Consider the following 57,671-nt stretch of genomic DNA (forward strand, 5'->3'; position numbering starts at 1 on the left):
CATTCTAACCGATGGACTTCAAGAACAACGGACAAAAGGTACTCCGCAGGGAAGTCCTCTAAGCCCATTACTCTCCAACATTGTTTTAGATGAACTGGACCAAGAATTAAGCCGCAGAGGTTTGAATTTTGTCCGCTATGCCGATGATGTACAAATACTTGTAAGCAGTCAGAAGAGTGCCGAAAGAGTACAGGCAAGCGTCATGGAATTTATAGAAAACAAGATGAAACTAAGGGTAAACCGAGAAAAGAGTGGCATAAAACCGTGCTATAAGGTGAACTTCTTAGGACATAGTTTATTGCACGGAGGTAAATTGGGTCTGAGTAAATCAAGTGAACAACGTCTGAAAGACAAACTCAAAACGATAACCCACCGAAAACGAGGTGTCAGTTTTGAGCAGATCTTGAAAGAACTAACGGTTGTTGCACAAGGATGGTTGCAGTATTTTCACTTGGCACAAATGAAAAGTAAACTCATAGCAATCGAAGGATGGCTACGAAGACGGCTCAAATGTTTTAGATTAAAACAATGTAAGCGGGCCATTGGAGCAGTCAGATTCTTGCAAAAGCTAAAAGTAGCAAAGACTCTGTGTTGGCGACTGGCATTAAGCGGAAAAGGGTGGTGGCGATTGTCAAACAGCCCAGCTTCAAATATAGGAATGAATAATAACTGGTTTGTAGAACAAGGCTTTTACAGCCTCACATCCAATTATCAGAAGTTATTTTGTAACCCACTTTAAGGAAACCGCCGTACACGTAAGTACATACGGTGGTGTGAGAGGACGACAAAGTCAAGGTTTAAACTTAACTTTGTCTCCTACTTTAATGAACGATTTTAAAATCAACCTCCTGTAAGAGAATTTGAGATTTAGTTTTGCTTATTGGTAAAAAGTTGTTGGTGGAAAACACCAACAATGTCCAGTGGAAAACACCAACAACGGCCAAAATTTTTTTAAATGATTAAAACCTGTTTCTTATCTTATCGTCTTCATAATGAATGGGTCACGTCGCCATGGGGCCTCTCGGACAATTGATTTAACTTTTTATACTTTTTTAAAGCAACCTTTTGAAGTTTCTTGCATCTTATAAATGAACTTAAAAAAAAAACTACAGTAAAAATGAAAAAATTAAATGTACTCACGAAATCTTTAATGGTAATGACCACTCTTTTTCTGGTCAGTTGTAACACTGACGATGGTATAGAGTGTCCTGTCGCGTTAACAGGAGAATTGACAGCCACAGAAACGGCATTTTCTGGATCTTGGGAATTTAGCGGTCTGGTTGCAGAAGATGCATTGGACATTACTGCTGACAATACCGAAAATCCTATTAAAGATCTTTATGCGCAGTACCCTGAGTGTGACCGTGATTTAGTGTATGAATTTATGGATACTAGAGCTTATGTATATAAACAAGGCTATTTTGCTGAGGATTGCCAGAACAAACAGAGTATAACCGGAACTTGGAGTCTTACTGGTACAGTATTAACTTTTGTATCGAGTTGTGCATCTCAAAAAATTGATATTGAACTCAAAGAGGAGGGCAATTCATTCTCTTATGATGCGACTGTAAATGTGCGTGAGGTGAGCGGTAACGTCAAAACTACCAAAGTAACATTTACATTTGAAAAAACAGATAGTGCAGAGCAAGTGTAATCCAATCATGATTACAAATTATAGAAAACGCAAATCTTTAGATTCGCGTTTTCTGTTTTTAATACCGCCTAAAATTGTATTATGCAGAAGGATTTGGAATCACTTTATGTACTTCCTCAATAGCATCCAAAACCTCTTGGCTAAGAGTCAAATTAATACTTTCAATATTTTCTTTTAGTTGTGTCATGTTGGTGGCTCCAATAATATTACTGGTTACGAAGGGTTGTTGGGTTACAAAAGCCAGCGCCATTTGGGACAATTTTAAATTATGGGCCTCAGCTATCGCAAGATACTGTTTGGTAGCTTCTGTGCATGATGCACTGCTGTATCGTGCAAATCGTGTAAACAGGTTCAATCTTGAATTTTTTGAGTCTTCGCCCTTGATATATTTTCCTGATAACACCCCGCATCCCATTGGAGAATAGGCTAACAGCCCCATGTTTTCTCGCATCGCAATTTCTGCCATATCCCCTTCAAATAACCTGTTCAATAAAGAGTAGGCATTTTGTACGGTTAACATTCTTGGCAAATCATGTTGCTTAGATTCCTCTAAGTAACGCATCGTTCCCCACGCCTTTTCGTTAGAAACGCCGATATGCCTTACTTTACCTGATTTGATAATACCGTCAAACGTGTGGAGAATTTCATTAAAATTGTCCTGCCATTGGTCTTCCTCATGTTTATAATCACGTATGCCCAAAGTGTTGGTGTTACGCTCTGGCCAATGCAGTTGATAAAGATCTATATAATCTGTTTTTAAGCGTTTCAAACTATTATTGACGGCGTCCTTTAAAGCCTCCGGACTGAAGCCTGTCGTTCTAATATGTGCGGTATAGTCGCCAGGGCCTGCAATTTTAGAGGCCAATACGACTTGATCTCTATGGCCTGATTTTTCAAACCAATTGCCAATAATACGTTCTGTATCAGCATAGGTTCTGGCTTCTGAAGGAACTGGATAGAGTTCTGCCGTATCAAAAAAGTTAATGCCATGGTCTAAAGCATAACTCATTTGTTCAAAACCTTCAGCTTGGGTGTTTTGACGTCCCCACGTCATGGTGCCTAGGCATAATTTGCTGACTTTAAGATTAGTGTGTGGTAGTGTGGTGTATGTCATATCTATTTTTTGAGCGGGTAAGAATCTTTTAAAATGAATCGTTTACGAGTTCAAAGATAAAAAAAACCTTTCAGCTCTGAGAGAACGGAAAGGTTTCATATTGATAAGTGGTGTTTTTGAGTACGGTGATTCTTTACTGAAAAGGGTTTCGACTGCGCTCAACCTGACATTGATGAAAGGGTTTCGACTATGCTCAACCTGCCACTGGATTTATTCCTCGTTTAACAATTTTGAAATCTCATCCAATTTTGGTGTTAAAATCACCTCAATACGTCGGTTTTTAGCTTTGCCGTCATTGGTATCGTTGGGCGCGATTGGCGCATATTCACCCCGACCTGCTGCGGTTAAATTTTCTGGATTAATTGCTGGATTCTCTTTTAATATTTTAACGATGGCTGTGGCGCGTTTTGTGGATAAATCCCAGTTACTATCTATAACTCCAGTGCCATTATAAGGGTCATTGTCGGTATGGCCTTCAATTAAAATGGCAATTTCAGGGTTTTCTGCTAAAACAGAACCCAACTGATTAACGGCCTGTTTCCCATTGGAACCCACTGCCCAACTTCCAGATTGGAACAACAACTTGTTTTCCATCGATACATAGACCTTCCCATCGCGTTGTTCAACCGTTAAGCCTTTGCCTTCAAAGTTTGTCAGCGCTTTAGAAATGGCATTTTTAAGTTTGTTCATGGCGGCATCTTTAGAAGCGATCATACTTTCAAGTTCCGCAATCCGTTGTGAACGCGCTTCCATATCCTCTTTTAATTTTTGTAAACGGCCATTTTCAGTGGCTAATGCTTGTTCTTTAGCTTCTAATTGGGCTAATAATTCCCTGTTCTTTTTAGCATTTTCAGCAATGGCCGAAGAACTGTTCTGTTCTAAAGCTTCATAGGATTTCTGTAAATTGTCGAGACTCGTTTTAGCGGCATCATAGTCTCTTTGAAGTTGATTGCGCTTGGCCGTAGTATCGTCATAATCTCTTTGAAGCTGCATCAGTTTATTTTGAGAAACTAATAAATCTTTTTTAAGATCTGCATTTTCATCAGTAATCTCACGGTTTTCTTTCTTCAAATCAACATATTTACTCTCTAAATCTGTATAGATTTTTTTAGATACACAAGACGTTGTCAATACAAGCGTCAATACAATAAGTGACAATTTTTTAAACATGATTATCGTTTTTTTGTTGTTAGGTCTATATGTTGTAATTATTTTCGTAAATCGTAAATCGTAAATCGTAAATCGTAAATCGTGAATCCTCAATCCTCAATCCTCAATCTCAAGCAATATCGGACAATGGTCACTATGCACCGCGTCTGATAAGATAACGCTGCGTTTCAGTTTTTCTTGTAAAGGGGCGTTCACTAGGGCATAATCTAAGCGCCAACCCTTGTTTCTGGCTCTCGAATTGGCTCTGTAGCTCCACCAGGTATAATGGTCCGGTTCTTTATTAAAATGTCTAAAAGAATCTATAAAACCACGCTTCATAAAACTCCCAATCCATTGGCGTTCTACAGGAAGAAACCCAGAAACATTTGAAAGTCCTTTCGGATTATGAATGTCTATAGCTTCATGACAAATGTTATAATCGCCCAACACAATAAGGTTTGGAATGCTTGCTTTAAGCTCATCTATATAGGTTTGAAACATATCCATATAATCAAACTTGTGCTGTAATCGCGCATCATTGGTGCCTGAAGGCAGGTACAAACTCATCACTGATACCCCTTCTCCGTCTGATGATTGGGCAGGGAAATCAACACGAATATTCCGTCCTTCAAAGTCCATGGACGGAATCCCTGTACCATATTCTACATGATCTGGCTTAATTTTACTCAGTATGGCAACACCACTATAGCCTTTCTTTTGTGCACTAAACCAATAGTGGTACTTATACCCCGCATCTTCAAAAAGTCGTACATCCACTTGCTCTTTCATGGCTTTGATTTCTTGCAGGCAAATGACATCCGGATTGGCGCTTTTTAACCACTCAATAAAACCTTTGTTGAGTGCGGCACGAATACCGTTAACATTATAAGAGATAATTTTCATATGTATTTCCCATGAAAATGGGAATCTTTTAGTTAAACCTTAATATATCGGCTAAATTAAATAATACTGTACTTTTATACGATAATTTTAAAGGCATTTTAACGATTGCAATGTTGCTGCCTTTAGAAGTTAAACCATCCAATGAAAATTGCTGTTGCACTTGTTTTCTTTTTGTCCTGTTGTGGGGTGTATGCCCAGCAACCCACGTCCAATTATCGGACGAAGAAAGCAGCAGTTAAAGCCGCAATTCAAATAGACTCGGTAAGTATCAATTCGAGTCAGTTTACTTTAAAAACCAAAGATGGAATAGCCATAGACAGTTCTTATTATACCATTGATTTCTCAAAAGCGCTATTGACCTTTAAAAGACCAATTGCCACGGATTCTGTAATCATCAATTATTTGAGGTATCCAGATTTTATCACCCGTAAATATTTTCAGCTGGACGATAAGATTATTGTTGATAATACAGATAATATCCAGCAATTGTACCGGTTGCAACAATCCACCTTGACCAGAAATTTTACACCCTTTGATGGGTTGACCTCCTCAGGAAGTATTTCAAGAGGCGTGACTATTGGAAGCAATCAGAATTCCGTTTTAAACAGCGAACTGGATCTTCAAATTTCAGGAAAGTTGAGTGATAAAGTTTCTTTGCGAGCTTCCATTCAGGATGCCAATATCCCCTTGCAAGAGAGTGGCTATTCTCAGCGATTGGACGAGTTTGATCAGGTTTTTATTGAATTGTTTAGTGACGATTGGCGTATTAGGGCAGGAGATATTGATTTGATCAATACCAATTCCTATTTTACGAGTTTCAGTAAACGTGTTCAAGGATTGTTTGTAGAAGTTGATTTAGACCATGACGCCTCCAAAACTAATCTTTTTGCTGCAGGAGCTTTAGTGCGGGGCCAATTTACCACCAGTCAATTTACGGCGCAAGAAGGCAACCAGGGGCCTTATAAATTACGTGGCCCAAATAATGAATTGTATGTGTTGGTGATTTCTGGGAGCGAAACGGTTTACGTGAACGGAACACCTATAAAACGTGGAGAAAATCAAGATTACACCATCGATTATAACGCAGGGGAGATTATTTTCAATCCCACCTTTCCGATAACTTCCGAAATGCGGATCACGGTAGATTACCAGTTTAGTGAACGTAATTTCTCTAGATTTACAGTGTTTGGAGGCGGTGGTTATGAAACTGAGAAATTCAAGATTGGCGCTTCAGTCTATTCCGAAGTCGATTCTAAAAATCAACCCCTACAACAAAACCTTTCACCAGATCAGGTTCATATTTTAGCCAATGCTGGCGATGAATCTTCCTTAATGGTAGCACCTTCTGGTGTGCCTGAAGTATATAACGAAAACCGGATTTTATACCGAAAGGAGGTTGTTGGCGGGGCGGAAGTGTACGTGTTTTCAAGCAATCCTGAAGACGAATTGTACAGTGTAAAATTTCGTCTGGTGGGTGAAAATCAAGGTGATTATGTATTAGTAAATAGCAATGCGGTTTCCAATATCTATGAATATCTAGCGCCAGAATCTGGGGTTTCTCAAGGTAATTATGCGCCTATTGTGAAATTGATTGCGCCTACAAAATTGCAAGTCGCCGTGGTAAACGGCACCTATCAACCTACAGAACGTACGGAAATTTATTTTGAAGCCGCAGGAAGTAAAAATGATTTAAATCTCTTTTCTGATCTGGACGATGCCAATAATGATGGTTTTGCCGGAAAGCTACGTGTGAGACAGGATATTATCAAAACAGACAGCTTATGGAATCTTTCCGCTATTCTTGATGCAGATGTCATTCAAGACGATTTCAAAACAATCCAACGTTTATATGACGCTGAATTTAGTAGAGATTGGAACTTGGAGATGCCACTAGGGAATCAAAATTTGTTGACTGTCGGTCTAGAACTTTTCAATCCAAACCATGGATTTGCATCCTATAAATTTGAGCACCTTACCTATTCTGAAAATTTTAATGGCAACCGCCACAGCGCATTTGCCAGCTTGAAATTCGGAAAATGGCAATTGTTTACCAACACTAGTGTTTTGAAGAGTAAAAGCAATCGCTCTGAATCCACATTTTTAAGAACATTTAATAGCGTCACCTACAATTTTGGAAAGCAGTGGGTCGGCACCAAACTGGCAGCGGAAGACAATGAGCAACACGACATTGTAACCGATCAATTAGCCGTATTGAGTCAGCGTTTTAAATCGGCTGAAGTATTTTACGGCATTGGTGATAGTACCACTGTATTTGCAGAAGTGGGCTATAAACATCGGGTCAATGATAGTTTAAGAAGCAATAGCCTAGAAAAAGTAAGCAGCTCAAATACCTATTATTTTAAGTCTAAACTTATCCAAAACACGACTACTGATTTGGGGGTGTTTATCAATTATCGGACATTAAAATCTGTGGATAGGTCTATTCAGGATGAACAATCCTTAAATTCTCGGATGACGTTTAACAAGCAATTGTTTGATCAAATCGTGCAATGGAACACCGTTTTTGAAACCAATGCGGGGAGTCTGCCACAACAGGATTTTACCTATGTTAGAGTTGAGCCCGGGCAAGGAGCCTACACTTGGATAGACTATAATGACAACGGTGTACAAGAGCTCAATGAGTTTGAAACCGCACAATTTCAAGATCAAGGAGAATATATCCGGGTGTTACTGCCTAATCAAGTGTTTGTAAAAACGCATCAAAATAGGCTGAGTCAAACGCTTACCATCAATCCGCAGCAGTGGGGTGTAAATGAAGATGGGGTTAAAAAATTCTGGTCTCATTTTTATAACCAAACCTCGTATTTGGTAGATCGGAAAATAAACAGAGAGGAGAACACTTTTGATCTCAACCCATTTGCAAAAGCTGATGACCGGCAATTGGCATTAAACAAAAGCGTCAGGAATGTCCTGTTTTTTAACCGAGGGAAACAACACTACACCACATCCTATACTTTTTTAAGCAATACAGCAAGAAACTTGCTTTCTATAGGGTTTCAAGAAAGTAAGCTGAAAAGTCATCAACTTAATTTCAATCATAAGTTTGCCGAGAGTTGGCTTTTAAATGTAAAGGGCAGTTCAGAAGAAAATGAGAGTTTGAGTGAAAATTTTGTATCCCGAAATTATCAAATTGAAGAGGCACGTGTAAAGCCAAAACTGTCCTATCTTCTCAACGAAAATGTACGTTTTGACGTGTTTTATCAATATACTTCCAAAGATAATACTATAGGCCATATGGAACGTTTGCTCCAAAACAATTTCGGAATGTCATTCACCTATAATAACGCTCAAAAACTAGGGCTTACTGGGGAAGTCAATTTTTTTGACAACACTTTTACAGGGAACGCGAACACGCCAGTGTCGTATCAAATATTGGAAGGATTACAAGCCGGGAAAAATTTCACATGGACCTTGTTGGCACAGAAAAAATTGACCGCATTTTTAGATTTAAATTTTAATTATTTCGGACGTAAAACGGAAACTTCCAAAACAATTCATACAGGCACCGTTCAGTTAAAAGCATATTTTTAGTAATGTCAAAATGCAATTACTGTGTATACGTGTTTAAAGGCATTTCGTTCTCTAACTTCACTTCTAAGCATTGTGGTCAACGTGTTAAATTCAGTACCTTTGAAAAATAAAAAAATAGTTATGGATGGTACCTATATGCTGCTCAATGAAGCAGATGGTGGCGGACATTCCCATTAAAATTTATCTATGGCAGAGCATTCTAAGGACAACCATGATCATTCACATGATCACGATGGTGTTTTCGGTAAACGGACAGAATTATATTTCTCAATACTATGTGGCGTCTTTCTATTAATAGGCTTTTTAATCCAAACGCTCGGATCTGAAGCCCAATCCATGTGGTTGTATCTCACGCCTTTTATCATTTCTTATGCTTTTGGTGGCTATTATATTACCATTGAAGCCTACGATAAAATCAAGCAAGGAGGCTTCGAAATTGACTTTCTAATGATTGCGGCGGCTATAGGAGCGGCCTATATTGGAAGTTGGGCAGAAGGTGCATTACTGTTGTTTTTATTCAGTTTGGGGCATGCCTTGGAAAGTTACGCCATGAATAAGGCTAAAAAATCTATTGAAGCTTTAGGAGATTTAAGTCCGAAGACGGCATTGCGGAAGCGCGATGGGAAAATTGAAGAAGTTCCCGTTGAAGAATTGAAGATTAATGACATTATTGTAGTCAAGCCTAATTCTAAAATTTCGGCAGATGGTGTGATTATTAAAGGGAGCAGCGCCATTAATCAGGCGTCTATTACTGGAGAAAGTATGCCCATTGATAAAACCGAAATTGCATCTATTGATAATCTGCCTCAATTCACAGATATCGATGCCTCAAATGTTGTTTTTACAGGAACCATCAATGGCGACGGCAGTATTGAAGTGCTTGTGCTTAAATTAAGCCATGATTCTACCGTGGCACGCCTTATTAAAATGGTGAGTGAGGTAGAAACCCAAAAGTCGCCTACCCAACGCATGACCAAAAAGTTTGAAAAGTGGTATGTGCCTATTGTCATTTTGGTTGTGATGCTACTGTGTTTTGCCTACTTAGTGGTTGACGAACCTTTTGGAGACAGTTTGTATCGCGCTATTACAGTGTTGGTGGCGGGAAGCCCTTGTGCCTTGGCCATATCAACACCGAGTGCCGTGTTAAGTGGTATTGCAAGAGCAGCGCAAAAAGGCGTGTTAATTAAAGGCGGGAAAGCGTTGGAAGATCTGGGTTCTATTACCACCATTGCATTTGATAAAACCGGAACACTGACAGAAGGCAAACCTAAACTTACAAACCTAGTGCCTTATAAGTATACCGAAACCGGTCTAGCGCGCCTAGTGTTTGAAGTGGAGAGTTTGAGTAACCATCCGCTGGCAAAGGCTATTGCTAAAGATTTGAAGTTACTCTATGTCTTGGATCATGAAAACATGGCATCTAACATCAATGCTATTCAAGGTAAGGGGATTAGTGCTACATTTAAGGAAAAGACAGTATATATAGGGAATGAAAAATTAATGACCGATGAGGGTATGACCATTGCTCCTGAATTGCGTTCAGAAATGAAAGGCATGCTACAAGGCGGGCATACTGCTATGTTAGTGGCGTATAATAATGAAGTTGTCGGGCTAATTAGTGTGATGGATGTGCCAAGAAAGACTGCTGTTGCCACTTTAAAAAGGTTAAAAGAAATCGGCATCAAACGGATGGTGATGCTTACAGGAGATCATCAAAATGTTGGAGATGCCATAGCCCAACAAATTGGGTTGACTGAAGCCAAAGGTAACTTGCTTCCAGAAGACAAAGTTGACGCTATTAAAGGTTTGATGAAACGTGATGGAAAAATTGCCATGGTAGGCGATGGTGTGAATGATGCGCCTGCCATGGCTTACAGTACTGTAAGTGTGGCCATGGGTGCGGCAGGAAGTGATGTGGCCTTAGAAACTGCAGACGTAGCGCTAATGTCTGATAAAATTGAAATGTTACCCTTTGTAATTGGTTTGAGTAGAGCGTCCAAACGGATTATTACCCAAAACATTTGGATCAGCATGGGCGTTGTCGCCTTATTGGTGCCTACTACTATTTTAGATTTGACCAACATTGGGCTGGCAGTCGCTTTTCATGAAGGGTCTACCTTAGTGGTTGTTATTAATGCGCTGCGCTTATTGGCGTATTCTGAAAAATAAGTGGACACTATTTTTTATTCGTACAACAAAAAAACTTTTTTGGACGTAATTTTTCATATATATTGCATTTCTAAAATATGCACCCTTAAAGATTTTAAAACGCTTTCTTATGAAAAATTATGTTGTTGTATTCCTGATGCTTTTTGCAGTTGTGGGTGCTCAAGCTCAAAATGATAGTATCAAGAAAAATAATTTTGGTAAAAACGAACTTAAATTAAACGCTGTGTTTCTTTTATTTGGATCTTTTGAGCCAAGTTATGAATATAATCTAACAGAGCAGTCCTCTATTGGGGTTTCAGCCTTTCTTCCATTTGATGAAACGAATTTTGAGATGGATATTAACTATTATATCTCCCCTTATTACCGCATTTTTTTTGGCAGAAAATATGCCGCAGGTTTTTTTCTTGAAGGTTTTGGAATGTTAAATTCCATTGAACAAAAATTATATATAACCTCCACTGAAGGTAATTATAATTATAGGGATGAAGACGTTACCGATTTTGCTTTGGGTTTTGGCGTGGGTGGAAAATGGGTTACTACTGGAGGATTTGTATTTGAGGTCAATGGGGGAATCGGCAGGAATTTTTTTAACACCAATAGTTCAGAATACTACGATTACTCTCCTATAGTAGGGAAATTCGGATTTAATTTAGGCTACCGCTTTTAAAGACTTCCTAAAACATAAAAATCCAAACTCCAATAGCTCAGTATTGGAATTTGGATTTTAGGTATTAAAATTACTGTGTAAGCAGGACTGTTACATTTTCTTTAACCACGTTTTTACATCAACTTCTTGATGGATTATCTCGCGTAGGTCTTCAATTTTAACGCGTGTTTGTTCCATCGTGTCTCTATGACGAATGGTTACCGTTTGGTCTTCTAAAGTGTCATGATCTACAGTAATACAAAACGGTGTCCCGTTGGCATCTTGGCGTCTATAACGTCTGCCCACAGCATCTTTTTCATCATACGTCACATTGAAATCCCACTTCAAATCGTCCATAATTTGGCGTGCAATCTCTGGTAAACCATCTTTCTTTACCAATGGTAAAATTGCAGCTTTAACGGGTGCTAAAACGGATGGTAACTTTAATACTGTTCTTGTGGTATTGTTTTCCAACTCTTCTTCAACCAAAGCATTTGAAAACACTGCTAAAAACATTCGATCCAAACCAATCGACGTTTCTAGTACATAAGGTGTGTAACTTTCATTCGTTTCGTGATCAAAATACTGAAGTTTTTTGCCTGAAAATTCTTCGTGCTGTTTTAAATCGAAATCGGTTCTAGAATGGATACCTTCCAATTCCTTAAACCCGAATGGGAATTTAAATTCAATGTCCGTAGCCGCATCAGCATAATGTGCCAATTTCTCATGGTCATGGAAACGGTAATTCTCGGTGCCCATCCCTAAAGATAAATGCCACTTCATGCGCGCTTCTTTCCAGTGCTCAAACCATTCTTTTTGGGTGCCTGGTTTAATGAAGAACTGCATTTCCATTTGTTCAAACTCACGCATTCTAAAAATAAACTGTCTTGCCACAATCTCATTTCTGAACGCTTTGCCTGTTTGTGCAATTCCAAAAGGAATCTTCATACGTCCAGATTTTTGAACGTTTAGGAAGTTAACAAAAATACCTTGGGCGGTTTCTGGACGGAGGTATAAATCCATCGCACTTTCTGCTGAAGCTCCTAATTTGGTGCCAAACATCAAGTTGAACTGTTTTACTTCAGTCCAATTTCTACTCCCCGTTAACGGATCAGCTATTTCTAATTCCTCAATAAGCGCTTTTACGTCGGCTAAATCTTCAGATTCTAAAGATTTTGCCATACGCGACAGGATGGTTTTTATTTTATCGTAATAGCCAACAACTCTAGGGTTGGTGGTTATGAATTCTTCTTTATTGAAAGCCTCTCCAAAACGTTTGGCAGCTTTATCAACTTCCTTGTCAATTTTACCTTCAATTTTAGCGCAATAGTCTTCAATTAAAACATCTGCACGGTAACGTTTTTTAGAATCTTTATTGTCTATTAAAGGGTCGTTAAATGCATCAACGTGTCCTGACGCTTTCCAAGTGGTTGGATGCATAAAAATTGAGGCGTCAATGCCTACAATGTTATCATGCATTTGTACCATGGCTTTCCACCAGTAGTCACGTATGTTTTTCTTTAATTCAGCCCCATTTTGTGCGTAGTCATAAACTGCACTTAGGCCGTCGTATATTTCACTACTCTGAAATACATATCCGTATTCCTTGGCATGAGATACAACTTTTTTAAATTGGTCGTCCTGATTTGTCATAACTGCAAAAATAGAAAACCGTACCAATTAAAGGAACGGATTCTATAAATATATTTTTTGGATTTAGTCTAAAACAACTTGGGTGCTGCCAAGTTTGCGGTCTTTGTGGAACACCGAGACATAATACACGCCTTTTATAAAAGGTTTATCATTGTGTCGTGCCTCTATATTGGTGCAAACATCAATGACCTTGTTATTGTAATTGATGTGCTGCTTGTTACTATAAAAAAGCAGGAACTCACCAAATTGAGCGGTGCCTTTATCGGCAATGACATTGTTTAGCGGATTCAAGATTTGAATGTAAAGTTCTTTTGCTCCTTTTTCAGTCAGTGTGTTTTCCGCCAATGTAAAGCAAACTTCGAAGCGGTTGGCCTGTGATGCTTTTGTGGTTTCTTTAGTCTCAGATTTGAACGCTTTTGCATGGAAAGAATTTGCGGTTAATAACGCGCCCTTTTTAATGGTCTTTTTCAGAGATGCATTAAGTGTTGAAAGCGATTTATTTGCATTTTTTTGTTGGTCTAGCTTATCATCACTCAATATTTTATCTCGTTTTAAACGGTCGTTTAAAACCGTTAGGGAATCGACGGTTTTAAAAAGGAAATTATTTCTGGATTTAAGTTCATAAAATTCAGTTTTGAAGCGTGCAAAGACGGAGAAGTCACTCTTAAGGAGTCTTAATTTCTCTAGAGCAGATGTGGTGTGTTTTTTAGCGACAAGAAGTTGCTGGGAAAGTATGACACTACTTTCTGTTATCTCATCGTAGTTTTCCAGCATTTGAGACAACTCGCCTTCCACCAGTTTTTTCTCTTGTTCCAAAAATTGTTGCTGTGTTTTTTCGGTTTCGTAAGTGGTAAAACCAAATACGCTTAAACTGACTACTGCAACAATCAATGAACCAATAATGAGTTTGTAGTTAAATAATTGAGGGTTAACTATCATTATTATGTATTAAGGGAAATAAGATTAATTAATTTTATGAATTTATATATTAATTTTGTTTCAGCTAATTTTAATCGACTAAATGGTAAAAAATTTGTTAAACTTGTTTTTTCCGAAGATTTGTCTGTCATGTGAGTGCCAGTTGGAGGATAATGAACTACACATATGTACAGTATGTAGGCATGAATTGCCTCTGACTGATTTTGAAAATATTCAAGAAAATGAAGTCACCAAAATTCTGTACGGACGGGTGCAGCTAAGCTATGCCTCATCCTTATTATGGTTTTCAAAAAAAGGCATTGTACAAAGGCTGCTCCATAACTTAAAATACAAGGGGCATGAAGAGGTTGGTGAGTTTTTGGGCCAATGGCTGGGAGAAGAGCTGTACCATCACCCGGGTTTTAAATTGGTTGATGTTGTCATACCTGTGCCCTTGCACTCCAAACGTCTGCGACAACGCGGGTATAATCAAGTCCATAAATTTGGAAAGGAAATTGCTCAGGCTTTAAACTGCGATTTTAATACCAGCGTTTTACAAAAGACGAAAGCCACCAAGACACAAGTTTTTAAAGATCGATTAAGACGTTGGAACGCTGATGATAGCGTGTTTTCTGTAACTGAATACGAGAGTTTAAAAGGAAAACATATTTTATTGGTGGACGATATTATTACTACCGGTGCAACTCTCGAGACTTGTGCTAATGTGTTGTTGAAAATTGAAGGTGTTACATTAAGTGTGGCCACAATGGCAATTGCCGAGTAATTTTTTCGTTTCAACTAAATATGTCGTTAATTTGCTAAAATTTTTATTTGCTGATGTTTAAGAGCTATTATAAACTATTTCTATTTTTCGGAATTCTTGTAACCCTTGTCAATTGCGCCAATAGAGGGACACCTTCCGGAGGCGAAAAAGACACACAAGCTCCAAGAATAGTTAGATCATCACCAGAGAATTACACGACAAATTTTAAGGGTACGGAAATAAAGATCTATTTTGACGAATATATCAAGATCAAGAACGTCCAAAAACAGCTGATCATTTCTCCTCCAATGGATCCACAACCAGATGTTTTTCCTCTTGGAAGTGCAAGCAAATTCATTACCATAAAAATTAACGACACTTTACAGGCCAATACAACCTATGCTTTTAATTTTGGACAAAGCATCGTGGACAACAATGAAGAAAATCCGTATTCTTATTACAAATACGTGTTGTCTACGGGCAATTACATAGATTCACTCTCTGTAAAAGGTGCCATTATTGATGCTGAAAAACGCGAGCCAGAAAAGTTTGTGACGGTCATGCTCTACGAGGTCGATTCGACCTACTCAGATTCTACAATTTATAAGAAGCAGCCTAAATACGTGACCAATACGTTAGATAGTGTGAGCACTTTTAGTATTGATAATATCAAGGCAGGCAAATACCGTTTGGTCGCTTTAAAAGATGAGAACGGAAATTATACCTATCAACAGAAGTCGGATAAAATCGGGTTTTACGATAAGGAGATTACGGTACCAACTGATTCGTTTTATGAAATAAAGTTATTTAAGGAAATTCCTGAGTTCAAGGTAGAACGTCCATTGCAAGTAGCGAAACAAAAAATTGAATTTGGATTTCGAGGCGATTATAAAAATACAAGCATAGAAATGATGGGCGAAAAACCATCGGGTTTTGAACATCGCATTCTTAAAGATTCACAAAAGGACACGCTCTACTATTGGTACAAACCAAATGTGGAGATGGACACCACTTATTTTGTGGTAAAGAACAATTCCTACACGGATACCTTAAAACATCGTTTTAGAGATTTAAAAGTAGATTCTCTAAATATAAAACCTACGGTTACAGGTGCTGTCAATTTTGATGATGATTTCTCCATTGAAGCCAATGTTCCTCTTGAGCTGCTAGATGAAAGCAAAGTGACAATAATCGATAAAGATTCCGTTAGTATAGCATTTAGAACAGAATTTGATACCCTTAAAAATAGGTTTCACTTTAAGTTTGATAAAACAGAAGCCAATGCTTACAAAATAGAGATGTTGCCAACAGCCATCACGGATTTCTTCGGAACTGTAAATGACACCTTAAGGTATGAGTTTAAGACGAAGAAGTTTTCTGAACTCTCTGATGTTCGCGTGACTTTGATAGATGCTGTGTATCCTGTCATTGTACAGCTGACAGATGATAAAGGTGTGGTGAAGTATGAACAGTATGCAGAAGCACCCCGATTGTTTGATTTTAGGCACATCAATCCGTCAAATTATTATTTGCGGGTGGTGTATGACAGCAATGGGAATCGAAAATGGGATACGGGAGGTTATCTAAAGAAAGTCCAACCTGAGCGTATCAGTTATTATACTGAGCAAGTAGAGGCCAGAGCTGGATGGGATACCGTGTATACATTTACTTTATTAAAAACTGATCCTGATCCGATAGAAAACTAAGCTTGTTTCTATAGGTCGCGATAGCTTTCTTTCTTAATTCTACAACTTCAATAGCTTCTTCATTCACAGGAATGCTGTCTAATTTGTTGCCTAACACATCATAGGCTGCAGAATGGCCTGAATAATCGTGATTGTTATGGTCTGTACCCACTCTGTTTACGCCCACACAGTAGCTCATGTTTTCAATGGCACGCGCTTTTAATAAGGTATCCCAAGCCGTCATACGCAAGGTTGGCCAATTGGCTATATAAATAAGAAGATCGTAATGTTCCACGTTTCTAGACCACACCGGGAATCTCAGGTCATAACAAACTAACGGACAGATTTTCCAGCCTTTATAGTCTACAATGAGCTTTTTACTGCCAGATGTATAGATTTTATCTTCTCCTGCAAGTGTGAAGGTATGACGCTTATCATAATGTTCTAATGTACCATTGGGATGCACAAAAACCATCCGATTATAGAAGTTGCCGTTCTCTTCAATGACTAAACTTCCGGTAATGGCAATTTGATTTTTGCTAGCTAAATATTTTAGCCAGGTAATGGATTTCCCTTCCATGGTTTCTGCAATATGGGAAGGGTTCATGGTAAAGCCAGAAGTAAACATTTCAGGCAATACCACCAAATCTACGGCATCATCTAGCGCATCTATTTTTTTTGAAAAATCAGCTCTGTTCTGCGCCGGATTTTCCCACACTAACTGAGATTGTATAAGGGCAATATTTAAAACCTCAGACACTATGAGCGTCTAAGGTTTTTTGTTGCCTTGTCTAAATCTTTTTTATAGCGTTCTAAATTCCTAAGCCATTTTGCTTCATCGTTGGGAGACAGTTTTCCTCTCATCTTGAGTTTCTCATATTTCTCCTGATTTTGCTCAAGTCTTTTTGCGGCTTTCTCAAATTTACTCTGTGCTATTTGTTTCCTTTTTAAGTCTTTTACAGCTTTTTTTTGTGCCTTATCAGATTTTTTAGCGGCATTTTCCAATTTCTTTCTAACATTCTCAGCGTCTTTAATCTCTTTGGCTTGATTTCTTAAGGTTTTGAAAATGGCATCCTTTTCTGCTGGAGCGAGAGTAGCTGTAATGTCTATCCCATCCTTAAACACAGCTTTTCCCTTAACTTCATAAGCTTTTCCGTTACTAATTACTTCTTGAGCATTCACGAAAGTTCCTAAGCTTAAAAACAGTACTAGTATCCAAATTTTCATAATACACTTTTTAGGTTTTTTCTATACCGCATAGCTGCTTAAAACAGAGTCATATACCTGCGGTTAGAACCTTGTAAAAGTAGTGAATTTATGGGTCAATATCGAATTTTTAAGAGGTCAATATTTTCAATTAAATGGGGTGTAAATCTTTTGAAACAAGTTGAAAGTGCAATGATAAAAGTGATCATGGCATATTCGAAAAGTCATTTTTAATTTGGTAACCATCAAATGATATTCAAAATATCAGCGGCTTGTTTTAGGGTGTCATCCGTTTTGGCCAAACAGAATCGGAGAACTTTATGGTCCAAATTATGTGTGTTGAAAATGGATAATGGAATGGACGCAATTTTATGTTCTATGGTCAATCGTTTTGCGAAATCGACATCATTTTCCGTAGTAATGGCTGAGTAGCCCAACACTTGAAAATAGGTACCTTGCGCAGGGGTGAATTTAAAACGAGAATTGGCAATGAGACTTAAGAATAAATCGCGTTTTCGTTGGTAAAAAGTAGAGAGCTCGAGATAATGATGAGGTTCCTGTAGATAGTCGGCCAGAGCTTTTTGTATGGGATGGGTGGCGCAAAAGACATTAAATTGATGCACTTTTTGAAATTCGGCCATCAACTCTTTTGGAGCACAGCAATAGCCCATTTTCCAACCCGTATTATGAAATGTTTTCCCAAAAGATGCTACAATAAAACTTCTCGATTTGAGATCTGGATATAAACAGGCACTTTGATGTTGTTCACCATCAAAAATAATATGTTCGTAAACTTCATCGCTCAATAGAATAATATCTGTTCCCCTGAGTAAATCTTGTAGTTTTGTCATATCCTCTTTAGAAAAGATGGTGCCACTCGGATTTTGTGGTGTGTTAATGATGACCATTTTCGTTTTGAACGTGATGATTCTTTTAACCTCCTCCCAATTCACTTTATATTCTGGTGCCTGCAACTGCACTGAGATAACTTTGCCGCCATTAAGTTCAATAGCCGGTTCATAACAATCATAAGCGGGCCGGAAAATAATCACCTCATCATCTTGCTTGATAAAAGCCGAAATAATTGTAAAAATGGCTTGTGTGGCGCCAGCGGTAATGGTTATTTCTGAATCCGGATTGTAGGAGGAATTGTAAATATTTTCAAATTTATTGGCAATGGCCAGTCGCAACTCCATGGTTCCAGCCATGGGCGCATATTGGTTGTATCCAGAATTCATGGCGTTGCTCACCAAATCAATTAACTTTTGATCGCTCTTAAAGTTTGGAAATCCTTGAGACAAATTCAATGCCTGGTTGTCTTGGGCCAAGCTACTCATTACAGAAAATATTGTGGTGCCCACATTTGGGAGCTTTGAGCGGTGTTGCATTTTGTACCAGTTTTGAAATTTGGAGATAATATAAACAAAATAATTTGCAATGTTGCAGATGGTCCCTTGCTAGATAGCTATTGGTTAAAGCTGCAATTCGTTGGTAAATAGTTTAATTTTAGTGACGGCTTGCTTATATTTGACATCTTTTAAAAACCATTGTGAGATATGAAACTTATTAAAATTTTAGTCCTTTTTGTTACCCTTCAGGTTTCTGCCCAACAGGGTGGCATGTGGATTCCGTCCTTACTTCAGGGAATGAATGAAAGCGAAATGCAAAGCCTTGGCAGCAAATTGTCTGCAAAAGACATTTATGATGTCAATAACTCAAGTTTAAAAGATGCCATTGGACATTTTAATGGGGGGTGTACAAGTGAGGTGATTTCACCAAAAGGTTTGATTTTAACCAATCATCACTGTGGATTTAGTCAAATCCAATCCCATTCATCTTTAGAAAACGATTATTTAAAAAATGGATTTTGGGCCAAAACACTTAGTGAAGAATTACCAAATGAAGGTTTATACGTAGAGTTTATCGTCAGAATAGAAGATGTTACAAATCAGGTTTTAGAAGGTGTTACTGCTGAGATGACAGACAGGGAGCAGCAATCTAAAAGAGGAAGCAATAGCACTGCAATTGAAAAAGCAGCTAAGAAAGAAGATTGGCAAGACACTAAAATAAAAGCATTTTATAAAGGCAATCAATATTTTCTTTTCGTCACTGAACGCTATGAAGATGTCAGGTTGGTAGGAACGCCACCTTCTAGTATTGGTAAATTTGGTAGTGATACTGATAATTGGGTGTGGCCACGTCATACCGGCGATTTCTCAATGTTTAGAATTTACGCCGATAGGAATAACCGTCCTGCAAAGTATTCAAAGGATAATGTGCCGTTTACTCCAAAACACTTTTTGCCAGTATCTTTAGACGGTATTAGCGAAGATGATTTTACCATGGTTTTCGGATTTCCAGGAACGACGGACGAATATTTACCCGCCGTTGCCGTAGCGCAAATTGTAGAAAAAATTAACCCTAAAACTATTGCCATCAGAGAAGCTGCTTTAAAGGTGATTGATGCCAACATGAAAGCGGATGATCAAATTAGAATTCAATATGCTTCCAAACAAGCGCGTATTGCGAATGCTTGGAAAAAATGGATTGGTGAAAATTTAGGAATTGAAAAGAGTGGTGCCATCGCCATTAAAGAAGCACAGGAAGCTGAGTTTACAAAACAATTGAAAGCGAAAGGTCTCGAAGATAAATACGGAATGGTTTTGCCGGAACTTGAGCGTCTATATAACGAGATTGAAGCGGTAAATGTAAAACGTCGTAGTTTTATTGAAGTCTTTTTAAGAACCAATGAGCTTACACCTGTGCTGTTTAATCTTGCACAACTTGAAGGTGCGGCGGCTAATGGAGAAGAGACGTTTGAAAAACAAAGAGATGCGAATGTTGGACGATTGAAAGGCATTTACAAAGATTATAATGCTACAGTAGATAGAGGGGTTTTTGAAGCGGTCATGCCATTATATACAGATACTGTTGATGCCACTATATATGATAAAACGGCGTTTACCAATTTGGAAAGTGCGTTGAAAGTGTTAGAAGGCAATTCTACGGAAGTTTTGGAAAAATTAAATAATGATGCGGCGTATCAATATTTGAAACCTTTTATCATTGAATTTTATACGGTTATAGAGCCACAATTCCAAGAGCTTAATCCGCAGATAAATGCGCTTGAGCAACAATATATGACGGCTTTAATGGAAGTATTGCCAGAGCAACGTTATTTCCCAGATGCTAACGGAACTTTGCGTGTTACTTATGGTAAGGTTAAAGGCTACGAGCCTAGAGATGCCGTATATTATGAGCCAGTGACCTATTTGGATGGGGTTATGGAGAAATATGTGCCTGGCGATTATGAATTTGACGTACCTGAAAAATTACAGCAATTATATGCAGATAAAGATTTCGGTCAGTACGCAGATGCTTCAGGGAAAGTACCGGTGAATTTTATCGGCACAAACCACACCACAGGAGGAAACTCGGGGAGTCCTGCCATTGATGCCCATGGAAATTTGGTCGGTTTGAATTTTGACCGTGTTTGGGAAGGTACCATGAGTGATATTTATTACGACCCGGAAATTTGTAGAAACATCATGGTCGATTTACGCTATGTGTTATTTATCGTTGATAAATATGCTGGTGCGATACACCTCATTGACGAAATGACTTTGGTGCATCCAAAGACCAATCAAAAGGCTATCAAAATTAAAAAAGCCAAGAAGAGCAAATAATTTGTGTTTTTATATAGAATAAGCCTTTTTACTATGTTGAAAGGGCTTTTTTTTATATAAAAAACCCGTTAGGTGTTTTTACCTGTGGCTATAAATACAAGAATGTCATTAAGACATTTGTCCAAATCGGTTGAGATTTCCTTTGACCAAAACCGAAACACGGTATAGCCCATTTCAAAAAGTTCTTGATTGACTTGTCGGTCACGTTGCATATTGCGTTCAATTTTGGGAATCCAAAATTTTCTATTGCTTTTGATGCTGTCTTTTCGCTCATCCCAATTGTAGCCGTGCCAAAACTCACCATCAATAAAAATAGCGAGGTTATATTTTTTTATGGAGATATCAGGTTTTCCAGGTAATTTTTTACTGTCTATACGATAGCGAATGTTTTTTGACCATAACGCTCTCCTAAATAAAAGTTCAGGTTTGGTGTTCTTCCCACGGATACGACTCATGATTTTTGAGCGTTTTTTGGTGGTATAAAAACCAGATTCTTCATTGAATCTTGGGACGATTATTTTGGGTTCATCGTAGGGCATAACATAATGTAAGTTATGAATTATTTGAATGAATTGAAAATTTAGTACGCTTCTCAATAACTATAATATATAAAGTTTGACAGTTCGAGTGTCCGGAAAGCTCCCACGAGTATTTTAAGAATCGATAATAATTTAAGCTTTCGGGATGTATCGAGAACCGAGTGTCCTGAAAGCTTCGGGAATGATTTGATAAACGAAGATTATGTTAAAGCTTTCAGGATGTATCGAGAACCTTAGGTTATTAAATTTTAAGTTTTAGTACGCTTCTCGATACTATTTCCAATCCCTGCCGGGCTTGCAAATCACTCGAAGTGACAGTGTGTAACGTTTGTCAGTTCGAGTGTCCCGGAAGCTTCTGGGGTGTTTTAAAAATCAATAAATTTATTTTAAGCTTTCGGGATGTATCGAGAACCTTTCTAGCTTATCATTAATCCGTTTTACCAAACCTCTTAAATAGCATGAGTTTACTTGAACTTCTTCTTTGCCCGATTAGGTAACTTCTCAAATTCATTATTGATCAAGGCTTCTTTTTTTGCTTTTGACCATTTTTTGATCTGTTTTTCAATCATGATAGCTTGATTTGGATCCACAAACTCTTGGTAGAACACAAGGATTAAAGGTCGTCTATTATGTGTATAGCTTTCTCTATATTTGCCAGATTGATGTTCCACAAACCGTTGTTCAAGGTTTGATGTAAACCCAGTATAATAGGTTTCATCCGAGCATTCTAGAATATAGACGTAGTATGATTTCATGTTTAAAGATACGCTTCTCGATACTATTTCCAATCACTATCGTGCTTGCAAATCACTCGAAGTGACAATGTGTATCGGTTGTCAGTTCGAGTGTCCCGAAAAGCTTCGGGAATGTTTTGAGAATTGTTAATTACATTAAGCTTTCGGGATGTATCGAGAACCGAGTGTCCCAATAGGTTTCGGGAATGTTTTGAGAATTGTTAATTACATTAAGCTTTCAGGATGTATCGAGAACTTTACGCTATTAAATTTCATGTATAAATATACGCTTCTCGATACTATTTTCAATCACTGTCGTGCTTGAAAATCACTCGAAGTGACAAATGTGTGTATCGGTTGTCAGTTCGAGTGTCCCGAAAAGCTTCGGGAATGTTTTGAGAATTGTTAATTACATTAAGCTTTCGGGATGTATCGAGAACCGAGTGTCCCAAAAGCTCCAAGAATGTTTTGAGAATTGTTAATTACATTAAGCTTTCGGGATGTATCGAGAACCTTACGTTTTTAAATTTTAAATTTTAGTGCGCTTCTCGATACTATTTCCAATCACTATCGTGCTTGAAAATCACTCGAAGTGACAATGTGTGTCGGTTGTCAGTTCGAGTGTCCTGAAAGCTCCCACGAGTATTTTAAGAATCGATAATAATTTAAACTTTCTGGATGTATCGAGAACCTTACGTTGTTAAATTTTAGGTTTCAATACGCTTCTCGATACTATTTCCAATCACTACCGTTCTTGAAAATCACTCGAAGTGACAATGGCAAGAATTAAGAATAATGAAAAACAAAAAATCCCAAACATTAACTGCTTGGGATTTTGAATTTATTTATTTGGATTTTAGTAACGATAGTATTCTGGTTTGTAAGGACCGTCTACAGCAACACCAATATATTCAGCTTGCTCATCACGCAACTCAGTCAATTCTACACCAATTTTTTCTAAGTGCAATTTGGCTACTTTTTCATCCAAATGCTTTGGCAACATATAGACTTTGTTTTCGTAAGCATCTCTGTTGGTCCACAGTTCTAATTGAGCCAAAGTCTGGTTAGTAAACGAGTTACTCATTACAAAACTTGGATGGCCAGTAGCGCAGCCTAAATTCACCAATCGTCCTTCAGCCAAAATGATGATGTCTTTTCCGTTTACGGTATATTTATCAACCTGTGGTTTGATTTCTACCTTCGTGTCACCATAATTTTTGTTCAACCACAACATTTCAATTTCATTGTCAAAGTGACCAATGTTGCAAACTACCGTTTTGTCTTTCATCATTTCAAAGTGCTTCCCTTGAACGATGTCTTTGTTTCCTGTAGTTGTGATCACGATATCAGCATTAGCGACAACGGTTTCAAGTTTTTTAACTTCAAAACCATCCATAGCTGCTTGCAATGCGCAAATTGGATCTATTTCAGTCACCGTTACAATACTTCCCGCTCCCTTAAAAGACGCTGCTGTACCTTTACCAACATCACCATAACCACAAACAACAACGCGTTTTCCTGCCAACATTAAATCTGTTGCACGGCGTACAGCATCAACCGCACTCTCACGACAGCCGTATTTGTTGTCAAATTTAGATTTGGTTACAGAGTCATTCACGTTGATTGCAGGCATCGATAAGGTACCGTTTTTCATACGCTCGTAAAGTCTGTGAACGCCCGTAGTTGTTTCTTCGGAAAGTCCATTGATACCTTCCATCAACTCAGGATATTTATCAAACACCATGTTGGTTAAATCACCACCATCATCTAAAATCATGTTTAATGGTTGTCTGTCTTCACCAAAGAATAAGGTTTGCTCAATACACCAGTTAAACTCTTCCTCAGTCATACCTTTCCAAGCATATACGGGTATGCCAGCATCAGCCATTGCCGCCGCTGCTTGGTCTTGAGTAGAGAAAATATTACAAGAGCTCCAAGTTACTTCTGCTCCAAGAGCTGTTAAGGTTTCAATCAACACAGCCGTTTGAATGGTCATATGCAAACATCCTGCAATGCGCGCACCTTTAAGTGGCTGAGAATCGCCATACTCTTCACGTAGGCTCATCAACCCCGGCATTTCAGCTTCAGCCAGTTCAATTTCTTTTCTTCCCCAAGCCGCAAGTGACATGTCTTTGACTTTATAAGGTACATAAGGCACTGTTTTCGTATTCATCTGTAATATTTTTTTGGATTCAATAAACGCAATTCTGTAATTCTAATATTTCTGAACAAGCGTGGTTGTTTAAAGAATTACATAATTGTATATTTGTTTCTATTATTCGTTTTGCGACTGCAAAGATAATTAATAACTTCGAGAAACTTAAATGCCTTTATATAAAACCCTTAGTCCAAATTCACAAACTACTGTTAAAATCTGGAACATCACTGAAAGCTATGAGGCACTCCTGCAGCCCGTTAAACTCAGAGACGAGAGCATGGCACGTGTGTTGGGCATGAAAAGTGAGCTTCACCAACGCGGCTTTTTAAGTGTGCGACACCTTTTAGCAGAATTTGGTTATACAGATGCCGATTTGTATTATGACGAAAACGGCAAACCCCATTTAAAAGATGGGAAATACATTTCTATCACGCATTCATTTACTTTTTCAGGAGTTATTGTAAGCGATACTGAAGTTGGTATCGATATCGAAAAACAACGTCAAAAAATTGGTGTCATCGCTCATAAGTTTATTGGCTATGAGTTTGATTATTTACTAAACACTGCTGAAGATTATATCAATAAACTCACAATTATCTGGTGCATTAAAGAGTCGCTTTATAAATTGTTTGCCACACCGGGCATGTTGTTCAGGGAGCATTTTTTAGTGATTCCTTTTATGGTGAAGGACGAAGAGACCATTGCGTGGATTGATTATAATGATAGAAAATACAGATATGAAACCCGTTTCCTTGAATTTGATGGGTTTACCTGTGCTTATGTGTGTTGATTAGAGTAGAATTGATTCAAAAATTTAAAAATCTGTAATTGCTCGTAATCAGCTATTGTAGAGCATAAAACTTGTCTGAGTCGTGATTAAGAACAAAGCCATACATCAAGATATACTAAGTGCCATAAATAAAGGCGAACAGCTTTTAGCCGTTTTAATTGATCCTGAAAAAATGGAACTTGAAAAATTGCCATCATTTGCGGACAAAATAAATGCTTCAAGAGCGACCCATATTTTTATAGGTGGAAGCACTGTTGAAGCTTTTAAAACGGATGATTTAGTCCAGTGCTTGAAAGGATTGACAAACTTACCCATCGTGATTTTTCCTGGAGATGTATCACAATTATCTTCACATGCAGATGCTTTGCTGTTTTTGTCCTTAGTGTCCGGAAGAAATCCTGACTATTTGATTGGAAAGCAAATTGAAGCCGTTTCAGTGTTGAGAACGATGCAACTTGAAATCATTCCCACAGGCTATTTGCTCATAGAAAACGGGAAGGAGACCGCTGTAGAACGCGTCACCCAAACCCAGCCTTTACCCCGAAATAACATTCAGCATATTGTAGATACCGCTATAGCGTCTCAACTTTTAGGGATGAAATGCATCTATCTCGAAGCAGGAAGCAGTGCGATAGAACCCATAAATTCAAAAATTATTCAATCCGTAAAAAAAGAATTGACCATTCCGTTAATTATTGGTGGAGGCATCACTTCTAAAAAACAACTCGACAATGCTTATGATGCTGGAGCAGATTTAGTAGTGATTGGAACAGCATTTGAAGAGAATGCATCATTTTTTGAAGAATTAAACAAATAACTTTGTACTAAATTTGAGTCTTATGAAAATATCAGTGGAATTGACCTTAACGCCTTTACATGATGACTATGAGCCAAGCATCATTCAGTTTATAAAAAAATTGAGAGATTCAGGACTTATTGTTTTGGAAAATCCTTTAAGTACTCAGGTTTATGGTGATTATGATGAAGTCATGCAGCTCTTGACAACAGAAATAAAGGAGGCATTTACGCTTATTGAACGGGGCTTGCTTTATATGAAAATCGTTAAATCTGACCGACACGACTATGAGCCTCATTTTTGATTTCCTATTTGGGCAATATTCAGGGTATGATACCATTGATATTGTTTTAGAAATAGTGGCGGTCATATTTGGGTTTCTTTCGGTGTGGTATTCCAAACAAAACAATATTTTGGTATTTCCCACTGGGATGATCAGTACCAGTATTTTTGTATACTTGCTTTTAAAATGGGAACTTCTTGGAGATATGATGATCAATGCTTATTATTTCATAATGAGCGTTTATGGTTGGTATATATGGACTAGAAAAGTGGATGCAGATCATGTTACTCCAATTTCAAAAACGACTGCCTGGGAAAACAAAATGAGCTTTATCATTTTTATAGCGACACTTGGTTTTGTCTTTATAGTTTATAAGACTTTTGATAAGTGGACAAGTTGGGTGGCGTATGTGGACACCTTTACAACCGCGATCTTTTTTGTAGGCATGTGGCTCATGGCACGACGTAAAGTTGAAAACTGGATTTATTGGATTATTGGGGACCTCATATCAATCCCTCTCTATTTTTACAAAGGATTTACATTTACGAGTATACAGTATTTCGGATTTACGATTATTGCAGTTTATGGATATTTAGCATGGAAGAAAAGCTTAGACAAGACCCCTCAGATTGCCTAAAAGTAGTTTTGTTTGGTCCTGAATCAACAGGGAAAAGCACTTTGGCCAAGCAGTTGGCAGACTATTATAATACGGTTTTTGTGCCTGAGTATTCCCGAATTCATGCCGAAGCACAATTATTGCGTAATAAAACATTAACCAAACAGGATGTGATGCCTATTGCTGAAGGGCAGATGCGACTTGAAAATGAAATGACGCCTAAGGCAAATAAATTGCTGATATGCGACACTGATCTGTTAGAAACCAAAGTGTATTCTGAAGCCTATTACAATGGGTATTGTGATCCTGTTTTGGAGAAATATGCCCTAGAAAACACCTATGATCTCTATTTTTTGACTTATATTGATATCCCTTGGGAAGCGGATGATTTGAGAGATAAGCCAAATGAACGAGAGATGATGTTTGAAGCCTTTGAAAGTGCTTTAAAAAGCTATAAAAAGACCTATATAATGTTAAAAGGATCTATGGAGGAACGTTTTAAAATAGCCATAGACCATATTGATGAACTTTTAAAACTAAAATCGTGAAATTTACAGACCAAGATATCTTACAAATTGAAAGTAAAGGCTTGACCCTGGCTAAGGTTCAATCTCAAGTGGAGTTATTTGAAACCGGTATGCCATTTGCAGATCTTACTGCCGCGGCAACTATTGGTAATGGGATAATACGCTGTTCTGAAAGTGAACAGAAGCATTATATCAATTTCTTCGAGAATCAGAGAAATAACATTTCATTAGCAAAATTTGTCCCTGCATCTGGGGCAGCAACGCGCATGTTCAAATCATTGTTCCGGTTTATTGAAGAGTATATTCCTGAAAATGAAACCATCAATTCTTTTATCAACAGAACTAAAGACACTGATTTGACGTTGTTTCTTGTAGGCTTAGAAAAACTTCCTTTTTATCATCGGGTATTAGAGCAATTAAAAGGATTTTATCCAAATTATAATTCCATGACCAGTGATAAACAAAAATTATTATTTGTCAAAACCATGTTAGATGAGGATAAAATGAATTACGGATTCTATCCAAAAGGATTACTGCCATTTCATAAATATAAAGACCATCTGGCCACCGCTTTTATAGAACATTTCTTTGAGGCGGCACTTTATGCATCCACCAATAATACCGCAAAGTTGCATTTTACCATCTCTGAGCGCCACGACACTATTTTTGACCAGGAGTTTAAGAAAGTTAAAAGTATTGTTGAATCTAAAACAAACACCACATTTAAAATTTCTTTTTCCTATCAAAAAGAATCTACAGATACTATAGCGGTCACTCCAAAGAACGAACCATTTAGAGAAGATAATGGCGAATTAACGTTCAGGCCTTCAGGTCACGGCGCACTTTTGGAGAACTTGAATCAGTTGGATGCCGATGTTATTTTTATAAAAAATATAGACAACGTGGTGGTTTATAAGTATGAAGATGAGGTTGCTGAATATAAAAAGATGTTGGCTGGAATGTTATTGGAGAAGCAGCATCAGGTCTTTAAGTATTTGAAGATTTTGGAAAACGGTGAACTTTCTGAACAAGATTTAATTGAGATTGCTGAGTTTTTAGCGAATCATTTAAACGTTATGATCAGTACGGAATTTGAAAAGTATTCCAAAAAATACCAAATAGAATATCTCTTTGATAAATTGAACCGACCAATTCGTGTTTGTGGGATGGTGAAAAATGAAGGAGAACCAGGAGGTGGCCCGTTTTGGGTAAAGAGCGAAAGTGGTCAAATCTCTCTTCAAATAATAGAATCTGCGCAAATTGATAACGACAATAAGGCGCAAAAGAAAATACTTCAAAACGCCACCCATTTTAATCCTGTAGATTTGGTGTGTGGTATCAAGAATTTTAGAGGCGATGTTTTTGATTTGCAAAAATTTGTAGACCCTAAAACTGCTTTTATAACCATGAAAACCAACGCAGGAAAAGATTTGAAAGCCTTGGAGCTTCCTGGACTATGGAACGGAAGTATGGCCTATTGGAATACGATTTTTGTTGAGGTGCCACTTATGACGTTCAATCCTGTAAAAACAGTTACAGATTTATTGAAGCCTACGCATCAGATAACATAACAACATGAATAAAGACCTGCTACAATCAGAACTGGAATTTAAAGCCGTTAGAAGCTCGGGCGCTGGTGGTCAAAATGTAAATAAGGTAGCCTCAAAAGTGGAGCTTAGTTTTGATTTGGAGAACTCTTCAGGGTTAACAGAAGATGAGAAAACCTTGTTAACCAGAACCATTGCTAACCGTCTTACAAAAGAGAATGTGCTGTTGTTGCAGTGCGAAGAAAGCAGAAGTCAGCATACCAATAAAGAGCTTATCATCCAGCGTTTTTTTGAGTTGCTCAAAGAAGGATTAATTGTCCCTAAAAAACGGATTCCTACCAGAACTCCGAGAGCAGCTGTTAAAAAACGATTGAAAACAAAACGCAAAGTTTCCGATAAAAAGACCAATAGAAAACCGCCCGAAATTGAATAAGGTTTGTTAAATTATTGTGCGCGGTGCTGATAAAGTTAAGAGGGCTTCATTCAAATATATAAAAAAAACAAATATTTGTTTTTGTCCGCGTAAATCTGTGAGATCTGCGGGATGATTTTCCCATACGCTTATTTTTCTTCCGCTGATTATGGAGATGTTGGCAGTTTTTTTTTGCTAGTATGACAAAAAGTGGATATACAAAAAAAATTCTTCAATTTTAATTTTTAATTGTTATTTCATTTCTATCTTTGCAGCGTTCTCACAAAAGGGGTGCCTATAAACGGCTGAGATCATACCCAATGAACCTAGAACAGGTAATGCTGTTTAGGGAACCTGCCTAACATCAGGCAGGGGCGATAATCGCCGATTAGTTTTATGGAGTAGTTTTCGATTTCCGGAAGCATTTAATAAAATTAAAAGAAACATTTACTAACAAGAATAATGACCTCTTTTTATTCGATTATAACGTAATCGTATGAAAAATTTATTCAATTTCCGAAAAGTCCTATTCAGGCAAAAATTTCAAATTGTATGTGTATTGGCTCTTGGTATTTCAGGACATGCACAAGAAAAACGGCAAGATTCCACCGTTGTTGAAAAACTAGATGAAGTTCTCGTTAAAGCGGTGCGTGTGGAAGCCACTTCGCCAATTACCCATTCCAACATCTCCAAAGTAGAGCTTGCCAAACGTAATTTAGGACAGGATATTCCTGTGCTCTTGGGCTACTTACCATCTGTGGTAGCTACCACTGATGCCGGAGCTGGCGTCGGGTACACCTACATCAGGGTGCGAGGTATCAATGCGCAATCAACCAACGTTACCATCAACGGGATTCCCTATAATGATGCCGAATCTCTCGGGACATTCTGGGTCAATCTAAATGATTTCGCATCATCTGTAGAAAGTCTGCAATTGCAACGCGGGGTGGGAACCTCTTCTAACGGTTCAGGTGCCTTTGGTGCCAGTATCAATGTGCTTACCGATGCTGTTTCTGACCAAGCAAATGGAGAAATCTCTAATAGTTTTGGAAGTTTTAACACCAGAAAACATACCGTAAAATTCAGCACGGGCAGATTAAATGATCATTTTGAAATTGCAGGACGACTGTCCAATATAAAATCTGACGGTTATATTGATCGTGCGTCTTCTGATTTAAAATCGTATTTCTTGCAAGGCGCTTATGTTGATGACAATACCTTACTAAAAGCAATCACTTTTGGTGGCAAAGAGGTGACGTACCAATCTTGGAATGGCTTGGAAGATCTAGAGCTATTAGAAAATGACCGAACCTTCAATACGGCAGGCATGTATACCGATCAAAATGGCGTCACTCAATTTTATGATAATGAAGTAGACAACTACCGCCAGGATCATTATCAGTTGCATTGGAATGAACGGTTCTCTAACCAATGGTCTACCAATATCGCCCTGAATTACACGAAGGGTAGTGGCTATTTTGAGCAATATAAGGACGATCAAGATTTTGAAGATTATGATCTTGAGCCAATAACCGTTGATGGAGAAGCCATCTCATCTACAGATTTAATCAGACGCCGTTGGTTGGACAATGATTTTTATGTCCTGAATGCGAACGCTAACTATAAGAATGACGCTATCAATATGACCTTTGGAGGGTCCTACAGCACCTATGATGGCGACCATTTTGGAGAAATTATCTGGGCTCAGTATCCAAGCAATAGCAGTATTAGAGATCGTTATTATGATGGCAACGGTAAGAAGAACGACCTCAGTATGTTTTCTAAAGCGACTTATAGATTGAATAATACTGTTAGCATTTATGGCGATTTGCAACTGCGCTTAGTGGATTATAAAACAACAGGTTTAAATTCAGATAGATTACCGTTTAATATTGATGAACACTACACTTTCTTCAATCCTAAGGCGGGCATTACCTATAAAATGAACAACGCCAATAACCTGTATTTTTCTTATGCAAGAGCCAATAGAGAGCCAAACAGAGACGATTTTGAAAATAATGATATTGTAAAACCAGAACAACTTAACGACTTTGAATTGGGGTGGAGACATACAGATAAAGCGTTGCGGTTTAATATAAACGCGTATTATATGTTGTACAATGAGCAATTGGTATTGACTGGAAATATTGATAAATCAGGAAACCCAATTCGAACCAATAGTGGTGATAGTTACCGTTTAGGTTTGGAAATAGAAGCTGCCATTATGTTGAGTAAACAATTTTCACTCCAACCTAATTTGACCCTAAGTTCTAATAAGAACAAGGAAACCGTAACTTCAATTGATGGAGAACTGGTCAGTCTTGGTAAAACAAACATCTCATTTGCTCCAGAAATTGTAGCGGCCAATGCCTTTGTTTTTCAACCAAATGATAATCTACAGATGTCTTTGTTGAGCAAATACGTAGGCGATCAATATATGGGCAATACCGATTCTGAAGGCTCTAAATTGAAAAGTTATTTCGTCAATGATTTTAATGTCACCTACGAAATTCCAATGACAAGCGTTTTTAAAAGCATCGTCTTATCCGGTTTGGTGAACAATATCTTTAATAAAAAGTATGTTTCCAACGGGTATTACTATGCCTATGATGATGATTTTTCGGTACCAGGAGACATAACAACTATAGAAGGTGCGGGCTATTATCCACAAGCAACCACAAATTTTTTGGTTGGAGCCACTTTAAAGTTTTAATTCGTAATAATAAGGGTGTTTCCAGAAACGTTTACGCGATATTCCTTAAGTCCGCAGGGTAGTTGCTTGCCCACGGAACCTCCGGTGAACAAACTATAAGTATTGGCGTCATCGCAACCACACACCGCGTTGGCGCCAGTAATTGTAAGTAGGGAGCAGGTGCTTTGTTCATGATTGGGGTCTGCAGCATCCCAAGCACGGAAATTACCGCCTACATTGGTAACAATCACGCCTTTATTGCCCTGATTGGCCAAATACACAGAATTGCTCGTAAATTGTAATTGACTGTATTGTGGTAAATTCATATTAACCGAAGCATTTACTTGGGCGTTGACCAAAAATTTACAATTATCATTGCTAGTGTTGCTGCTGCAGGCGGTTAATAAAATCAAGCTTATAAATAAAAAAAAGTGTTTCATCTGATAAAAATTGTGACGCAATTTACAACAATCCCAAAGTTGAAGTAAATATTTTGTATATTTGTTTAATGTCTCGTGTCAACGGGATTTTTTTTATGCTGTTTCCCACAACGGGGTTTCAGCATATTTTATATACAGTAAAACGGAGGAATTATGAGTAAAGTATCTTATTACACCCCAGAAGGTTTAAAGAAATTGAGGGATGAACTCAGTCATTTAAAAGACGTGGAGCGCCCAAAAGCTTCTCAAGCAATTGGTGAAGCAAGGGATAAGGGAGATTTAAGTGAAAATGCCGAGTATGATGCTGCCAAAGAAGCACAAGGCATGTTGGAGATGAAAATATCTAAATTAGAGGAAAGATTATCAAATGCACGAATAATTGATGAATCGCAATTAGACAGTTCTAAAGCTTTGGTGCTTTCTAAAGTAAAAATAAGAAACCAAACTAACGGGATGGAAATGACCTATACTTTGGTGGCTGATGGTGAAGCGGATTTGGCTTCAGGTAAAATTTCAGTAAATTCTCCTATTGGCAAAGGCCTTTTGGGTAAATCAGTAGGCGAGGTGGCAGATATTCAGGTGCCTAACGGCATTATTAAATTTGATGTCTTGGAAATTTCGAGATAAATAGAGCGCAGCATCCGGATTTTGGGTCGCTACAAAATTTAGGGATACCTTCAGAAGGACCTTAAACTATATAAATAAACATTCCTGTTAAGAGGTCATCTAACAGGAATTTTCTTTTTATATTTATGGAGAATAGAGAATAGAGAATAGAGAATAGAGAATAGAGAATAGAGGAGAGAGGAGAGAGGAGAGAAAATCTCGATTATCGAACAACGAATCCCGATTTACAAATCCCGATTCACGAATCCCAAAAGTTGAATAGTGCAGTAGGGAGACAGTGGTTGACCATTATTTTGTTTGCTTTATTTTAAAATTTAACTACCCTCTTAAATTCACCTCCTCGTAAAGGAGGAGTGGATTCTGCCTCCGAAGAGAGGCAGAAGACGAGGTGATTTTTAACTTGATTATGAGTAGGATTGAATAGAGAATAGAGAATAGAGAATAGAGAAGTTCAGAGAGAGAAATCTCGAATATCGAATCCCGAATCCCGATTCATAAATACCAAAAGTTGAATAGTACAGTAGGGTGACATTGACCATTATTTTGTTTGCTTTATTATTTTATTATTTAACTACCCTCTTAAATTCTCCTCCTGGTAAAGGAGGAGTGGATTCTGCTTCCGAAGAGAGGTAGAAGACGAGGTGGTTTTTAACTTGATTATAAGCAGGATTGAATAACGAATAAAGAAATAACGAATAACGATGGCATCTATATTTACAAAAATAGTCAATGGTGAAATTCCATGTTATAAAGTGGCCGAAACTAAAGACTTCTTGGCATTTTTAGACGTCAATCCCAATACGAAAGGGCATACGCTTTGTATCCCCAAAATTGAAGTAGATCAATTGTTTGATTTGGATGAGCCTACGTATGTTGGGTTGATGGAGTTTTCACGACGTGTAGGCATTGCTCTAAAAAAGGCGGTACCCTGCAAGCGTGTGGGCATGTCCGTTATTGGCTTAGAAGTGCCTCATGTACACGTGCATTTAATTCCGCTGCATACTATGGAAGATGCTCGCTTTACCAGTAAAGTGCATTTGGAAAAAGAAGCGTTTGAGACTATTGCCAAGCAAATTGCGGACCGTTTATAAAATCTGGTCTTCAAAAATTCCTAAAAAGAAAAGCGTTGTAATTATGAGGAGGGCGGTTAGCACCAGAATTAAAATCCAAGAGAAGGTCTTTAATTTGAACGACGTTGGCTTGGGCGATGAAGCGCGTTGTTGGTACTCAAAAACCCTATCAATATCATCGGTCCATCGTGCAGGAAAGATGGTAGTTTCGCACACCTTGCAAAATAAAGAGTGAGCGGTTTCTTTGGAAATGGCTTTGTAAAAAGAATTTTCAATAAAACGTTGCTTAAAAGTCAATTGCAATCCGTCTCTAGAATAACATTCGGGACAATTGTTGTTTAATTCGACCTCCCTCAACGTGAAAAACTTTTCTTCCATGGGCCAAATTTACGGAATTAATTTTAATGAAATTTCCATGGTTGTGCCTTTATTGATTTCTGAATGCAGCACCTTTATCCTGCCGTCGTGGTAATCTTCAACAATACGTTTGGCCAAGGACAGACCCAAGCCCCAACCTCGTTTTTTACTCGTAAAACCAGGCTCAAAAATTTTAGAATACAAATTTTTAGGGAGTCCCTTACCCGCGTCTGTTACCGTGATTTTAACGTGTTTGTCGTGCTCAATTACCGACACTCTCAAATTGCCTTTTCCTCTCATGGCGTCAATGGCATTTTTTACTAAATTTTCTATGGTCCAACTATACAATTGCTGATTAAGAGCTACATAAATAGGGTGTTCTGGAGCCGTAATTTCAAAATTGATCAAGGTGCTGGAGCGTGCTTTTAAATATTCGTAAGAATCGACAGTTTCTTGAACAATATCTACGCGTTTAAGCGTAGGAACAGATCCTATTTTACTGAAGCGTTCTGTAATGGTTTGTAGGCGTGTGATGTCTTTTTCAATTTCTAAAAGATAGGACGGATTAACATCTTCAGATCGTAATATTTCAGTCCAACCCACTAAAGACGATAAAGGTGTGCCAATTTGATGTGCCGTTTCCTTTGCCATTCCGGTCCAGAGCTTGTTTTGTTCAGCAATTTTTGAACTGCGATAGAAAAAATAAACCACGGCAGCAAACAAAACAATAATCAATAATAAGGCTAACGGGTAGTATTTAAGTTTGTTGATTAATGGCGAGTTTCCGTAATAAATAGTGTAGTAAATCTCTTTATCAAAATACACATCGATGGGTTTGTTTTCGCTCTCAAATTCTTCAATGAGGTTTTTTACGGAGAGGGTGTCACTTACTTTCTTTTTATCAATATTTTTGAAGGTTCCTAAGCTGCCGTCCCTGTTAATAGCCAGCATTGGTGTGGTATGGTTGCTTTCTAATATCTTTAGGGTCAGTTCTACGTTTTCGTTAGTGTCAGATTTTAAGAGTTCAGATTGTGCAAAAGACCAATTTTGCATTTTAATGCGCTCTTCCGCTTTAAAATTTTGGAAAAAGATATACGTGTTCCATAAAATTAATGATATGATGATAAAAGACGAAACAATAATAATCCACCGTAAAATATTTCGGTTCATAGTGTAAGACATCAATACATTAGTAGTTTTAAATATAGGTAAAGAAATCAGCAAATGGAAAATCTTTGAAGCTATAATTTTAGTGCGCTATTTAACTAATGCAATTATGTTGATATTATTGTATGAATCTTGCGCAAAATCATTTTTATAGGTTTAACAATATGGTTACATTTGCATCACATAATATTTTTTAGATGGTAACATTTGATCCTAAAGACCTCTCTACTGGTAGATTACATGGTTATTTGCTGAGTGCTATAGCACCACGGCCAATAGCGTTCGCAAGTACTGTAGATGTAGATGGGAATCCGAATTTATCACCGTTTAGTTTTTTTAATGTATTTAGCGCCAATCCGCCAATACTCATTTTTTCGCCTGCGAGACGGGTTAGAGATAATAGCGTAAAACACACATTGGATAATGTGGAAGCTACTAAAGAGGTGGTTATTAACGTTGTTAATTATGAGTTGGTGCACCAAGCTTCATTAAGTAGCACGGAGTATGCAAAAGGAGTTAACGAGTTTGACAAGGCTGGTTTGACCATGTTAAAATCAGATCTTGTAAAACCATTTAGAGTTGCAGAGTCGCCTATACAAATGGAGTGCAAGGTCAACGACATTATTAAATTGGGTACTGAGGGCGGAGCTGGTAATTTGGTAATTTGTGAGGTTGTAAAGCTTCATATTTCTGAAGACGTTTTGGATGGGAATCAAATGATTATTCAGGAAAAATTAGATTTGGTAGCAAGAGCGGGTGGTAGTTATTACAACCGTGCTAAAAACGGTTTTTTTGAGATTCCAAAACCATTGCAAACACTTGGTATAGGAATTGATGCGATGCCAGATGAGATTAAAAATAGCATGATTTTTACAGGTAATGATTTAGGGATGTTGGGTAATGTTGAAGTACTTCCCACTCCTGAAATTATTGCAGATTTTGTAAAAAGTGTTGGAGAGCATCATGCTAATATTAATGAAATGACGCATAGAGAAAAACATAAAATGGCCCAGAGCTATCTGAGTTATGGCGATGTTGAAAGTGCGTGGAAATTGTTGTTGTCGTAAGTTCGATAATAACAATACGTAATAAAAAATAAGAGAATAGTAATTACAATAGAAATAAAAAACAGTCAAATGGAAGTACAAGGAAAAATCAAAATGGTAGGAGAAACCCAAACTTTTGGAAGTAACGGGTTCAGAAAAAGAGAAGTGGTAGTGACTACAGAAGAACAATATCCTCAGCATATAATGGTAGAGTTCGTACAAGATAAGACAGATTTGTTAAACAGCTACCAAGTAGGTCAGAACGTAAAAGTGAGCATCAATTTGAGAGGAAGAGAATGGGTGAATCCACAAGGTGAAACCAAATATTTTAACTCTATCCAAGGATGGCGTATTGAAGGTGTACAAGAAGGTGCTTCTGGTGGCGGCATGCCTCCTGTAGCTCCAGCTGAAGCATTTCAACCAGCAAACGATTTAAACGAAGATGATCACGACGATCTTCCGTTCTAAATTAACAGAATTTTACACTTTTGAAAATTAGTTTTTATAAATTTTCAGAATGTGAACATTCATTAAAAAAACCTCGATGTTGATAGCATTGAGGTTTTTTTCGTGATATTTAACTTTAAAAATAATGAGTGTCCGGTAAAAAAGATTAAAAGTTTACATACCCCAATAAAAGCAAGATGTAGTACGATATTTTTAAAATGGCACCTTGCTTTTTAAACCAATTTTACTTCGAGTAATAGGGCAAATTTAATTTAGAATATCGCGTGTTTCTCAGTAAGGTGCAATCAAGTCTTTGTTCTTTTCCCGATGGCTATCGGGACTAGAAGCGCAGCGCCTGCCTGCCGGCAAGGCAGGGTCTTAATTATTTATCGGACACTCATGTTTAAAACAATAAATTTGAATGGTAGTATTGTCAGATAAGCTCGAGTTCCCAGATGTTTCCAGAGCCACTTCAGAGGGGTTGCTTGCTATTGGTGGCGACTTGTCTGCGGAGCGCCTCATTCTGGCCTATAAAAGCGGTATTTTCCCGTGGTTTGACGATGATGAAGTGATTCTATGGTGGTCTCCAAGTCCGCGGTTTGTGTTGTTTCCTGACCGGTTAAAAGTCTCCAAAAGTATGCGCCAATTTTTAAGGAACACAGATTTTACGGTCACGGTCAATACAGATTTTCTAACGGTTATTACAGAATGTTCCAAAGCAAAACGCTCAGGGCAGCCAGGTACGTGGATTACGGAAGATATGATCAGGGCCTACAACCAGCTCCATCTGTTAGGATATGCAACTTCTGTTGAAGTATGGCAACATAATCAATTGGTAGGAGGTCTGTATGGTGTCGACTTGGGCAACGGTGTATTTTGTGGCGAAAGCATGTTTGCCAAGGTAAGTAATGCGAGTAAAGTAGCCTTTATCACCTTTGTGCAGAATACCAATTATAAACTAATTGATTGCCAAGTGTACACCAGGCATTTAGAAAGTTTGGGTGCCGAGGAAATTGATAGGGATGAGTTTTTGAGGTATTTATAAAATTCGGAGCTAAAAATTTAAAATAGTAAAGTTTGCATTTTTCTATTCAAGTCACTAAACTTCCCCATATCTCAAACAATTCACCTCATGATCATTGATCATTCCGGTGGCTTGCATGTGTGCATACATCACTGTAGAGCCCACAAATTTAAAACCTCGCTTTTTTAAATCATTGCTAATGGTATCGCTTAGGGCTGTTGTTGGAGGTGCTTCTTTATAATTTTTAACGGTGTTTTTTATGGGTTTGCCATCCACAAAACCCCAAATATAATTTGAAAACGAACCAAATTCTTCTTGAACTTTTATAAAGGCTTGGGCATTGGTAACAGCCGAATGTACTTTTAATTTGTTTCTGATAATGCCTGCATCCTGAAGCAGATTGTCTATTTTATCCTGGTTGTAGGACGCTATTTTTTTATAATCAAAATTGTCAAAAGCAGCTCTAAAGTTTTCACGCTTCTTTAAAATGGTAATCCAGCTCAAACCGGCCTGGAAGGTTTCAAGGATCAAAAATTCAAAAAGGGTGTCGTCATCTTTAACAGGAACGCCCCATTCAAGATCGTGATATTGCTCATAGAGCGCATCGCCTTTACACCAACCACATCTGTGTTTTTCCATTTTGTAAGGTATTTTGTTTAATGCCACTAATGTAACAACAGTTACTTAAGATTGTTTTAATTTGAGTTAAATTTGCACAAAAATATAATCATGGATACAATTACACACAACATTAACAATATACTAAAAACTAGCTTAAACAGCAGCATGTTTTATGCGGACTATAGATCTTTAATGGGCGAGTTGGTGGAAACCCATTCAACCACAGGATTGGACCCAAGTGTGGACATGGTGGGGTACACTATTTTAAATGAGCAACGGATGAAACGTTGGGATAAAACTCTAAAAGTATCAGTAGAAGCTCAAGAAAAGATAGCAAGTTTTAAAGGTGATGTGACGTGGTTGGTATTGACCGAGAGCTGGTGCGGTGATGCGGCACATGTTATTCCTGTTATCAATAAGGTAGCCGAATTAAGCCCAAATATCGATTTGAAATTGGTTGTACGTGACGAAAATGAAGATTTAATGCAGCAGTTTTTGACCAATGGTGGAAAATCAATTCCTAAGTTGATTATGATTGACAATGGTTCAGGGGAAGTTTTGGATACTTTTGGTCCAAGACCAACCAGTGCTGCTAAATTAGTAGAAGATTATAAAGCAGAACACGGTATGATTACTGAAGAATTTAAGGAAATCTTACAAGCGTGGTACAATAAAGATAAAGGTCAGAATACTATTGAAGACTTATTGACAATCTTAGGGGTTTCTTAAATTTCAATTTACAGATTCCAAGAGTTTTTTTAAGGAGTTTTTATCTTCCGGCAGGGAGGTGATAACTCCTTTTTGCAATTCTAGATGCGGTTGGTTTAATTTTTTCCTTTAAAATAATAGGTAATGGACCCAATTTGCTTGGTTTTAGAGGCGTCTGGACTAAAACGCGCATCATTCGCATACTGTAGCGCACTGTCAATTAAACATGCGTTTTTTGAGGTGGAGGAGTTGTTCACGTAGGCATCAATAACTTCTCCAGATGCATTTACCGTAATGTTGATGACTACTTTCCCGCTGTCCTCACACAAGTAAACTGGAGGAGGTAAGTGTTTATCCTTGCGGTTTACCAAACTATAAGACACGCTACTATTGGTGTTAACAGAGGAGTTACTCGCTAAATTATTAGTGGAATTATTACCGTTTGATTTGGCCGAGGCACGCTTTTTGGCAGAACGCATTGCAATGACATTATTAATTTTACTGTACGAAGAAAGCTCGTTTTCACTCACCGAATGCTCTTCAGTAGCCGGTGTGTTTTCTACATCAGTAACTTCTTCTGGTACTTCAGTGTCTTCAGTTTCTGTCTGTTTAGAGTTCTTGTCAAGCTCATTAGAATTAACCGACTTGAAGTTTTTCATGATCTCTTTAAAATCATTTGCAGAATTGTAAGCTTTGTTGGTTTCTGAAATATTAGGATCATTCATAGCCATCTCCTCAAGGATTTTTTGTTCTTCAGGTGATGGAGTTGGCGGCAATTCATAATAGCTTTCAGCCATTACATCTGCCTGTTTTTTAATGCCAATGGCAAACATAGCAAGTATAAGGGTACCGCTGATAAGGGCGGTAATGATAAAGGCTTTATGTTTTTCTATAAATTCCAAAAAAAAGATATGTTTAATAGGTTCGAATGCGTTGCATTGATATATACGTCAAAATAGGAAAAAAAGATCAAAAAACCATAAACTCTATCAGACCAAGTGCTTTCTTGTAAAATTGAAATTGATGACCTGATAATTTCTTAAATTTAATCATAGGTTCGATCGCTCACCCTAAATTTATAACTCTAGAGGTTCTAGGTACTAAAGAAGTATCAATAATTATTCCGAAGGAAGAGCTTTGATGAAATTTTCTACGGTTACCGCATCGTCAACATCAAAATCGCCAATTTTTGTTCGTCTTAGGTCCGATAAATGAGCGCCAGAATGAAGTGCTTTTCCAAAATCGTTGGCCAAAGATCTAATATAGGTGCCTTTGCTACAAACAATCCTGAAATCAACTTCGAGTTGCTCAATTCGTGTAATTTCAAATTCTGAAATGTGGACTTGTCGCGACGGAATGTCCACCGCTTCACCCGCTCTTGCATATTCGTACAAGCGTTTGCCGTCTTTTTTAAGTGCAGAAAATACTGGAGGAAATTGGGAAATGTCCCCAATAAATTGTTGGGTTGCTTTATAGATTGATTCTTCAGTTACATGATCTGTAGGGTAGGTGTGATCCACTTCTGTTTCTAAATCATAGGAGGGTGTGGTGTCTCCTAAAACAAAAGTGCCTGTATATTCCTTTATCTGTGCTTGAAAACTATCAATGTTTTTGGTCATTTTACCCGTGCAAATTACCAATAAACCTGTTGCCAAAGGATCTAAAGTTCCGGCATGTCCAACTTTTATTTTTTTGATGTTGAAAGTACGTCGAATCTCCCAACGCAATTTATTGACCACTTGAAAGGACGTCCAATGTAGTGGTTTGTCAATTAATAAAACTTGACCTGTAAGGTAATCTTCAGCTGTGACCATTAGTTGTTATATAGTGAAAAGATAATCGCAATTAACCCAATCACAACGCAGTAAATGGCAAAATAAGTCAACTTGCTTTTCTTAACCAATTTGATCATCCACGTACACGCAAATAATCCTGAAACAAAAGCAGCGATAAATCCAACCAGTAGCGGTAATGAACCTGAGCTTTCATAGGAGATTTCACCACTTAAAGCATCTTTGGCCATTTTGCCAAAAATTAATGGCACAACCATCAAAAAAGAAAAACGCGCTGCTTTACCTTTATCGTTCCCTAAAAGGACTGAGGTGGAAATCGTAGCTCCCGAACGTGAGATTCCAGGCAGCATTGCAATAGCTTGAGAAATGCCAATGATAAAAGCATTGCTGAAACTCACTTTTTTGTCAGTATCCTTAGCTTTATCTGCTAAAAATAAAAGCAGTGCGGTGACTAATAACATGTATCCCACAAATAAGATATTGTTTCCAAAAAGAGATTCTAATTCTTCTTCAAATAATAATCCGATAACAACTGCAGGAATCATGGAGAGCGCAATTTTTGCAGCAAACTGCATATCGTCATTCCATTCAAACTTTAAGATACCTTTTAGGATGCTCCAAATATCTTTCCTAAATACAACAATGGTACTTAAAGCTGTAGCAAAATGCAGCACCACTGTAAAGAGCAAGCTTTCTTTAGCTTCAAAATTATCACCTAGAATAGCCTTTCCAATTTCCAAATGACCGCTGGAGGATACAGGTAAAAATTCTGTAAGACCTTGTATAATGCCTAAAATTATAGCTTCTAATAAATCCATAGGGTACTCGGGTGTAAGTTTTTGGGGTCCAATTTTGAGAAATAAGGACAGTATTTAAGGGGAGTTTAAGTCTTTGGAGCTTCGTCTTTGTTGGGGTTCAATAAAATGGCATATATCTGAACGCCAAAACCAATCAGCACTAGTGTGGGGGCCAATCGGATGCGTCTCCAATTAAAAATTTCAGGATTAAAGACATTGGGGTCGTCACTACCACCACCAGACATGAGTATAAAACCTAAGGCGATAATGCCCAAGCCAATTAGCATAAATTTGTAATTTTTCCTTCCGAAAATGAAATTGTTATTAGCGCTTTCTTTGCGTTTTTTTTCTCCCATGACAATTGCAATAATAATAGGCTGCAAATTAACGGTTTTATTTAAAGCTTTTTGTTAATAGTATCTAAATACTTGGGTTTTACCATAGATTTTAAAACCTTCCAGTCAAGTCAGTTGACAAACAGGTTTTAATAATACAGTGCATCCGTCTTCAAATTTAAAAAACGTTGCGTCGCAATAAACGTGCTGATCCATGTAATGAGAATCCCCAAAAGGAAAATACCAGCAAACAGTCCGCCAAGTAATATTGGGTTGGATAATAGTTGCAGTTCTAAGAAGCTTTGATTGAGATAGTACAATACAATACCCATTCCGATCAATGCGATAATGGCACCAATGATCCCCAACTGTACACTCTTATAGATAAAAGGTCTGCGGATAAATGATTTTGTTGCCCCCACCATTTGCATGGTTTTAATGATAAAACGTTTAGAATACACTGCCAGTCTAATAGAACTATTAATCAGCAACACGGCAATTAAGGTAAATATGGCGCTAATGACCAACACCCAAAAGGTGATTTTTTTAACATTGTCATTCATCAATTCCACCAAATCATTATCATACCGAATTTCTTCAATAAACTTTTTGTTGGATAATTCTTCAGTAATAGAGAGTAAGGTTTCTGTAGTAACAAAATCGGCTTTTAAATGCACATCAATGGAGTTTTGCAGCGGATTGTAGCCCACAAAATCCATAAAATCCTCACCTGTTTCAGCTTTCATAGATTCGGCAGCAGCTTCCTTGGACACGTATTCTGTGCTTTTGGTATATTCTGCCATTGCCAAACTTTTTTCAAGCTGGTTTACTTCAACTTCTTTTGCAGAATCGTTTAAATAGATGGTTACAACTACCTGTTCCTTAAAGTGATCAGCAACTTTTTTGGCATTCAAAACCAAAAGTCCCAAACATCCCAATAAAAATAGGACCAATGCAATACTAATTACTACAGAAAAGTAGGACGAAATTAACTTACGTTTTTGATATCTGTCAAAAGATGTACTCATACAATTTTAGTTGAAGTTGTAAAAATATAAAAGAAATCTGTTCCCTTTGGGTTTACAACGTTTAAAATTTCAATACTGTTGTATTAAGTGGACGCTTTGATCAATTGGGTTCCAATAATTGGCATTATAGATAGTTATAAATAGGAATTAGATTTAATTTTATATTTTAGGAGATCATAGAATGCAATATTATTTTTAATTTTTTGTTTGCTAAGTGCATCCTATGATAAATTTTAGCGATTATGAATAGAATTTTAATTGTTGCAGTGTTGACCATATTAGGCTTTTCGGACTATAGTAACGCACAAGAAATCAATTTTGGGGCCAAGGCGGGTCTTAACATCACAAACCTCAATGGTGGTCATACCGAGGGAGATCATAGTATTGGTTTTCATCTTGGCTTTATTTCAGAATTTATTTTCAGAAGGGGGCGTTTTGGGGTTCAACCTGAGTTTCTCTATTCTAGCCAAGGTTCAAAAGCAAGAGATGGATATAAAACAACCTTAGATTACGTTTCCGTACCGCTCCTATTTAAGTTTTTTCCTATTAAGGCCCTAAGTTTCGAAGCTGGTCCACAAGCCTCTTTTCTTGTAAATGACAAAAGAGAATTTTCAGATGACCTTGAGACCGAAACGGAAACTGGCGCTGAAAATTTTGATCTAGGTGTCAATCTCGGTTTGGGATACCAGCTTAAATACAATCTTTTTGTTCAGGCACGGTATCATTACGGCATAAAAAAAGTTTTGGGCGATCTCCATAACAGTGTGTTTCAATTTTCTCTAGGATATAAATTCTAATCCAAAAAAAATCTAAATCTACAAAGCGTCTAAGAATTTCATCACGCTATTTTTGTTTTAAATAGTTGTGTGCTGTTTAATAGGCAGTTTAGGCGCTAATTCTTAAATTTGCGCCTCTAATTTGATTCAGTGTAGGAAGATTAGTATTGCAATTTTTTTATTTGCAATAACAGAACTATAAGCTATTGTTATTTGAAAAAGTTAATATCTTCTCTGGTTTGGGCTTTCTTTGGAAGAAGCATCAGTTAAGAGCAATTGAAAATAAAAGGAATAAACTAAAGATACCTGTGTTTACAGGCGTTAATATGAATTACAATTTCAACGAGATAGAAAAAAAATGGCAAGACCATTGGGCAAAAAATCAAACGTTTAAAGCCGATAATTTTAGTGATACCCCAAAATATTATGTGTTGGACATGTTTCCTTACCCTAGTGGGGCAGGACTGCACGTTGGACATCCATTAGGGTATATTGCGAGCGATATTTATGCGCGTTACAAACGTCATAAAGGCTTTAACGTGTTGCATCCCCAAGGTTATGACAGCTTTGGTTTGCCTGCAGAACAGTATGCCATCCAAACTGGGCAGCATCCTGCGGTTACTACTGAAGAAAATATTAAAACCTATCGGCGTCAATTAGATCAAATAGGATTTTCATTTGATTGGAGTAGGGAAGTCAGAACTTCTGATCCATCATATTACAAATGGACCCAATGGATTTTTATTCAATTGTTTGAATCTTGGTATTGTAAACATGCCGATAAAGCTTTTCATATTTCAGAATTAATAAAAGTATTTTCTGAAGAAGGAAACGAGGGCGTAGAAGCGATATGTGATGATAATGTTGAAATATTTTCTTCTTCCGAATGGAATGCTTTCGATGCTACAAAACAGCAAGAGATTCTTCTTAAATACAGAATGACCTATTTGGCGGAAACTGAAGTCAACTGGTGCCCTGCTTTAGGAACTGTCTTGGCAAATGACGAAATTGTCAATGGTGTTTCTGAACGTGGGGGTCATACCGTGATGAGAAAGAAAATGACCCAATGGAGCATGCGAATTTCTGCTTATGCTGAACGTTTATTGCAAGGTTTGGATCAAATTGATTGGACAGAATCGCTAAAAGAAAGCCAGCGCAACTGGATTGGAAAATCGGTGGGTGCCAGTGTGACGTTCAAGGTTATTCCGAATGACTCGTCCGGCGCCGTCGAGACGTCTCATAAGATTGATGTTTTTACAACACGACCTGATACCATTTTTGGGGTGAGTTTTATGACCTTGGCTCCAGAACATGACTTAGTTTCAAAAATCACTACTGGTGAACAGAAACCGGAAGTGGAAGCCTATATAAAAGCTACTTCAAAACGTAGTGAGCGCGACCGTATGGCAGATGTCAAAACCATTACAGGGGCTTTTACAGGTGCTTATGCTGAGCATCCTTTTACCAAAGAACCGATTCCGGTTTGGATTGGCGATTACGTATTGGCAGGTTATGGAACAGGCGCCGTAATGTCGGTGCCCTGTGGTGACCAGCGGGACTACGATTTTGCAAAACATTTTGACATTCCGATTCCTAATATTTTTGAAGGCATTGATATTTCTGAAGAAGCCTACGGCGCGAAGGAAAATGTTGTTATTGCCAATTCCGACTTTTTAAACGGATTGCCGTATAAAGAAGCTACAAAAAAAGCCATTTTAGAACTTGAAAAATTAAACCAAGGAGAAGGAAAAACCAATTACCGCCTCCGCGATGCTGTGTTTTCGCGTCAGCGGTATTGGGGTGAGCCATTCCCGGTGTATTACGTCAACGGCATGCCACAAATGATTGATAAAAAACATTTGCCAATCCGTTTGCCTGAAGTAGAAAAATATTTACCTACTGAAACCGGCGAGCCACCTTTAGGACGCGCTGATGTGTGGGCTTGGAGTACGGAAAGCAACACTGTGGTTGCTAATGAGAATATCAATCACACCACTGTTTTTCCATTGGAGTTGAACACGATGCCAGGTTGGGCAGGGAGTTCTTGGTATTTCTTTAGATATATGGATGCTCAAAACGATGAGGTTTTTGCCAGTGAAGAGGCGCTCAACTATTGGGAAAGTGTCGATTTATATATTGGAGGAAGTGAACATGCCACGGGTCATTTGCTTTACTCTCGTTTTTGGGTAAAATTCTTAAAGGACAGAGGTTTTGTAAGTATTGAAGAGCCTTTTAAAAAGCTGATCAACCAAGGAATGATCTTGGGGACGAGTGCTTTGGCTTTTAAACATATTGTCGATTATGATTTTTTAATTAAATATTTAGATATAAATGGTTCTATCATTTCTAATGAACCAATAAGTATTTCGGAAGAAGTCTTAATTGAGCAAGACCTTATTAATGACGATGGTGTTGACGGTAGAATAGAAACAGAAATAATGAAGAAAGTAAGGCGTAAATTGGAAGATTCAAGACCTAATATCTCATTTGATTTAAAACCAAAACTTACGAGCTTTAGCCTTGCTATGCCTTTTCATATAGATGTAAATATTGTAAACTCTTCAGATGAACTAGATATTCGGGCATTCAAAAACCATCCTTTGTATCAAGATTACAACGAATCAATTTTTATTACTGAAGAAACAGATATTTACAAAGTTTCCCGCGAAGTCGAAAAAATGTCCAAATCCAAATACAACGTGGTCAATCCAGACCAGATTGTAAAAGATTATGGCGCAGACAGTCTTAGATTATACGAGATGTTCCTTGGACCGTTAGAACAAGCAAAACCTTGGAATACCGCCGGAATTACTGGCGTTCATAGTTTCCTTAAAAAACTATGGAAATTGTATGTGGGGGAAAATCGTTTAAATGTTACTACTACCGAACCAACAAAAGACAACTTAAAAACATTGCATAAAACCATCAAAAAGGTGGAAGAAGACATTGAAAACTTTTCGTTCAACACATCCGTATCAACCTTTATGATTGCAGTTAATGAATTGACAGCTCAAAAGTGTACGAGTAAGGCCGTGTTAGAACCGTTTTTAATACTACTCTCATCTTATGCGCCTCATATAACGGAAGAATTGTGGAATCAATTAGGATATAATGAATCTATTGCCACAGTGCCTTTTCCAGAATTTGATGCCAAGCATTTGGTAGAAAGCAGTAAAAATTACCCCATCTCTTTCAACGGAAAAATGAAATTTACCTTAGAACTGCCAATGGATATGAGCAAAGACGACATCGAAAAAACCGTCATGGCTCATGATAAAACCATTGCTCAATTAGAGGGCAGAACACCTAAAAAAATAATCATCGTTCCTGGAAAAATTGTGAATATTGTTGGTTAGATGTGCTCATGGAGAATTCTCCCTTGAGTGTCAGTAAACATCATAATGATTTAAGTTGATTCATTATAATAACCTGTATATTTCATCAAAAAGAAGCAAATATTTGTCTTTGTTCCGTGTAAATCAGCAAGATCTGCGGGACAATTTTTCCATACACTAAGTTGTTTTTCCCGCTGATTACAGAGATTTTCGCAGATTTTTATACGAGTATGACAAAAAACGGATATACAAATTCTCCTCCTTTTCAAGGAGGAGTGGCTTCTGTTTCAGAAAATAAACAGAAGACGAGGTGGTTTAAAGTGGCTATAGTAATTAATATCACTTTTTTTAAAAGCACTCTAGTTAAAAATAACTGACAAAATTACCTGATGTAAAATTGGCGTGCTTTTTGTTATCTTTAAATGAAATTTAAAACAAAATAAAATGGGAGGAATAGGCATGGGCTATTGGGTTTTAATTGGTGGTATTGCACTAATTAGCTGGTTGGTAAGCAATCAATTAAAAAAGAAATTCAAAAAATATTCGCAAGTTCATTTAAGAAATGGAATGAGCGGAAAGGAAATTGCTGAAAAAATGCTCGCTGATAATGGCATCACTGATGTGGAAGTTATTTCCGTAAAAGGACAATTAACTGACCATTATAATCCAGCAAATAAAACGGTTAATTTAAGTGAATCTGTTTATATGCAGCGTAATGCTGCTGCGGCCGCCGTTGCTGCCCACGAATGTGGACATGCGGTGCAACACGCGCAAGCGTATAGCGCCTTAAAATTGCGTTCCGCTTTGGTTCCTGTAGTAAGTGTGACTTCAGGAATGTCACAATGGTTAGTTATTGGAGGTTTGATTCTTGGTGCCGCTGCTGGCGCCGGTTTTGGCTATTATATTGCCATTGCGGGATTAGTGTTTATGAGCTTCGCAACCTTGTTTAGTTTTATTACCTTACCGGTAGAATATGATGCCAGTAATAGAGCATTGGCTTGGTTAAAGGGAAAAAACATGTTGACGCCAGAAGAGTATAAAGGTTCAGAAGATGCACTTAAATGGGCTGCAAGAACGTATTTAGTAGCGGCAATTGGTGCTTTAGCTTCTTTATTATACTGGGCTATGCAAGTTTTTGGTAGTAGAAACTAACCGTTTTATAATATGATAATAGAAATAAGCCGAACGCAAATACTTGTTGTTCGGCTTATTATTTTTGCTATTTTTATCTTCTAACATAACGAAACACATTTATTATTTATGGAACGACAACTTCCTGAGAGTCCTTTTGATAGTTTTGATGCGAAACTATTGGTGCATACTTCTGATGCTGAACGTGTCGACTTTTATAAGAAAACATACGGGCACGTGGCAGGCGGCGTTTTGGTCTTTATTGTATTTGAATATCTTTTATTACAAAGCGAAACCATTGTCAATTTTGCCTTGTCAATGACAGAAGGATATAAATGGCTCATTATGCTGGGAGGCTTTATGTTTATTACCAGTTATGCTGAACGAATGACCATGAAATCGCCTGATAAAAATAAACAATACTTAGCGTTCGGAATTTATATTCTGGCTCAAGCATTCATCTTCGTACCCCTAATTTATATCGCTGCGTTTTACATGGATTCTGGTCCTGAGATCTTAAACCAAGTTGCCATTGTCACTTTGGCGCTTTTTACGGGACTATCTGCCGTTGTATTTGTCAGTAAAAAAGACTTTTCATTCCTTAAAACAGGCTTGACCGTTGGCTTTTTTATTGCCATCGGATTGATTGTGGCAGGAATTTTATTCGGATTTAATCTCGGATTGTGGTTTTCTGTAGGGATGTGTCTATTGGCGGGCGGCTCCATTTTATACCAAACTTCCAATTTAGTGAACAAGTATTCTACTGAAGATTATATTCCTGCGGCTTTAGGACTTTTTGCCTCCTTGATGCTTTTGTTCTGGTATGTACTTCAGATTTTTATGTCGAGAGATTAAGCTATAATCACATCATAATAAAAAACTCCTGATATTTCAGGAGTTTTTTTATTAAAAAAAGGCCATCAGTGACCGGTAAAACAGGTGAAAAGTTTCAAACCCCCTTAAAGCATAATCTGGTTCGAGAACTTAAAAATAACACCTTGTTTTTGAAACCAATTTCACTAAGAGTGATTGGGCAAATTCCACTTTGAATAAGCATTGTTTATCAGTTAGTTATAATCAAATCTTTGTTCCCTGCCTGACTGGCAAGGGCAGGTTTATTCTATCAGCGCAGCGGTCTTAATTCTTTATCGGACAATAATGAGAAAAGATCTTAAATTTGAATCTGTCGGTCTATTTGCTGATTTAAGGAAATAAAGGTTTCTGTTCTTGAAACCCCGGCAATTGATTGAATTTCCTTATTGAGCAAATGCATCAAATGTTCGTTATCCTTACAAAGAATTTTTATTAGGATACTCCAGTTTCCTGTGGTGTAATGACATTCCAATACTTCAGGAATTTTTTGAAGTTGCTTTACTGCCTCTGGATTGCTCATAGCCTTGTCTAAATAAATACCGACAAATGCCATGGTAGTATACCCCAATACCTTCGGATTGATAACAAATTTAGAACCCGATATTAAACCTGATTTCTCTAGTTTTCTCAAGCGCTGATGTATAGCTGCCCCAGAGATGCCTACATTACGGGCTATTTCTAAAATAGGCGTTCTGGCATCTTCCATTAAGGCACGGAGGATCTTTTTATCGATCCCATCAATTTGTATATTTTGATTGACTATTTTCATGTTCACTTCCCATGAAGACGGGAATCTTTTTAATTTTAATCTTTCACTTGAAACCGCTTATGCATTTAATGGATTATATCCTAAATAGGGCACTTCTTTTTCGGTAAACTTGATATCAAACGCCTCTAGTTCTGATAGAATCGGGCCGTAGACTTCTTTAGTTATAGGTATTTGAACGCCAGGCGTCACAATAGTGCCATTTAAAATAGCCAATGTGGCTATTGCCAACGGGAGTCCAACGGTTTTTGCCATTGCTGTATAGGTCATGTCTTCACCAAGTGTGACCATAGTAGAGTCAATTTGATGCATCTTCCCGTTAAGTTCATACCCAAACTTGTGGTACATGACTAGCATATCTTTGTCGTCATTGTCAAGTGTCCAACTATCCATCAGTATTTTCTGAAGGATTTGTGCTGGAGTGGCTTTTATAAGACCCACCATTTTGTTTCGGTTAAAAATATCCAATTCTTCAAATTTCTCCCAAACAATATCGTCTTGATCAATTTTAAGCGACAATCTGAATTTCAATTCTACAGAATCTGTAGTGCTATACGGTAAAAACGCATTCACAAAATCCCGATAACTCATGTTTTCACTATCATCTATCGTATAGCTGTCGTCCGTCATTCCCAGTTGTACAAAGACATTCCATGCTCTACTGAATCCAACGCGGCGCATCGTGCCTCTGTATAGTGTTTTAATGTGATCTAAACCATAAACGCTCTGGTATTTAAGAGAATCTCTATTGGCATAGGCTTCAAAACGACCGTAACCATCCACTTCTAAAAATTCAGTTCTTCTAAATAAACGATGGTAAGGAATGTACTTATAATTGCCTTCCTGTATGAATTTTGCGGCACTACCTTGCCCGGCTACAACAACATTTCTTGGGTTCCACGTAAATTTATAGTTCCAGAGGTTGTTGTCGCTTTCAGGAGCAACCAATCCGCCAGCAAAAGATTCAAACAACACCATTTTGCCGCCTTTAGCCCTGATGCTGTCAATAACTTTCATGGCGCTCATATGGTCGATACCAGGATCTACACCAATCTCATTCATAAACACTAACCCTTTGTTTTTAGCAACCATGTCTAGATCTTCCATTTCTTTACTCACATAAGAAGCGGTGACCATGTTTTTACCGTAAGTAAGGCAATCTTTGGCGACTTCAATATGATATCTGGCAGGGAGCATTGAAATGACTATATCAGCATTCTCGATAGCATTTTGTCGTGATTGTTTATCAAATACATCTAAGGTAATAGCCTGGGCATGCTTATGATTATTAATAAGTTTGCTGGCGTTATGGATGTCGATATCACCAACTATGATATGAAGGTTTTCGGGTATTGATTTTTCCAGTAAATATTTTATGAGGTATGAAGAAGATTTTCCTGAACCTATGACTAATATTTTTCGCATAATGGGAATTCTTGAGTAGTTTTGTGTTTAATAAATACGAATTTACTAAATAACTCTTGTTTATTGAAGGCATTAATATAAATATATGAATAGAACGATCTTGATAACTGCAGCTGCTTTTGGCATCATCGCCATCGCTTTAGGTGCTTTTGGTGCGCATGGTTTAAAGCAATTAATTTCTATAGAGGCACAACAGACGTTTGAAACGGGTGTGCGTTATCAAATGTACCATGCATTGATGCTCTTATTTGTTGGAACGACAACGTTTTTGAAAGATAAATCAAAAACCATTATTTATTATTTGGTAGTCGTTGGAATACTATGTTTCTCAGGGTCAATCTATGGGTTGGCTACCATGGAGGTAACTGGTATTAACTTTAAAACCATAGGCTTTGTGACGCCAATTGGCGGGCTTTTCTTGATTATTGCATGGGTTCTCATGATGGTCGCTTTTTTAAAGGAGAAACGTTATAATTCTTAAAAAGAAGTGCATACTTTAAAATAATTGCTAATTTTGTAGCCACAAACAACACAATATTATTATGGCCAATAACACCCAAACTACGAAATCGATTTCGTTAGATGATTACGGTATTAAAAATGCCGAAGTACATTATCAACTGCACCCAGATAGACTTCATGACATTGCTATTGCCGAGGGGCAAGGTGTTGAAGCATCTTCTGGCGCGCTGGCAATAAACACTGGGGAATTCACAGGACGTTCACCCCAGGATCGTTTTATTGTTAAAGATGAGGTAACTAAAGACCGTGTATGGTGGGGAAATATCAACATTGCATTTGATCCAGATGATTTTCAAAAGTTGTATGATAAGGTGACGGATTATCTTTCAGGGAAAGAGGTTTTTGTAAGAGATAGCTACGCCTGTGCGGATGAAAATTACAAATTAAACATTCGAGTAATTACGGAATATGCCTGGAGCAATCAATTTGCGTATAACATGTTTTTGCGTCCAACAGAAAAAGAATTGGAAAACTTTACTCCAGAATGGACCATTGTCAACGCACCTGGTTTTATGGCAGATCCTGAAGTAGATAAAACACGTCAACATAACTTTGCAATCTTGGATTTTACAAGAAAGATTGCTTTAATAGGAGGAACAGGGTATACTGGAGAGATTAAAAAAGGAATTTTTTCTGCCTTGAATTTCATTCTGCCAGTATTTAAAAACACCTTACCAATGCATTGTAGTGCCAATGTAGGTAAAGATAATGACACTGCTATTTTCTTTGGCTTGTCAGGTACAGGAAAAACAACATTATCAGCAGATCCTAACAGACGTTTAATTGGCGATGATGAGCACGGATGGACTAAAGAAAATACCGTTTTCAATTTTGAAGGCGGATGCTATGCAAAGGTGATCAATCTCTGTGAAGAGAATGAACCTGATATCTTTAAAGCCATCAAGAAGGGTGCTATTTTGGAGAATGTCATTTTAGATGCTCATGGTCAAGTCGATTTTGACGATGTTTCTATCACACAAAATACACGTGTAAGTTATCCTTTAGATCATATTGAAAATACGTTAGTGCCTTCAATCGGTGAAAATCCTAAGAATATTTTCTTTTTAACAGCAGATGCCTTTGGAGTATTGCCTCCAATTTCAAAATTGACACCTAGTCAAGCTGCCTATCATTTTATTTCAGGCTATACGGCCAAGGTTGCTGGTACTGAAGCGGGAGTGGTGGAACCAGTACCAAATTTTTCAGCCTGTTTTGGTGCTCCTTTTATGCCGTTACATCCTGCCAAGTATGCTGAGATGTTAAGTAATAAAATTCAGGAAACCGGTGTTAATGTGTGGTTGGTAAACACAGGTTGGACTGGCGGACCTTACGGCGTAGGTACCAGAATGAAACTGAAATATACCAGAGCCATGATCAATGCGGTCTTAAACGGTGATTTGAAAGATTATACTTACGAAGATTATCATATCCATTCTGTATTTGGAGTGGCGCAGCCAAGATCTTGCCCAGGAGTTCCTACGGAAGTGTTGAGTCCAAGAACAACATGGAATGATGATGAAGCCTATTATACGACAGCATTTAAATTGTCTAATGCCTTTAGAGAGAATTTCAAGAAATTCGAAAGCTTTTCTAGTGAAGAAATCAGAAGAGGTGGCCCACAACGTTACGCGTTTTAATTAGTGAAACTCAATTTTTAAAAGTTGCGAAGCAATGAATTAAAAATTGTTAGTTGAACTAATCCCGCTTTTTAGCGGGATNNAAAAGGAACTTCTACTTGATACCTCGTACCCTTGGGTCGAGGTTGTTCATTCCACAGTTTCAATAAATATAAAAAGGCGATTCAATTATTTGAATCGCCTTTTTTAATGCTTTAAAAATTAGTTTATTTTCCTTTATTTGTTTTTTCAATATATTTCTCCAGAGCCATAGTCATTGACGGGGTTTCGGGGCTCGGAGCCAGAATATCAACTCGTAAGCCGTGCTCTTCAACAGCTTTAGCTGTAGTAGTTCCAAAAACAGCAATACGGGTGTCGTTTTGCTTAAAGTCTGGGAAATTATGGAATAAGGACTCAATCCCTGACGGACTGAAAAATACTAAAATATCGTAGTACACATCTGCAAGATCAGATAAATCGCTAATTACAGTTTTGTAAAAAACGCCTTCCTTCCATTTAATGTTTAATGCATTAAGGATTTCAGGGACTTCGTCTTTTAATTTATCAGTTGTAGGCAATAGGAAACTTTCGTCTTTATATTTCTTAATTAAAGGAGAAAGGTCTTCAAAATTACGTTTACCCACATAAATTTTCCGTTTTCTATAAACCACATATTTTTGTAAGTAAAACGCTACGGCTTCACTCTGACAAAAATACTTTAGGGTGTCTGGAACTTTAAAACGCATTTCGTCTGCCACTCTAAAAAAATGATCCACAGAATTTCTGCTGGTTAAAATAATTGCAGTGTATTGTGTTAAGTCAACTTTTTGATGTCTGACGTCTTTTGCCGCGACACCTTCTACATGAATAAATGGGCGAAAGTCAATCTTTACTTTTTGCTTTTCTTGGAGATCAAAGTAAGGCGAATTTTCGATTTTAGGTTCAGGTTGTGACACTAAAATTGTTTTCACTTTCATAGGCTTGGGATTGTTTTAAGCTTTATATTCTACAATTATTTTATACAAAATCAGATATGGCCCAATTTCAAGTGCGCAAAGATACAAAATAAAATAGAATATGTTGTTAATCACGGTCTTTTGATGATTTTTAAAGGAGGTAATAAAGCCAATTACATTTATAATTAATAGTAGGAATATAACAACAATAATAAGGATCCTTGAAGGGGCTATAGTGTACAATAACAGCGCATTAATAGGTAAAAGAATAAGGCCGGTAAAATTCTTATAACTTATTTTTTGAAAGAGATAAGCATCAATTATTCCGTCAATTTCAAACACACTTCCTATGAGGCGCTCCACTAAAATTTTGATGAGCGCAAGGGTGCCTACTCCAAAAATAAACTTCAAAAACACTGTCAGCGCAAAGGTTTGCGTAGGTTCGAAAGTGAGATAAGAAAGATATGAAAAAGTAGAAATTGAGATGATAAGATTAAAAAATAGGAGCGCATCAAAGACATCAATAAATTTTTGATCTTTAGTATAAATTTTGAGATATTTTGAATTTCCGAAGACTCCTAGGAAATCTAAAAACCGATTGGTAAAAGTTACCTTTGCTATGGTAATGAAAATTAATCCCAAAACCATAAAAATGGTAAACCATTCGTAAGATATGACGTCTCTTAGCATGCCGCTAAATTATAAAGAATATTTTATCTGTTGATTTGAATAAAATTAATCTTTTAAAAAAACTTACTTTTGCTAAAATTTTTTATCGATGAAAGACGCCATTGTCATCATTCCAACTTACAATGAGATTGAAAACATTGAAGCTATTATCATTGCAGTTTTTGCGCAAGATAAGGCCTTCGATGTTCTTGTGGTAGATGACAGCTCTCCAGATTTGACCGCTGAAAAAGTGGAATCCTTGCAAGCGGAGTTTCCTGACCGATTGTTTCTGCTGAAGCGCAAGAATAAAACAGGCTTAGGTACCGCCTATATTGAAGGATTTAAATGGAGTCTTGAAAGAGCGTATGAATACATCTTTGAAATGGACGCCGATTTTTCGCATAATCCAGACGATTTGGTAAAACTGTACAAGGCCTGTGCTGAAGAGGGAGCTGACGTTGCCATTGGCTCCCGCTACATTACGGGTGTTAACGTGGTCAATTGGCCAATGAATAGAATCTTACTATCTTATTTCGCCTCTAAATATGTCCGCTTCATTACAAGAATGAACATTCAAGATACCACCGCAGGTTTTGTTTGTTATAAAAATAAGGTTTTAGAAACCATTAATTTGGATGCCATTAAGTTTGTGGGCTATGCATTTCAGATTGAAATGAAATTCAAGGCCCATTTAAAAGGATTTACTATCGTAGAAGTTCCTGTGATTTTTACGGATCGTGCAAAAGGAAAATCGAAAATGAGCGGTGGAATTATTTCTGAAGCCATTTTTGGAGTTATAAACATGAAATTTAAAAGCCTATTGGGCAAGTAATATGAAACGAGCATGCTAAAAAAATCACCACCCATGGGAATGATTAATTGCAAACAGCATGTGTCCGTTAAAGAACAAAAGAAATAAACACATGAAAGCAAGAACGGTACTGATTAAAAATGCTAAAATTGTTAATGAAGGACACATTTTTGAAGGTGATATTTTGATTGAAGGCGAATTTATTAAGGAGATAGATACTTCAATTAGCGCAAAGACTCCTGATGTGGTAGTGATTGATATAGAAGGTAACTATGTGTTTCCTGGTGTTATTGATGACCAAGTGCATTTTAGAGAACCAGGGTTGACACACAAAGCAACCATTGCGTCAGAATCTCGAGCAGCAGTAGCTGGTGGAATTACTTCATTTATTGAAATGCCAAATACGGTGCCTCAAACCACAACCATTGAAAAATTGGAAGAAAAGTTTGAGATTGCTAAAAATACCTCTTATGCCAATTACTCATTTATGTTTGGAGGTACCAATACCAATTTGGAAGAAATACTAAAAGTGGATTCCAAAAATGTGGCGGGTCTTAAATTGTTTTTAGGATCATCTACAGGTGATATGCTTGTGGATAATACCGAGGTCTTGGAAAAGATCTTTAAAAGTACGGACCTCTTGATTTCTGTGCATTGTGAAGATGAAGCCACCATCAAAAAAAACCTTGAGGAGCATATTGAAAAGTACGGGAATGATATTCCTATGGAATGCCATCCAGATATTAGAAGTGCGGAGGCTTGTTATATATCGTCATCTAAAGCCATAGAATTAGCTAAGAAAACTGGTGCACGTTTGCATATATTTCATGTTTCGACCGCTAAGGAGACCAAATTGTTCACGAATAAAATTCCGTTAAAGGATAAAAAAATAACCGCTGAAGTCTGTATTCACCATTTGTGGTTTAGTGATGAAGATTATAAGAAAAAAGGCAGCTTAATTAAGTGGAACCCGGCAGTAAAAACGGCGCACGATCGTGATGAATTGTGGAAAGCCCTTTTAGACGGTCGTATTGATGTGGTGGCTACCGACCATGCACCGCATACTTTGGAAGAGAAACAAAACATCTACACAGAAGCTCCGTCTGGCGGTCCCTTGGTTCAACACGCGTTGGTTGCTA

Annotated in this window: 55 protein-coding genes (1 of these 55 running past the window's edge); 31 read left to right on the forward strand and 24 right to left on the reverse strand. The window is 37.5% G+C overall.

Translation table 11 applies throughout. From position 1 onward, the window contains the following. On the forward strand, nucleotides 1-739 hold a 739-nt coding region (locus JEM65_RS05140; RefSeq protein ID WP_262895213.1), incomplete at its 5' end, for a reverse transcriptase domain-containing protein. Nucleotides 740-1,117: 378 nt separating this feature from the next. Next, complete coding sequence (locus JEM65_RS05145) at nucleotides 1,118-1,654, forward strand: DUF5004 domain-containing protein (protein WP_199597778.1); 537 nt, start codon at nucleotides 1,118-1,120, stop codon at nucleotides 1,652-1,654. A 79-nt stretch (nucleotides 1,655-1,733) separates the two neighbouring features. Here JEM65_RS05145 and JEM65_RS05150 read toward each other — a convergent pair whose 3' ends face one another. The 3 genes from JEM65_RS05150 to JEM65_RS05160 all read right to left on the reverse strand — a co-directional run bounded on the left by JEM65_RS05150 (nucleotide 1,734) and on the right by JEM65_RS05160 (nucleotide 4,820). After that, complete coding sequence (locus tag JEM65_RS05150) at nucleotides 1,734-2,768, reverse strand: aldo/keto reductase (RefSeq protein WP_199597780.1); 1,035 nt, start codon at nucleotides 2,766-2,768, stop codon at nucleotides 1,734-1,736. A gap of 210 nt (nucleotides 2,769-2,978) precedes the next feature. Further along, nucleotides 2,979-3,938 (reverse strand): OmpA/MotB family protein, encoded by a 960-nt coding sequence (locus tag JEM65_RS05155; protein ID WP_199597782.1) that lies wholly within the window; start codon nucleotides 3,936-3,938, stop codon nucleotides 2,979-2,981. Nucleotides 3,939-4,034: 96 nt separating this feature from the next. Beyond that, nucleotides 4,035-4,820, reverse strand: a complete 786-nt coding sequence (locus JEM65_RS05160) for an exodeoxyribonuclease III (RefSeq protein ID WP_199597783.1) — start codon at nucleotides 4,818-4,820, stop codon at nucleotides 4,035-4,037. A gap of 141 nt (nucleotides 4,821-4,961) precedes the next feature. On the opposite strand from JEM65_RS05160, the gene JEM65_RS05165 reads away from it, so the two are divergent. From JEM65_RS05165 to JEM65_RS05180, 4 genes are all read left to right on the forward strand, one after another. Beyond that, nucleotides 4,962-8,372: a hypothetical protein gene (locus JEM65_RS05165; RefSeq protein ID WP_199597785.1), complete on the forward strand. Its 3,411-nt coding sequence runs from the start codon at nucleotides 4,962-4,964 to the stop codon at nucleotides 8,370-8,372. 21 nt (nucleotides 8,373-8,393) lie between these two features. Then, complete coding sequence (locus JEM65_RS05170; protein WP_199597786.1) at nucleotides 8,394-8,549, forward strand: hypothetical protein; 156 nt, start codon at nucleotides 8,394-8,396, stop codon at nucleotides 8,547-8,549. Between the two features lie 9 nt (nucleotides 8,550-8,558). Next, a complete protein-coding gene (locus JEM65_RS05175; protein ID WP_199597787.1) occupies nucleotides 8,559-10,541 on the forward strand; it encodes a heavy metal translocating P-type ATPase in 1,983 nt (660 codons plus the stop codon). A 109-nt stretch (nucleotides 10,542-10,650) separates the two neighbouring features. Beyond that, entirely contained in the window at nucleotides 10,651-11,208 is a 558-nt protein-coding gene (locus JEM65_RS05180; protein ID WP_199597788.1) for a DUF3575 domain-containing protein, read from the forward strand. Nucleotides 11,209-11,298: 90 nt separating this feature from the next. On the opposite strand, the gene JEM65_RS05185 is transcribed toward JEM65_RS05180, so the two are convergent. Next, nucleotides 11,299-12,840, reverse strand: coding sequence for a glycine--tRNA ligase (locus JEM65_RS05185; protein ID WP_199597789.1), 1,542 nt, complete (start codon nucleotides 12,838-12,840; stop codon nucleotides 11,299-11,301). A gap of 63 nt (nucleotides 12,841-12,903) precedes the next feature. Further along, nucleotides 12,904-13,779: a hypothetical protein gene (locus JEM65_RS05190; protein ID WP_199597791.1), complete on the reverse strand. Its 876-nt coding sequence runs from the start codon at nucleotides 13,777-13,779 to the stop codon at nucleotides 12,904-12,906. Between the two features lie 187 nt (nucleotides 13,780-13,966). On the opposite strand from JEM65_RS05190, the gene JEM65_RS05195 reads away from it, so the two are divergent. Further along, nucleotides 13,967-14,542 carry a ComF family protein gene (locus JEM65_RS05195; RefSeq protein ID WP_233530530.1) on the forward strand — a complete coding sequence of 192 codons (576 nt, stop codon included), beginning with the start codon at nucleotides 13,967-13,969 and terminating at the stop codon, nucleotides 14,540-14,542. A gap of 53 nt (nucleotides 14,543-14,595) precedes the next feature. Next, the gene (locus JEM65_RS05200; RefSeq protein WP_199597795.1) at nucleotides 14,596-16,227 is read left to right on the forward strand and encodes an Ig-like domain-containing domain; all 1,632 of its coding nucleotides are present in this window, start codon (nucleotides 14,596-14,598) and stop codon (nucleotides 16,225-16,227) included. On the opposite strand, the gene JEM65_RS05205 is transcribed toward JEM65_RS05200, so the two are convergent. From JEM65_RS05205 to JEM65_RS05215, 3 genes are all read right to left on the reverse strand, one after another. Continuing rightward, complete coding sequence (locus JEM65_RS05205) at nucleotides 16,187-16,966, reverse strand: amidohydrolase (protein WP_199597797.1); 780 nt, start codon at nucleotides 16,964-16,966, stop codon at nucleotides 16,187-16,189. The genes JEM65_RS05200 and JEM65_RS05205 overlap by 41 nt on opposite strands. Further along, complete coding sequence (locus JEM65_RS05210; protein WP_199597799.1) at nucleotides 16,966-17,433, reverse strand: hypothetical protein; 468 nt, start codon at nucleotides 17,431-17,433, stop codon at nucleotides 16,966-16,968. Before JEM65_RS05210 ends, JEM65_RS05205 begins: the two co-directional genes overlap by 1 nt. A 224-nt stretch (nucleotides 17,434-17,657) precedes the next feature. Continuing rightward, on the reverse strand, nucleotides 17,658-18,800 hold the full coding sequence (locus JEM65_RS05215; protein WP_199597801.1) for a methionine aminotransferase: 1,143 nt from the start codon (nucleotides 18,798-18,800) through the stop codon (nucleotides 17,658-17,660). 168 nt (nucleotides 18,801-18,968) lie between these two features. Here JEM65_RS05215 and JEM65_RS05220 point away from each other — a divergent pair, with 168 nt between their 5' ends. After that, the gene (locus tag JEM65_RS05220) at nucleotides 18,969-21,098 is read left to right on the forward strand and encodes a S46 family peptidase (RefSeq protein WP_199597803.1); all 2,130 of its coding nucleotides are present in this window, start codon (nucleotides 18,969-18,971) and stop codon (nucleotides 21,096-21,098) included. A gap of 68 nt (nucleotides 21,099-21,166) precedes the next feature. Here JEM65_RS05220 and JEM65_RS05225 read toward each other — a convergent pair whose 3' ends face one another. The 3 genes from JEM65_RS05225 to ahcY form a co-directional block, all read right to left on the reverse strand. Beyond that, a complete protein-coding gene (locus JEM65_RS05225) occupies nucleotides 21,167-21,637 on the reverse strand; it encodes a very short patch repair endonuclease (protein WP_199597805.1) in 471 nt (156 codons plus the stop codon). Nucleotides 21,638-22,101: 464 nt separating this feature from the next. Continuing rightward, a complete protein-coding gene (locus JEM65_RS05230; protein ID WP_199597807.1) occupies nucleotides 22,102-22,392 on the reverse strand; it encodes a GIY-YIG nuclease family protein in 291 nt (96 codons plus the stop codon). A gap of 835 nt (nucleotides 22,393-23,227) precedes the next feature. Continuing rightward, the gene (gene ahcY / locus JEM65_RS05235; protein ID WP_199597809.1) at nucleotides 23,228-24,544 is read right to left on the reverse strand and encodes an adenosylhomocysteinase; all 1,317 of its coding nucleotides are present in this window, start codon (nucleotides 24,542-24,544) and stop codon (nucleotides 23,228-23,230) included. Between the two features lie 151 nt (nucleotides 24,545-24,695). On the opposite strand from ahcY, the gene JEM65_RS05240 reads away from it, so the two are divergent. From JEM65_RS05240 to JEM65_RS05275, 8 genes are all read left to right on the forward strand, one after another. Beyond that, on the forward strand, nucleotides 24,696-25,319 hold the full coding sequence (locus JEM65_RS05240) for a 4'-phosphopantetheinyl transferase family protein (RefSeq protein WP_199597817.1): 624 nt from the start codon (nucleotides 24,696-24,698) through the stop codon (nucleotides 25,317-25,319). A gap of 82 nt (nucleotides 25,320-25,401) precedes the next feature. Further along, nucleotides 25,402-26,136 (forward strand): geranylgeranylglyceryl/heptaprenylglyceryl phosphate synthase, encoded by a 735-nt coding sequence (locus JEM65_RS05245; protein WP_199597819.1) that lies wholly within the window; start codon nucleotides 25,402-25,404, stop codon nucleotides 26,134-26,136. Nucleotides 26,137-26,158: 22 nt separating this feature from the next. After that, a complete protein-coding gene (locus JEM65_RS05250) occupies nucleotides 26,159-26,419 on the forward strand; it encodes a thiamine-binding protein (protein ID WP_199597829.1) in 261 nt (86 codons plus the stop codon). Further along, on the forward strand, nucleotides 26,403-27,035 hold the full coding sequence (gene pnuC, locus JEM65_RS05255; protein WP_199597831.1) for a nicotinamide riboside transporter PnuC: 633 nt from the start codon (nucleotides 26,403-26,405) through the stop codon (nucleotides 27,033-27,035). Before JEM65_RS05250 ends, pnuC begins: the two co-directional genes overlap by 17 nt. After that, on the forward strand, nucleotides 26,996-27,562 hold the full coding sequence (locus JEM65_RS05260) for an AAA family ATPase (protein ID WP_199597833.1): 567 nt from the start codon (nucleotides 26,996-26,998) through the stop codon (nucleotides 27,560-27,562). The genes pnuC and JEM65_RS05260 overlap by 40 nt, the downstream gene beginning before the upstream one ends. After that, nucleotides 27,559-29,112: a DUF4301 family protein gene (locus JEM65_RS05265; RefSeq protein ID WP_199597835.1), complete on the forward strand. Its 1,554-nt coding sequence runs from the start codon at nucleotides 27,559-27,561 to the stop codon at nucleotides 29,110-29,112. The genes JEM65_RS05260 and JEM65_RS05265 overlap by 4 nt, the downstream gene beginning before the upstream one ends. 4 nt (nucleotides 29,113-29,116) lie before the next feature. Continuing rightward, complete coding sequence (gene arfB / locus JEM65_RS05270) at nucleotides 29,117-29,521, forward strand: alternative ribosome rescue aminoacyl-tRNA hydrolase ArfB (RefSeq protein ID WP_199597837.1); 405 nt, start codon at nucleotides 29,117-29,119, stop codon at nucleotides 29,519-29,521. 475 nt (nucleotides 29,522-29,996) lie between these two features. Beyond that, on the forward strand, nucleotides 29,997-32,213 hold the full coding sequence (locus JEM65_RS05275) for a TonB-dependent receptor (protein ID WP_199597839.1): 2,217 nt from the start codon (nucleotides 29,997-29,999) through the stop codon (nucleotides 32,211-32,213). Here the strand turns inward: JEM65_RS05275 and JEM65_RS05280 are convergent. Continuing rightward, entirely contained in the window at nucleotides 32,210-32,632 is a 423-nt protein-coding gene (locus JEM65_RS05280; protein ID WP_199597841.1) for a Rieske (2Fe-2S) protein, read from the reverse strand. The genes JEM65_RS05275 and JEM65_RS05280 overlap by 4 nt on opposite strands. Before the next feature lie 153 nt (nucleotides 32,633-32,785). Here JEM65_RS05280 and greA point away from each other — a divergent pair, with 153 nt between their 5' ends. After that, a complete protein-coding gene (greA, locus tag JEM65_RS05285; RefSeq protein WP_199597843.1) occupies nucleotides 32,786-33,259 on the forward strand; it encodes a transcription elongation factor GreA in 474 nt (157 codons plus the stop codon). A gap of 701 nt (nucleotides 33,260-33,960) precedes the next feature. Continuing rightward, a complete protein-coding gene (locus JEM65_RS05290; protein WP_199597844.1) occupies nucleotides 33,961-34,350 on the forward strand; it encodes an HIT family protein in 390 nt (129 codons plus the stop codon). On the opposite strand, the gene JEM65_RS05295 is transcribed toward JEM65_RS05290, so the two are convergent. After that, a complete protein-coding gene (locus JEM65_RS05295) occupies nucleotides 34,345-34,707 on the reverse strand; it encodes a hypothetical protein (protein ID WP_199597846.1) in 363 nt (120 codons plus the stop codon). The two genes, JEM65_RS05290 and JEM65_RS05295, sit on opposite strands and share 6 nt — an antisense overlap. A gap of 9 nt (nucleotides 34,708-34,716) precedes the next feature. Further along, nucleotides 34,717-35,868, reverse strand: a complete 1,152-nt coding sequence (locus JEM65_RS05300) for a sensor histidine kinase (RefSeq protein WP_199597848.1) — start codon at nucleotides 35,866-35,868, stop codon at nucleotides 34,717-34,719. Between the two features lie 182 nt (nucleotides 35,869-36,050). On the opposite strand from JEM65_RS05300, the gene JEM65_RS05305 reads away from it, so the two are divergent. The 3 genes from JEM65_RS05305 to aat all read left to right on the forward strand — a co-directional run bounded on the left by JEM65_RS05305 (nucleotide 36,051) and on the right by aat (nucleotide 38,391). Beyond that, the gene (locus JEM65_RS05305; RefSeq protein ID WP_199597850.1) at nucleotides 36,051-36,920 is read left to right on the forward strand and encodes a flavin reductase family protein; all 870 of its coding nucleotides are present in this window, start codon (nucleotides 36,051-36,053) and stop codon (nucleotides 36,918-36,920) included. 69 nt (nucleotides 36,921-36,989) lie between these two features. After that, nucleotides 36,990-37,367, forward strand: coding sequence for a DUF3127 domain-containing protein (locus JEM65_RS05310; protein ID WP_199597852.1), 378 nt, complete (start codon nucleotides 36,990-36,992; stop codon nucleotides 37,365-37,367). A 400-nt stretch (nucleotides 37,368-37,767) separates the two neighbouring features. After that, on the forward strand, nucleotides 37,768-38,391 hold the full coding sequence (gene aat / locus JEM65_RS05315) for a leucyl/phenylalanyl-tRNA--protein transferase (RefSeq protein ID WP_199597859.1): 624 nt from the start codon (nucleotides 37,768-37,770) through the stop codon (nucleotides 38,389-38,391). A 54-nt stretch (nucleotides 38,392-38,445) separates the two neighbouring features. On the opposite strand, the gene JEM65_RS05320 is transcribed toward aat, so the two are convergent. Further along, entirely contained in the window at nucleotides 38,446-39,009 is a 564-nt protein-coding gene (locus tag JEM65_RS05320; RefSeq protein WP_199597861.1) for a DNA-3-methyladenine glycosylase I, read from the reverse strand. A 90-nt stretch (nucleotides 39,010-39,099) separates the two neighbouring features. Here JEM65_RS05320 and JEM65_RS05325 point away from each other — a divergent pair, with 90 nt between their 5' ends. After that, entirely contained in the window at nucleotides 39,100-39,720 is a 621-nt protein-coding gene (locus JEM65_RS05325; RefSeq protein WP_199597863.1) for a thioredoxin family protein, read from the forward strand. A gap of 95 nt (nucleotides 39,721-39,815) precedes the next feature. Here the strand turns inward: JEM65_RS05325 and JEM65_RS05330 are convergent, their stop codons facing one another. The 5 genes from JEM65_RS05330 to JEM65_RS05350 all read right to left on the reverse strand — a co-directional run bounded on the left by JEM65_RS05330 (nucleotide 39,816) and on the right by JEM65_RS05350 (nucleotide 43,652). Next, nucleotides 39,816-40,601, reverse strand: a complete 786-nt coding sequence (locus JEM65_RS05330) for an energy transducer TonB family protein (protein WP_199597864.1) — start codon at nucleotides 40,599-40,601, stop codon at nucleotides 39,816-39,818. A 216-nt stretch (nucleotides 40,602-40,817) separates the two neighbouring features. After that, nucleotides 40,818-41,513 carry a tRNA pseudouridine(55) synthase TruB gene (truB, locus tag JEM65_RS05335; RefSeq protein ID WP_199597867.1) on the reverse strand — a complete coding sequence of 232 codons (696 nt, stop codon included), beginning with the start codon at nucleotides 41,511-41,513 and terminating at the stop codon, nucleotides 40,818-40,820. Beyond that, the gene (uppP, locus tag JEM65_RS05340) at nucleotides 41,513-42,310 is read right to left on the reverse strand and encodes an undecaprenyl-diphosphatase UppP (RefSeq protein WP_199597875.1); all 798 of its coding nucleotides are present in this window, start codon (nucleotides 42,308-42,310) and stop codon (nucleotides 41,513-41,515) included. Before uppP ends, truB begins: the two co-directional genes overlap by 1 nt. Nucleotides 42,311-42,375: 65 nt before the next feature. After that, complete coding sequence (locus tag JEM65_RS05345; RefSeq protein ID WP_199597988.1) at nucleotides 42,376-42,645, reverse strand: DUF3098 domain-containing protein; 270 nt, start codon at nucleotides 42,643-42,645, stop codon at nucleotides 42,376-42,378. A 128-nt stretch (nucleotides 42,646-42,773) separates the two neighbouring features. Then, on the reverse strand, nucleotides 42,774-43,652 hold the full coding sequence (locus JEM65_RS05350; protein WP_199597877.1) for a cell division protein FtsX: 879 nt from the start codon (nucleotides 43,650-43,652) through the stop codon (nucleotides 42,774-42,776). Nucleotides 43,653-43,894: 242 nt separating this feature from the next. On the opposite strand from JEM65_RS05350, the gene JEM65_RS05355 reads away from it, so the two are divergent. The 4 genes from JEM65_RS05355 to JEM65_RS05370 all read left to right on the forward strand — a co-directional run bounded on the left by JEM65_RS05355 (nucleotide 43,895) and on the right by JEM65_RS05370 (nucleotide 49,749). Next, on the forward strand, nucleotides 43,895-44,449 hold the full coding sequence (locus JEM65_RS05355; protein ID WP_199597879.1) for a porin family protein: 555 nt from the start codon (nucleotides 43,895-43,897) through the stop codon (nucleotides 44,447-44,449). Between the two features lie 305 nt (nucleotides 44,450-44,754). Next, nucleotides 44,755-47,784 (forward strand): leucine--tRNA ligase, encoded by a 3,030-nt coding sequence (locus JEM65_RS05360; protein ID WP_199597887.1) that lies wholly within the window; start codon nucleotides 44,755-44,757, stop codon nucleotides 47,782-47,784. 438 nt (nucleotides 47,785-48,222) lie between these two features. Further along, the gene (locus JEM65_RS05365) at nucleotides 48,223-48,915 is read left to right on the forward strand and encodes a zinc metallopeptidase (RefSeq protein WP_199597989.1); all 693 of its coding nucleotides are present in this window, start codon (nucleotides 48,223-48,225) and stop codon (nucleotides 48,913-48,915) included. Between the two features lie 108 nt (nucleotides 48,916-49,023). After that, nucleotides 49,024-49,749 (forward strand): Bax inhibitor-1/YccA family protein, encoded by a 726-nt coding sequence (locus JEM65_RS05370; RefSeq protein WP_199597889.1) that lies wholly within the window; start codon nucleotides 49,024-49,026, stop codon nucleotides 49,747-49,749. 316 nt (nucleotides 49,750-50,065) lie between these two features. Here the strand turns inward: JEM65_RS05370 and JEM65_RS05375 are convergent, their stop codons facing one another. Both JEM65_RS05375 and JEM65_RS05380 read right to left on the reverse strand, forming a co-directional pair. Beyond that, nucleotides 50,066-50,536 carry an Lrp/AsnC family transcriptional regulator gene (locus tag JEM65_RS05375; RefSeq protein WP_199597891.1) on the reverse strand — a complete coding sequence of 157 codons (471 nt, stop codon included), beginning with the start codon at nucleotides 50,534-50,536 and terminating at the stop codon, nucleotides 50,066-50,068. 57 nt (nucleotides 50,537-50,593) lie between these two features. After that, entirely contained in the window at nucleotides 50,594-51,958 is a 1,365-nt protein-coding gene (locus tag JEM65_RS05380) for a saccharopine dehydrogenase family protein (protein ID WP_199597893.1), read from the reverse strand. A gap of 85 nt (nucleotides 51,959-52,043) precedes the next feature. Here JEM65_RS05380 and JEM65_RS05385 point away from each other — a divergent pair, with 85 nt between their 5' ends. Beyond that, nucleotides 52,044-52,439 carry a DUF423 domain-containing protein gene (locus tag JEM65_RS05385; protein WP_199597895.1) on the forward strand — a complete coding sequence of 132 codons (396 nt, stop codon included), beginning with the start codon at nucleotides 52,044-52,046 and terminating at the stop codon, nucleotides 52,437-52,439. 61 nt (nucleotides 52,440-52,500) lie between these two features. Continuing rightward, on the forward strand, nucleotides 52,501-54,117 hold the full coding sequence (gene pckA / locus JEM65_RS05390; protein WP_199597896.1) for a phosphoenolpyruvate carboxykinase (ATP): 1,617 nt from the start codon (nucleotides 52,501-52,503) through the stop codon (nucleotides 54,115-54,117). Between the two features lie 206 nt (nucleotides 54,118-54,323). On the opposite strand, the gene JEM65_RS05395 is transcribed toward pckA, so the two are convergent. Next, on the reverse strand, nucleotides 54,324-55,073 hold the full coding sequence (locus JEM65_RS05395) for a uroporphyrinogen-III synthase (protein ID WP_199597897.1): 750 nt from the start codon (nucleotides 55,071-55,073) through the stop codon (nucleotides 54,324-54,326). 15 nt (nucleotides 55,074-55,088) lie between these two features. Then, a complete protein-coding gene (locus JEM65_RS05400; protein WP_199597898.1) occupies nucleotides 55,089-55,742 on the reverse strand; it encodes a DUF4271 domain-containing protein in 654 nt (217 codons plus the stop codon). A gap of 88 nt (nucleotides 55,743-55,830) precedes the next feature. Here JEM65_RS05400 and JEM65_RS05405 point away from each other — a divergent pair, with 88 nt between their 5' ends. After that, nucleotides 55,831-56,553 (forward strand): polyprenol monophosphomannose synthase, encoded by a 723-nt coding sequence (locus JEM65_RS05405; protein WP_199597899.1) that lies wholly within the window; start codon nucleotides 55,831-55,833, stop codon nucleotides 56,551-56,553. Between the two features lie 91 nt (nucleotides 56,554-56,644). Next, nucleotides 56,645-57,671, forward strand: the 5' portion of a protein-coding gene (locus JEM65_RS05410) for a dihydroorotase (protein WP_199597904.1). 320 nt of this gene lie beyond the right edge of the window; 1,027 of the gene's 1,347 nt are visible here — the first part of the coding sequence; it begins with the start codon at nucleotides 56,645-56,647; the stop codon falls past the right edge of the window.

The sequence above is a fragment of the Gelidibacter salicanalis genome, assembly GCF_016469035.1.
Taxonomy (GTDB): domain Bacteria; phylum Bacteroidota; class Bacteroidia; order Flavobacteriales; family Flavobacteriaceae; genus Gelidibacter; species Gelidibacter salicanalis_A.

Coding starts and splice junctions, on each gene's coding strand:
- JEM65_RS05370 (WP_199597889.1), top strand. CDS start 49,024: ATGGAACGACAACTTCCTGAGAGTCCTTTTGATAGTTTTGATGCGAAA.
- JEM65_RS05400 (WP_199597898.1), bottom strand. CDS start 55,742: ATGCTAAGAGACGTCATATCTTACGAATGGTTTACCATTTTTATGGTT.
- JEM65_RS05200 (WP_199597795.1), top strand. CDS start 14,596: ATGTTTAAGAGCTATTATAAACTATTTCTATTTTTCGGAATTCTTGTA.
- JEM65_RS05355 (WP_199597879.1), top strand. CDS start 43,895: ATGAATAGAATTTTAATTGTTGCAGTGTTGACCATATTAGGCTTTTCG.
- aat (WP_199597859.1), top strand. CDS start 37,768: ATGGTAGTATTGTCAGATAAGCTCGAGTTCCCAGATGTTTCCAGAGCC.
- JEM65_RS05165 (WP_199597785.1), top strand. CDS start 4,962: ATGAAAATTGCTGTTGCACTTGTTTTCTTTTTGTCCTGTTGTGGGGTG.
- JEM65_RS05295 (WP_199597846.1), bottom strand. CDS start 34,707: ATGGAAGAAAAGTTTTTCACGTTGAGGGAGGTCGAATTAAACAACAAT.
- greA (WP_199597843.1), top strand. CDS start 32,786: ATGAGTAAAGTATCTTATTACACCCCAGAAGGTTTAAAGAAATTGAGG.
- JEM65_RS05385 (WP_199597895.1), top strand. CDS start 52,044: ATGAATAGAACGATCTTGATAACTGCAGCTGCTTTTGGCATCATCGCC.
- pckA (WP_199597896.1), top strand. CDS start 52,501: ATGGCCAATAACACCCAAACTACGAAATCGATTTCGTTAGATGATTAC.
- JEM65_RS05350 (WP_199597877.1), bottom strand. CDS start 43,652: ATGAGTACATCTTTTGACAGATATCAAAAACGTAAGTTAATTTCGTCC.
- ahcY (WP_199597809.1), bottom strand. CDS start 24,544: ATGAATACGAAAACAGTGCCTTATGTACCTTATAAAGTCAAAGACATG.
- JEM65_RS05185 (WP_199597789.1), bottom strand. CDS start 12,840: ATGACAAATCAGGACGACCAATTTAAAAAAGTTGTATCTCATGCCAAG.
- JEM65_RS05395 (WP_199597897.1), bottom strand. CDS start 55,073: ATGAAAGTGAAAACAATTTTAGTGTCACAACCTGAACCTAAAATCGAA.
- JEM65_RS05240 (WP_199597817.1), top strand. CDS start 24,696: ATGCCTTTATATAAAACCCTTAGTCCAAATTCACAAACTACTGTTAAA.
- JEM65_RS05280 (WP_199597841.1), bottom strand. CDS start 32,632: ATGAAACACTTTTTTTTATTTATAAGCTTGATTTTATTAACCGCCTGC.
- JEM65_RS05190 (WP_199597791.1), bottom strand. CDS start 13,779: ATGATAGTTAACCCTCAATTATTTAACTACAAACTCATTATTGGTTCA.
- JEM65_RS05380 (WP_199597893.1), bottom strand. CDS start 51,958: ATGCGAAAAATATTAGTCATAGGTTCAGGAAAATCTTCTTCATACCTC.
- JEM65_RS05150 (WP_199597780.1), bottom strand. CDS start 2,768: ATGACATACACCACACTACCACACACTAATCTTAAAGTCAGCAAATTA.
- JEM65_RS05405 (WP_199597899.1), top strand. CDS start 55,831: ATGAAAGACGCCATTGTCATCATTCCAACTTACAATGAGATTGAAAAC.
- JEM65_RS05290 (WP_199597844.1), top strand. CDS start 33,961: ATGGCATCTATATTTACAAAAATAGTCAATGGTGAAATTCCATGTTAT.
- JEM65_RS05325 (WP_199597863.1), top strand. CDS start 39,100: ATGGATACAATTACACACAACATTAACAATATACTAAAAACTAGCTTA.
- JEM65_RS05320 (WP_199597861.1), bottom strand. CDS start 39,009: ATGGAAAAACACAGATGTGGTTGGTGTAAAGGCGATGCGCTCTATGAG.
- JEM65_RS05305 (WP_199597850.1), top strand. CDS start 36,051: ATGGTAACATTTGATCCTAAAGACCTCTCTACTGGTAGATTACATGGT.
- JEM65_RS05300 (WP_199597848.1), bottom strand. CDS start 35,868: ATGTCTTACACTATGAACCGAAATATTTTACGGTGGATTATTATTGTT.
- JEM65_RS05225 (WP_199597805.1), bottom strand. CDS start 21,637: ATGCCCTACGATGAACCCAAAATAATCGTCCCAAGATTCAATGAAGAA.
- JEM65_RS05310 (WP_199597852.1), top strand. CDS start 36,990: ATGGAAGTACAAGGAAAAATCAAAATGGTAGGAGAAACCCAAACTTTT.
- JEM65_RS05145 (WP_199597778.1), top strand. CDS start 1,118: ATGAAAAAATTAAATGTACTCACGAAATCTTTAATGGTAATGACCACT.
- JEM65_RS05180 (WP_199597788.1), top strand. CDS start 10,651: ATGAAAAATTATGTTGTTGTATTCCTGATGCTTTTTGCAGTTGTGGGT.
- JEM65_RS05360 (WP_199597887.1), top strand. CDS start 44,755: ATGAATTACAATTTCAACGAGATAGAAAAAAAATGGCAAGACCATTGG.
- arfB (WP_199597837.1), top strand. CDS start 29,117: ATGAATAAAGACCTGCTACAATCAGAACTGGAATTTAAAGCCGTTAGA.
- JEM65_RS05210 (WP_199597799.1), bottom strand. CDS start 17,433: ATGAAAATTTGGATACTAGTACTGTTTTTAAGCTTAGGAACTTTCGTG.
- pnuC (WP_199597831.1), top strand. CDS start 26,403: ATGAGCCTCATTTTTGATTTCCTATTTGGGCAATATTCAGGGTATGAT.
- JEM65_RS05155 (WP_199597782.1), bottom strand. CDS start 3,938: ATGTTTAAAAAATTGTCACTTATTGTATTGACGCTTGTATTGACAACG.
- JEM65_RS05260 (WP_199597833.1), top strand. CDS start 26,996: ATGGAAGAAAAGCTTAGACAAGACCCCTCAGATTGCCTAAAAGTAGTT.
- JEM65_RS05375 (WP_199597891.1), bottom strand. CDS start 50,536: ATGAAAATAGTCAATCAAAATATACAAATTGATGGGATCGATAAAAAG.
- JEM65_RS05345 (WP_199597988.1), bottom strand. CDS start 42,645: ATGGGAGAAAAAAAACGCAAAGAAAGCGCTAATAACAATTTCATTTTC.
- JEM65_RS05275 (WP_199597839.1), top strand. CDS start 29,997: ATGAAAAATTTATTCAATTTCCGAAAAGTCCTATTCAGGCAAAAATTT.
- JEM65_RS05215 (WP_199597801.1), bottom strand. CDS start 18,800: ATGCAACACCGCTCAAAGCTCCCAAATGTGGGCACCACAATATTTTCT.
- truB (WP_199597867.1), bottom strand. CDS start 41,513: ATGGTCACAGCTGAAGATTACCTTACAGGTCAAGTTTTATTAATTGAC.
- JEM65_RS05220 (WP_199597803.1), top strand. CDS start 18,969: ATGAAACTTATTAAAATTTTAGTCCTTTTTGTTACCCTTCAGGTTTCT.
- JEM65_RS05250 (WP_199597829.1), top strand. CDS start 26,159: ATGAAAATATCAGTGGAATTGACCTTAACGCCTTTACATGATGACTAT.
- JEM65_RS05365 (WP_199597989.1), top strand. CDS start 48,223: ATGGGCTATTGGGTTTTAATTGGTGGTATTGCACTAATTAGCTGGTTG.
- JEM65_RS05160 (WP_199597783.1), bottom strand. CDS start 4,820: ATGAAAATTATCTCTTATAATGTTAACGGTATTCGTGCCGCACTCAAC.
- JEM65_RS05175 (WP_199597787.1), top strand. CDS start 8,559: ATGGCAGAGCATTCTAAGGACAACCATGATCATTCACATGATCACGAT.
- uppP (WP_199597875.1), bottom strand. CDS start 42,310: ATGGATTTATTAGAAGCTATAATTTTAGGCATTATACAAGGTCTTACA.
- JEM65_RS05230 (WP_199597807.1), bottom strand. CDS start 22,392: ATGAAATCATACTACGTCTATATTCTAGAATGCTCGGATGAAACCTAT.